Source organism: Stenotrophomonas sp. NPDC077461 (assembly GCF_049545475.1).
GTDB classification, from domain to species: domain Bacteria; phylum Pseudomonadota; class Gammaproteobacteria; order Xanthomonadales; family Xanthomonadaceae; genus Stenotrophomonas; species Stenotrophomonas nematodicola.
Genome location: NZ_JBMWDO010000005.1, coordinates 1 through 56385 on the forward strand (window position 1 = coordinate 1; position 56385 = coordinate 56385).

Consider the following 56385-nt stretch of genomic DNA (forward strand, 5'->3'; position numbering starts at 1 on the left):
CCCCGTGCCCGGGGTGGGGGGGGGGGGGGTTTGGTTTGGGTTTCCCCCGCTTTTAAACCCCCCCCCCCGGCGGTGGGGGGGGGGGGGCCCCCCCCGGCGGGGGGGGGGGGGGGGGGGGGGGGGGGGGGGGGGGGGGGGGGGGGGCGGGGCCCCCCCCCCCCCCCCACCGCCCGCAATCATGTTCTGTACGTGCCGGTCGGCCCACAGCGGTGGTCCGGTTACGCTTGCAATAGGCGGCGTCGATTTGAGTCGCGCACTTGTCTCAATATCGCAATGATTGAAGTGTGACGTCCTCGAGCGGATGTCGGTTCTGGCTCTATTCTCCCGGACGTGCCGTTCCTAGCCTTGGAGGACGCCATCGACATCGCTCTTTCATGGACCTGGATTCTCCCGCCGCAGCTCCCATCGCGCTGTGGCACCGCGTGTTCCTCGCGCAGACCCACGCGCTGATCGATCCACGCCACGTCGCACCGTCCGAGTTCGCCGACCTTCCCACCCACGTACTTCAGCCGGAACGGCTGGCAGGTCGTGTGCGCCATCCGCCGCTGCTGGTCACGCTGGAGGCGCTCGCGCGGGACCGTCGGCTGCAACTGCTCGATCAGGCTGACGCGCATCTGCGCGAGTACGGCCGCCCGCTGTTCTGCGCGCTGCTGACCTGCGACGACGCTCCCGCCGTGCGTAGTCACCTGCAGCGCGTGATGCGGCTCGTGCAACCCGGCGTCGGGCCGGGATGGCTGCGCCTGCACGATCCCGGCGTGTTCCGCCACCTGCGCTGGTTGCTGACGCCGGCACAGATGGCCTGCGTCATGGGGCCGGTGGCAACGTGGCTCTGGCACGAGCCGGTGAGCGTCACTTGGCGCGCACATGCGCGACCGGCGGTGCCGCCCACGCCACGCGTGCTGCTGCAACCGGGCCAGTGGCAGGATCTGGCCGAGGTGGGCGTGCTCAACCGCTGCCTGCGTGATCTGGCCGACGCTGGCGAAGGCGCGGGGGAGGGCGCGCTGCGTGCGCTCCTGGATGGCATCCAGGAGGCGCGCGCGGCGGGCCTGGGCGACCCGGCCGACCTGCGGCGGTATGCCTGCCAGCGTCTGCGCCACGGCAGCGGCTTCCAGCAGCGTCCGGAGGTGAGCAGGCGTCTGGCCCACGTCCGGGGGCGGGGCATGTCCTATGTCATGGCGTGCCAGTACGAACGTCGCGCCACCCTCGGGACGGCCGCATGACAGACCCGGTGAACGACCCCGCCTACTGCCCGAACTGCATCACTTTCGGCTTTCCCATCCTGCTGGCGCGCTACGCGGTGGCACGCGCCGATCAGGAGGTCCGCCGGCCCGCACCAGCCCTGGTGGCGCCGTTCGGGGCCGGTGTGCAGGAGATCGCGTTGCCGGCCGGTGACGCGCACTACACGCTGCGTCTGCTGCGCAGCGGCTACGTCTATGCCTACAACGAAGCACGCGACGAATGGCTGGCGTGGCAGGTCAACGAGCACGGTGACCTGTCCGCGTTCGACATCCGCGACGCTCACCCGCCGCCGCAGAGCGATGACGCCCCGGCGCGCTGCTCGCGGCATGGCAGCACGTTGTTCGCCAAGTGCATCGTTGTCCCGGATGCCGCCTTCGGCGCCGCGCTGTGGCTGGCGTTCAGCACCGCACCGTGGACGCCACGGGTGTGGCGGCGGCACCGGGATGCGACCTATCGGGCCCGCACCATGCGACGTATCGATGTCGGCCAGTGGGCGGCGTCGACCGCGGCCCAGCCGCACGTGGCTGCCCTGTACCAGACACTGGACCAGGTGGCCGAGTTCCACGCCGCGGTGGCCGACCGGCCGGTCCCGCACACGCCGGACCTGACCAACCTGCCGACCGTCACCGTGCTGCCCGGCGTCCAGGCATTTGAGCACAGCCTGTGCGAGCCCATTCACTACGGGCGCGCGCAGATCGATCTGCTGAGCGCGCAGGCTCGTCTGGCGGCGCGCCAGGTGACCCCCGGGCATCCGCTGGCCGTGGCCCCCGCGCTGGTGGCGCTGGACGACCCGGTCGGCATCATCGCCGACCTCAATCAGCTCGCCATCGCCCGGATACTGGAATGGGAGAACGAGCCCGAGCGGCAGGAAAAGCGCCAGTCGGCCGCCGCGATCTCCGCGCTGCAGGCGGCGATCCGCCAGGGCGCGCTCGAAGATGAAGCGCACCGGCGCGGTCGCAACGCGCGGCTGGGCAGGGGCGTGGTAACCGTACTGGGCGGCAGCACCGCGTCGGATCAGCTGGCCCGACCCCTGCCTGCCTGGACCGACGACGTGTTCGCGGTCCAGGACGAGGCGGAGGTTGTCGCGCTTGGCCAGGCATCGTGGAAGAAGTACGGCAGGCACCTTCGCGACGACGACGGACACGCGCGGTGGCTCACGCAGACCTACGCCGTGGAGCAGCAGAGGTTCTACGAACAGAACATCGCGGCACTCGATGACGCCTACATCGCCTGGCTGTCCGCCACGCCCTTCAGACTCCATATGACGGGCCATTTCGACAGCGCCAACACCACCAGTGGCGTCCTCTACCAGGAAGTGGTGACCACGCTGCTGCGGGATGCGACTGCGCGCGGCAAGGTCTTCCGGTACGTGCTGGACTGCCTCACCCACGGCGATCCGCTCGACCCCGACGCGATCGTGCTGCGCGCCCAGATGTGGAATCAGGACACCTTGATCGCGGTGTGGAAGGACACCTTGGCCAGTACCTCCACCGCACCGGGCGCGCGCGACTGGCTGGTGGCCGCCAATGGAGTGTCCAACGCCCTCAAGAGCCTGCTGGACGCCGAAACGGCCGCCAAGCTCGGCGGCATGTTCCAAGGCATGGCCCGGCTGGTGGAGCAGATCTCCGGCCCGATATCGCGCATCATCGGCAACGAGATCGGCAGCATGATCGCCCATGATGTCGGCAAGCTACCCGCCCGCTGGCAGGTGGGGCTGCTCACGGCGCTGGCACAGGCGGCTTCGCCCGGGACCGAGCTGGTCGATCTGGTCGGGCACACCACGCCCAAACGGGCCCGCAAGGCGCTGGCGATGCAACTGGCGGCGCGCGCCGGTCTGAACAGTGCGCAGCAGGCCGCGGCGGCAGCGGCCGAAGTGATTGAGACCACCGACGTCGATATCCGCGATGGCAGGTTCCGGTTTGGCATGGTCGCGCTGGTGGACGCCGATCAGCTGACGCTGTTCAAGGCGCTCAACGCCAAGGCCGTCATCACCGGCCCGGGGCGCCAAGCCGAGCTGATGCGCACCCTGACCGTGCTGGACCTGCACGACGCGATGCGCGCCAGCCTGTCCAACCTGGGCAGCACCTCGCTCGGTTACGGCATGGCCGGCCTGGTGCTGGCGTCGGCCAGCCTGGGGCAGCTCCACAAACAGTTGGCCACCGCCTCGGCCGGCACGCGCGGGCTGCTCGCGGCCAACTTCAGCGCGGGTGTGGCGGCGCTGCTGGGTGATGCAGCGATGGTCATGGGCGAGGTCGGCACCAAGCTGCCGTGGTTCTCGCAGAAGCTGGCCGAGCCAATGGGCCGGTGGATGTTCAGGGCCGACACGAAGGCGGCAGTGGTGAAGGCCAGCGGGCGTTGGTTGAGTGGGGTGGCGGGTGTGGTGTTGGGTGCACTCACGTTCGCAGATGGCTACAGGGACGCGGAACTCAATAGGGCGTATGGAATCAGCATGATGGGGTTAGGATTCTTGGGCGCGTTGACTTCTGCACTGATGATGTCCGGTTATGGAGTACCGGTCGCAATCATTCTGCTGATTGTGGTTGCCATCACCACCGTGGTGGTTGCGTGGTTCAAACCTGACGGAGTACAGCGCTGGTTGGATAAGACCATGCATTTCGGAGGTAACGAGTCAGGGCGATTTGCTGATCTGGAATCGCAGAATGCCGCGCTTGGAGCATTGAGGGGAGATCAAGGTGCTTAGTGGATGGCAGCCTCCGTTCAAATGCGGTCGGAGCATCTCCAACGATGAAGCTCTGGCGGAGCTCAATCCTTCAGGAATGGAGCGAGCCACACCTGACGATGCTTTCGGCTTGGTCAAATTCAACTCCGTATTCATCGAATTTGTTGATCGCACGTTCAAAATAAAAGGAATGGCCCCGACGCTTATTCAGCTGGTCGTGTCGCTGGGTATTTTCGTGGGTTTGGTGGCCGTTGCCGACCTTGTGGTCACCATGCATGAAGAGATGACGGAGAGCCTTCTCTCGTTGCTGTTCCCTTTCGCTGCTGGCATGGGTGGGTGGTGGCTGTTCTGGACATTGCACCTGAGAAAGGACCTCTTCCAGTACACCCACTACCCGGTCCGCTTCAACCGCATCACCCGCAAGATCTATTTCTTCTGCCACAACGGTCCCGGTGGCGTGGTCGTCGTACCCTGGGGCTCGCCGTATGCGTTCTTCCACATCGGTCGTGGCGGCCAGGACCCCAGCCTGCGGGATCTGCGCTGCCATCTGCTCGACCGTCACCGCCAGGTGCAGCAGACCTTCACCATTGGCCACTTCTGGAACCATGACGACGATATCCGCGAGCAGTGGGCGCTGATCTGCCGCTACATGAAGGACGGCCCGGAACACTGTTTCGACGACCCACTGGACCGCGTGATCACCCTCTCGCCAAAGGGCACGCTGCGCAACTGCTGGATGCTGGTGTGCCTGATGATGGGCACCACGCTGTTTCCGCTGCGCTATACGCTGATGTTTCCCATCTACGGCGCGTTGACGCTCAGCCGCTGGCTCACCTTCAAGACCTGCCGTGCGCCGGTGTTTCCGCCTGAGCTGGAGGCCGAGTGCGCCATTGCACCGGGTGATCCCTATGCATTGCCGGAACCGCGCTTCATGGCCGAGTTTGCCAGCGATCCGGCCATCTACGCACGGGCGCTGCAGCGGCATCGGGAGCGCATGTTGTGGCGTTGAATGTGTTCAGTTCCCTCACGCCAGACGATGGTCCATTGACGTGTTGACTGGCTGGAATCCCACTTTCAAGTATCACCGCGCATTGAGTCCGGATGAACTGGCACGGGAGCTACCCCAGAACGATACGCGCAATCTTTCACCGGACGACGCCTTGGGCCTGGTTCGATTCAACTCAACGTTCATGGAGTTTGTCGACAGGACGTTCAAATCCAAGGGGATGGTGGCTACTCTGTCAGCGATAGTCATCTCGTCGTTGCTACTCTTCGGGTTGTCGGCTCTTCTAGTCAAGGCCCACAAGATGCCGGGTGGATTGATTGCAGAAGCTATCCCCGTAGCCATCGTTGCAGCGGTTGTGCTCGGTGCTATGGCCATCTTCTGGACACTGCACTTGAAGAGGGATCTCTTCCAGTACACCCACTACCCGGTTCGCTTCAACCGCGTCACCCGCAAGGTCTACTTCTTCCGCCACAACGGTCCCGGTGGCGTGGTCGTCATGCCTTGGGGATCGCCGCATGCGTTCTTCCACATCGGCCGAGGCAGACAGGACCCCAATCTGCGCGATCTCCGCTGCCATCTGCTCGACCGCCACCGCCAGGTGCAGCAGACCTTCACCATTGGGCACTTCTGGAACCATGACGACGACATCCGCGAGCAATGGGCGCTGATCTGCCGCTACATGAAGGACGGACCGGAACACTGTTTCGACGATCCGCTGGACCGGGTGATCACCTTGTCGCCGAGGGGCACGCTGCGTAACTGCTGGATGCTGGTGTGCCTGATGATGGGCACCACGCTGTTTCCGCTGCGCTATACGCTGATGTTTCCCATCTACGGCGCGTTGACGCTCAGCCGTTGGCTCACCTTCAAGACCTGCCGCGCACCTGTGTTTCCGCCAGAGCTGGAGGCCGAGTGCGCCATTGCGCCGGGTGATCCCTATGCATTGCCGGAACCGCGCTTCATGGCCGAGTTTGCCAGCGATCCGGCCATCTACGCACGGGCGCTGCAGCGGCATCGGGAGCGCATGTTGTGGCGTTGAATGTGTTCAGTTCCCTCACGCCAGACGATGGTGCATTGACGTGCTGACGGGCTGGTATCCCGTCTTCAGCTACGCCAGGACACTTGAGCAGATCGAGTTGGCGTTTGAACTTCATCAATTCGATCATGGCGAATTCTGTCCTGACGACGCGGTTGGAATGACGAGGCTGAACTCAACGTACCTTGAGTTTGTCGATCGAACTTTCAAGATCAAGGGGATGGCAGCCACGGCTATGTCTGCTGCCGGATCCATCTTCATGATTGCTGTGCTGGTGCAGGTCGCCATCACATCATTGGGTATGGAAGATGACGTCATCAGTTCTCTGATTGGAATCGCTGTGTTATCCGTGCCGGCGCTTGGCTTTCCGTTCTACTTCTGGCATGTCCACCTCCGAAAAGACCTCTTTCAGTACACCCACTACCCGGTTCGCTTCAACCGCATCACCCGCAAGATCTATTTCTTCCGCCACAACGGTCCAGGTGGCGTGGTCGTCATGCCTTGGGGATCGCCGTATGCGTTCTTCCACATCGGTCGTGGTGGGCAGGACCCCAGCCTGCGCGACCTGCGCTGCCATCTGCTCGACCGTCACCGCCAGGTGCAGCAGACCTTCACCATTGGCCACTTCTGGAACCATGACGACGATATCCGCGAGCAGTGGGCGCTGATCTGCCGCTACATGAAGGACGGCCCGGAACACTGTTTCGACGACCCACTGGACCGCGTGATCACCCTCTCGCCAAAGGGCACGCTGCGCAACTGCTGGATGCTGGTGTGCCTGATGATGGGCACCACGCTGTTTCCGCTGCGCTATACGCTGATGTTTCCCATCTACGGCGCGTTGACGCTCAGCCGCTGGCTCACCTTCAAGACCTGCCGTGCGCCGGTGTTTCCGCCTGAGCTGGAGGCCGAGTGCGCCATTGCACCGGATGATCCCTATGCACTGCCGGAACCACGCTTCATGGCAGAGTTCGCCAGCGATCCGGCCATCTACGCACGGGCGCTGCAGCGGCATCGGGAGCGGATGCTGTGGCGGTGAAGGCAAGGCGGCTCGCGCCGATCGGCGCAGGGCATGCGGCAGGCGCTGGAACGAAGAAGCCCGGCGGGTGCCGGGCTTCTTCAGGGGTGCTGCGTGCCGATCAACCGCCTTCCGGGGCGAATGCCAGGGTGCGGCGGGTGGTGACCGGGGCGCCGACGGGTTCAAACTTCCAGCGCTTCACGGCGTTGAGTGCCTCGCGATCGAACACGCGCGCCGGGTTGGCACGGAGCACGCGGGCGTTGGTCACCGAGCCGTCGGTACCGACGGTGATTTCCACCAGGACTTCGCCCGAGGTGCCCGAGCGCAGTGCGTCGGCCGGGTAGCGCGGTGCCGGGGTGCTGACCGGACGCAGGCTCGGCGCAGCGGCCGGGGTGGCACGTGCGGCGGCGGCCTGCTGGGCGGCGGCCTGCTGCTGGCGCTGTTCGGCCTCGCGCCGTGCGGTGGCCTGGCGTTCGGCGTCCTGGCGGTCGGTATCGCGACGGGCAGCTTCCTGCTGGGCGGCGATCTGGCGTGCTGCTTCGGCTTCGCTGGCCTGCTGCTGGGCCTGGCGCTGCTGCTCCACCAACTGCTTGGCGCGGGTTTCGGCGTCCTTCTTGACCTTGTCGGTCTCTTCCTGGGTCCGCTTGAGCGCAGTCTGCATGCCGCCGGTGATGCCCTGCTTCAGACGCGGCAGCGCCGGTGCGGTGGCGTCGACCTTCTCGATCAGCGCGACCAGGCGCTGGGCTTCGTTGAAGTCTTCGCGGGTGAGGTTCTGTTCGGCCGCGATCAGCGTGTACGGCAGCAGGTCGGTCAGCGCGCTCTTCACCGATGCATCGTCCGGGGTCTTGTCGCGCAGCGCCAGGTAGTACTCCATCGCGTTGTCGCCCGCCGGGGCATACATGCGGTTCTCGCGCAGCGCCTTGCTGGCCAGTTCGCGCAGCTCTTCGGTGCCCAGCGACTGCACCTTGGCCGACACGGCCGGCGCGGCCGGTGCCGCTGCGGTGCCGGTGGCGGCGGGCGTGGCCGGTGCATCGGCGGGTTTCGGTTCGTCCTTGCCGGAGCAGGCGGCCAGCGCCAGCAGCAGGGTGACCGGCGCGAGCAGGCGCGTTTTGGCAAACGTGGTGACGTGCGACATCCAACTTCCCCTTGAATACGACGGTACGTAAGACCTGAAGCGGTCAGGCCGGCCGACGCCCCTGGACGTTTCCCGGCGTCCACGGCGCTGCTGCAGGTGTGCAATCTAGCATCACCGGGGCGGCGCAGGGGCCAGGCCGGTGGGACCAGCCGGCATCGTCGCCGATGCCGGCCGGGGGGCGCAACGTCAGTGCGCGTGGGCCTTGGACGACGAACCGGACATCAGCTTGTCGGTCCAGGCGATGCCGATCGCCGAGAGGATGAACACGCAGTGGATGATGGTCTGCCAGAGCACGCCGGCGCTGGTCATCGAGCTGCACTTGCTGGCACCGATGTTGGAAGCGGCCACGTTCATCAGTTCCGGCGGGCACAGCGGCAGACCGTCCAGGGCACCGGCGGCAATGAAGGTCTTGAGCAGGTGGATCGAGGAAATGCCGATGATCGACAGCGCCAGCTTGACCTTGAGCACGCTGGCGTTGACATGGCTCAGCCACTCCGGCTGGTCGGGATGGCCTTCCAGGCCCAGGCGTGACACGAAGGTCTCGTAGCCACCCACGATCACCATCACCAGCAGGTTGGAGATCATCACCACGTCGATCAGACCGAGCACGATCAGCATGATCTGCTGCTCGCCCAGGCTGTTGGCGTCGTGGATGAGGTGCCACAGTTCCTTCCCGAACAGGAATACGTAGACGCACTGGGCCAGGATCAGCCCCAGGTAAAGCGGCAGCTGCAGCCAGCGCGAGGCGAAGATCAGGGACGACATGGGGCTGAGGCGGCGGGGCGGGGAGGGAGACATGCTGGAATGCTGCGTTGCGGGAGAGGCGGCAGCGTACCGGGCCGGATTGACCCTGCCAACCCAACTCACGCACTACACTCGGCCTTCGCCTTCGCCGAGCCCACGACATGATCGACCTGTACTACTGGCCCACCCCCAATGGCCACAAAGTCACGCTGATGCTGGAAGAAACCGGCCTGCCGTACCAGATCAAACCCGTCAACATCGGCGCCGGCGACCAGTTCAAACCCGATTTCCTGACCATTTCACCGAACAACAAGATGCCGGCCCTGGTCGACCACGAGCCGACGGACGGCGGTGCGCCGCAGAGCGTGTTCGAGTCCGGTGCCATCCTGCTGTACCTGGCCGAGAAGACCGGCCGCTTTTTGCCGGCCGACAGCCGGGGCCGCGTGGCGGTACTGGAATGGCTGTTCTGGCAGATGGCCGGGCTGGGGCCGATGAGCGGGCAGATGGGGCATTTCAATGTGTACGCCCCCGAGCGCATTCCCTACGCGATCGAACGCTACAACAACGAGGTGCGCCGCCTGCATGGGGTGATGGACAAGCGCCTGGCGGCCAGCGCCTACCTGGGCGGGGACAGCTACAGCATCGCCGACATGGCCAGCTACCCCTGGATCGGCGCCTACGACACGCTGCCGGTGGACTTCGCCGCCTTCCCCCACCTGAAGCGCTGGCACGACGCCATCGCCGCGCGTCCGGCCACCCGGCGTGCCTTCGCGCTGCGTGCGCAGGTCAATCCCGATGCCGGCAAACCGCTGGGCGAGGAAGAACGCAGGCACCTGTTCGGCCCGCGTTGAGGCCGGGTCGCGGCGCGCGCGGGTCCAAGGTCATGCTGCCTTCCCGCGCCGGCTTGGTTAGGATGAGGCGCTCCCTGCCGCGTGCGCGCGGTGGGGAGTCGCCCAGACGCTGCCGGAACCCTCCATGCGCCACCTGTTTGCTTCGCTCGCCCTGATGCTCGCCACGACCTCGCTCGCTCACGCCGAAAAACTCACGCTGGAGGCCATCACCGGTCCGCTGCCGCTGTCCGGCCCGACCCTGATGAAGCCCAAAGTGGCCCCGGACGGGTCGCGCGTCAGCTTCCTGCGCGGCAAGGAGGCCGACCGCAATCAGCTGGACCTGTGGGCCTACGACATCGCCAGCGGACAGACCCGCCTGCTGGTGGATTCCAAGGTGGTGCTGCCCGGTGCCGAGACCCTGAGCGACGCCGAGAAGGCCCGCCGCGAGCGTCAGCGCATCGCCGCGATGACCGGCATTGTCGATTACCAGTGGTCGCCGGACGCGCGCACGCTGCTGTTCCCACTCGGCGGCGAACTCTACCTGTACGACCTGGGCAAGCAGGGCCAGGCCGCCGTGCGCCAGCTCACCCACGGCGAGGGCTTCGCCACCGACGCCAAGCTCTCACCCAAGGGCGGTTTCGTCAGCTTCGTGCGCGCGCGCAATCTGTGGGTGATCGACCTGGCCAGCGGCCGGCAGATCCAGCTCACCCGCGATGGCAGCGACACCATCGGCAATGGCGTGGCCGAGTTCGTCGCCGATGAAGAGATGGATCGCCACACCGGTTACTGGTGGGCGCCGGACGATTCGGCGATCGCCTTCGCACGCATCGACGAAAGCCCGGTGCCGGTGCAGAAGCGCTACGAGATGTATGCCGACCGTACCGAGATGATCGAGCAGCGCTACCCGGCCGCCGGCGACCACAATGTCACCGTGACGCTGGCCGTGATCGCACCGCAGGCCGGTGCCGCGCCGCGCTGGATCGACCTGGGGCGCAACCCGGACATCTACCTGGCCCGCGTGGACTGGCGCGATCCGCAGCGTCTCACCTTCCAGCGCCAGTCGCGCGACCAGAAGACCCTGGAGCTGATCCAGGCCGACCTGGCCTCCGGCCGCCAGCACACGCTGGTCACCGAAACCTCGCGCACCTGGGTACCGCTGCACAATGACCTGCGCTTCCTCAAGCAGGGCGGGTTCCTGTGGTCCTCCGAACGCAGTGGGTTTGAACACCTGTATCGCGTGTCCGAGGATGGCAGGACGGTCACCGCGCTGACCAGCGGCCCGTGGCCGGTCGATGAACTGCTGGCCGTGGACGAGGAGGCCGGCAAAGTCTATTTCCGTGCCGGCATCGACTCCGCCCGCGAGAGCCAGATCTATGCCGTGCCGCTGCAGGGCGGTGCACTGCAGCGCCTGTCGCAGGCTCCCGGCATGCACAGCGCCAGTTTCGCGCGCAACGCCAGCGTCTACGTGGACAGCTGGTCCAGCACCACCACACCGCCGCAGATCGCGCTGTTCCGCGCCAACGGCGAGAAAATCGCCACCCTGGTCGAGAACGACCTGTCCGATCCGGCCCATCCCTACGCGCGCTATCTGGATGCACAGCGCCCGGTCGAGTTCGGCACGCTCATCGCCGCCGACAACCGCACCGCGCTGCACTACAGCCTGATCAAGCCGACCGGCTTCGACCCCGCCAAGCGCTACCCGGTGGTGGTGTACGTGTACGGTGGACCGGCCAGCCAGACCGTCACCGACAGCTGGCCCGGGCGCGGCGACCACCTGTTCAACCAGTACCTGGCCCAGCAGGGCTATGTGGTGTTCTCGCTGGACAACCGCGGCACCCCGCGCCGCGGCCGTGATTTCGGCGGCGCGCTGTACGGCGTGCAGGGTACGGTGGAAGTGGACGATCAGCTGCGCGGCGTGGCCTGGCTGAAGCAGCAGCCCTGGGTGGACCCGGCGCGCATCGGTGTGCAGGGCTGGTCCAACGGCGGCTACATGACTCTGATGCTGCTGGCCAAGGCATCCGACACGTACGCCTGCGGCGTGGCGGGCGCACCGGTCACCGACTGGGGCCTGTACGACACCCACTACACCGAGCGTTACATGAACCTGCCCGGCAACAACGCCAAGGGTTACGAGGAGGCCCGCGTGCTGTCGCACATCGACGGCCTGCGCTCGCGCCTGCTGTTGATCCACGGCATGGCCGACGACAACGTGCTGTTCACCAACGCCACGGTGCTGATGAGCGCGCTGCAGAAGCGGGGCCAGCCGTTCGAGCTGATGACCTATCCGGGCGCCAAGCATGGGTTGTCGGGCAGCAACGCGCTGCACCGCTACCGCCTGGCCGAGGATTTCCTGGGGCGCTGCCTGGCGCCCTGATCGCGTTGCCCCGCCACCGGCTCGACAAGGAGTACGCCGATGACACCGTCGCCCCCGATTCCCCCCGCCATCGCACGACGCAGCTGGTGGGCGCGCCACTGGCGCTGGGCCATGCCCGCGCTGGTTCTGCTGGTGGCGCTGGGTGCCGTGCTGGCGATCGGGTTCGCACTGGACCGCTGGTCGCAGTGGAGCCGGGGCAGCGAGCCGTACGTGGAGGCGATGCGCCGCGCGCGGTGCAGCATCGAGCTGGTGCAGGTGCTGGGGGAGCCGATCGACGACGGCTACCTGCCGGTGGGCACGCTGCAGCAGGGCAGCGACGGCAGCGGCCGGGCCGACCTGGTGCTGAAGGTGCGCGGCCCCCAGGCGCACGGCGACCTGTTCCTGGCCGGGCGCCGCCAGCAGGCGCAGTGGGACTACCCGGTGATGTACGTGCTGACCGGCGACACCCACACCATCGACCTGACGGCGCTGGATGACGCCGAGGCGGTGACCCGCTGCGAGTTGGCCGACTGCCGGGCGCAGGGCGACTGCCCGCCCGCGCCGGCGCATCCGCCCTCGGTCCCGCGGCAGGCGCTGGAGGCCTGAGCGGCGCATGACCTCCGGCCGATTGCCGCCCGTGCCCTGAGTGCGTAGGGTCGCAGGCATCTCTTCGCTGGAGTTCCCGCATGAAGCCGCTCGTCCTTGCCGTTGCGCTGGCCCTCTCCGTTCCCGCCGCCTTGGCCGCGCCGCCGGCGCTGGCCGCCGCGCCGGCCGCCGGCAAGGCACCCGCCAGCCCGGCTTGGGTGGTCCGCAGCAACACGCTCGCGCAGATCCTGCTCGATGCCCAGGGCCCGTTCCAGCCCGAGGAGACCGGCTTCTTCGGCGTGCCGGGGTACGACGACAAGGTGGCCGACTTCGGTCCGGACAACGGCGCGCGCTACCGCGCGGCAATGGCCAAGGCGCGCGCCGAGCTGCAGGGCAAGCTGGCCACCGAACGCGATCCCAACGTGCGCCAGGACCTGGCGATCATGATCGCCGCGGCCACCCAGAACATCGAAGGCAGCGAACTCAACGAGAAATATCTGCTGCCGTGGACGGACACGCCGCAGACGGTGTTCAGCGGCCTCAACCTGCTGCTGTCCGATCAGGTTCCCGCCGAGCGCCGCGCCAAGGCGCTGGACCGCCTGAAGCGCTACGCCGGCCTGGTGCCGGGCAGCCAGCCGGTCACCACGCTGTCGCGGCAGCGCTATGAAGAGCGCCTGGCCGACACGTCCCTGCTGCAGCCGACGAAGATCGAGGTCGAGCAGTCGCTGGCCAACGTGGACACCTACATCAGCGGCATCGAGCAGCTGTTCGGCAAGTACAACGTGGCGGGTGCCGATGAGGCGTTGAAGACCATCGCCACGCAGCTGCGCGAGTACCGCGACTGGACCCGCAGCGAGGTGCTGCCCAAGGCCCGCACGGATACCCGCCTGCCGGCGCCGTTGTACGCCTTCCAGCTCAAGCGCGTGGGCATCGACATCGCGCCGGCGCTGCTGGTGCAGCGCGCGCAGCTGGAGTTCATGGAAACCCGTTCGGCGATGCGCCAGCTGGCGCCGCTGGTGGTGCAGGCCAAGGGCCTGAAGGTGACCGACCCGACCGACCCGGTCGCGGTGGTGCGCGCGCTGAAGGGCGACAAGATCGCCGATGACCAGCTGGAGCACCATTACCGTGGCGTGATCGATGCCATCGACCCGATCATCCGCCGCGAGAAGATTGTCGATGTGCCGCAGCGGCCGATGCAGATGCGGCTGGGGTCGGCGGCCGAGAGCGCCGCTTCGCCGGCGCCGCACTTCCTGCCCGCACCGCTGGTCGGCAACACCGGTCAGCAGGGCACCTTCGTGCTGCCGCTGGGCAATCCCGCCGCCGGCGACAAGGCGGCGCAGTACGACGACTTCAACTTCGGCTCGGCCGCATGGACGCTGAGCGCGCATGAAGGCCGCCCGGGCCACGAACTGCAGTTCACCGCGATGGTCGAGCGCGGCATTTCGCTGGCGCGCACCATGTTCGCGTTCAACTCGGTCAACGTCGAAGGCTGGGCGCTGTATGCCGAAGCGGAGATGGTGCCGTATGAACCGCTGGACGGGCAGCTGATCGCCCTGCAGTTCCGCCTGCTGCGCGCCGCACGCGCGATGCTCGATCCGATGCTCAACCTGGGGCTCACCGATCGCGCCAACGCCGAACGCGTGTTGATCGACGAGGTGGGGCTGTCCAAGGCGATGGCCACCCAGGAACTGGACCGCTATACCGTGCGCGCGCCCGGCCAGGCCGGCAGCTATTTCTACGGTTACACACGGATCCTGGAGCTGCGCATGCAGACCGAGCTGGCGCTGGGCAACCGCTTCGACCGGCTGGCGTTCAACAACTTCCTGCTCGACCAGGGCCTGCTGCCGCCGGACCAGCTCACCGACGCGGTCAATGAGGTGTTCGTGCCCAAGCACCGCCAATGACCCTGCGGGCGAGGCCGGCCGCTGGCCGGCATCCCCGGGGGCGCATCACTTCTGCGGTGTGATCGTCTGCGCCGGCAGGCGGGCCGCCGGCGGCGGATTGGGTACCCAGATGGCCACGCCGGCCGCGCGCTTCTGCGTGGTCGGAATGCCGATACCCACGCCGCCGCCCACGTGCGAGCCGTAGCTGCCCGCACCCACGGACATGCCTACCGGCGAGCCGCTGGAGCCCACGCCCATCAGGATCACGCCGTTGGCGCCGAGCGCGGCCGCTTCGCGCTTGAGTCGCATCACGGCCGCGTCGGTCTGGCCCTGCGTACCGAAACCGACCGCGCTGGACGACTCCAGCTGGGCGATCTCGACCGACCCGGCCGGTGGCGTCGAATAGATCTGCACGGTGGCCGGGTCGACCGGCGCGCGCGCCTGGCCCAGCATCACCTTGGACGTACTGGCGCAGCCGGCCACGGACAGCAGCAGGCCCAGCAGTGCGATGGATCGGATGTTCATGGCATCACCCCTGATGGTATGGGCCGGTCGGCCTGTGGCGCGATCATCCGGGCTGGCAACTGAATCGGTGCCAACCTCGTGACCCGCACGCTAGCACCGTCGGGGTGACGCCGTCGCAACGGTTCCCTGATCGGCGCGGCCCACGCGCGCGCAGGCCGGGCTTTAGGCTATGGTGGGCCAGGCAACCATCACAAGGAATCGCGGCATGGGATTGATCAGTCTGTTGTGGGGCATCCTGGCGCTGCTGTGGATGATCCTGGCGCTGATTCCGCTGTTGGGCTGGGGCAACTGGTTCCTGATTCCCTTCGCCGCGGTGGGGGCGATCATCGCCGCCATCGGCATCCTGTTCACGCATCCAAGCAAGCGCGGCCGGGCCTGGGCCGGGCTGGTCCTGAACGGCATCGTGGTGGTGGTGGCGATCCTGCGGCTGGGGCTGGGCGGCGGCATCGTCTGAGCCGGGTCCGCGTCGCCTGCGGCGGTGCGACAGACGGTCGCACCGTCATGGGCCCCGGCGCGCATCGGCGTAGAATGCCCGCTGCCGCCCTGGCTGCTGCCGGCGGCGCTACGCCCGTCCGGGCGCTTTTCCTGCACCGATGATCATTCGCCCTCGTCCCCACGGCTGGCAACTGCTGTACATCCTGCGCGGCTCCATCGTTCCGGCGGTGGCGCCCAAGGTGCTGACCATCCTGTTGCTGGCGGTGGCCGCGGCCACCCTGGCCGAGGTGTGGCATCCGCCGGGCATCGAACGCGTCTCGGTGGCCCCGTTCACCCTGCTCGGCCTGGTGCTGTCGATCTTCCTCAGCTTCCGCAACAACGCCTGTTTCGAGCGGTGGTGGGAAGGGCGCAAGCTGTGGGGCCAGCTGGTCTATGAATCGCGCAGCCTGGCGCGACTGTGCACCGCGCTGCTGGCCGACGACGCGCCGCGCCGCGATCGCATCTGCCGCCTGGGCATTGGTTTCGCACACGCCCTGGCCGCCAGACTGCGCGGGCGCGATGTCGCGTTGGCCGCGCTGCCTTGGGTAGCCGAGGCCGACCAGACGCGTTTCGGCGAGCGCCTGAACGCCCCCGATCAACTGCTGGCGATGATCGCCGCCGACCTGGCCGAGCCGCTGCGTGCCGGCCGTCTGGACCCGATCCTCTACGCCCGCTTCGAGACCCGCCTGCACGCGATGTCGAGCGTCCAGGCCGGTTGCGAGCGCATTCTGTCCACGCCGCTGCCATTCGCCTACACGTTGCTGCTGCATCGCTGCGCGTGGATGTTCTGCGTGCTGCTGCCCTTCGGCCTGGCCAGTTCGCTGGGCTGGGCCACGCCGGTGGTGTCGGCGGTGCTGGCCTATGCCTTCTTCGGTCTGGATCAGCTCGGCGAGGAGATGGAAGAGCCGTTCGGGCTGGAGCCCAACGACCTGCCACTGGATGCGCTGGTGCGCACCATTGAAATCGACCTGCTCGACAGCCTCGGGGTGCAGCCGCTGCCCGAGCCGCTGCAACCGCGGCAGTACCTGCTGCAGTAACCCCGCATCCCGCCCCCGGAGCACTTCATGGCCCACCCCGACTATCGCCCCCGCCGCATGCGTCACGACGAATTCTCGCGCCGGCTGATGCGCGAGAACACGCTGACCACCGACGACCTGATCTACCCGGTGTTCGTGCACGAACTGGATGGCCGCGCGCCGGTGGCCTCGATGCCGGGCGTGGAGCGTCTGTCCATCGACGAACTGCTCAAGGTCGCCGAAGAGGCGCTGGAACTGGGCATTCCGGTGATCGATCTGTTCCCGGTGATCGACCCGGCCGGCAAGTCGCTGGATGCGGCCGCCGCGTGGGACGACAACGGCCTGGCCCAGCGCGCCATCCGTGCACTGAAATCGCGCTTCCCGGAGCTGGGCGTGATGACCGACATCGCGCTGGACCCGTACACCACCCACGGCCAGGACGGCATCATCGACGGCAACGGCTACGTGCTCAACGACATCACCGTCGAGGCGCTGGTCAGGCAGTCGCTGTCGCATGCGGCCGCTGGCGTGGACATCGTGTCTCCGTCGGACATGATGGACGGCCGCATCGGCGCCATCCGCCGCGCGCTGGATGCCGACAATCATGTCAACGTGCGCATCATGGCCTACTCGGCCAAATACGCCTCGGCGTTCTATGGCCCGTTCCGTGATGCGGTGGGCAGCTCGGCCAGCCTCGGCAAGGCCGACAAGAAGACCTACCAGATGGACCCCGCCAACGGCGACGAGGCGATGCGCGAGATCGCGCTGGACCTGGAGGAGGGGGCGGACATGGTGATGGTCAAGCCGGGCATGCCGTACCTGGATCTGGTGCGCCGGGTGAAGCAGCAGTTCGGCGTGCCGACCTTCGCTTACCAGGTCAGTGGCGAGTACGCGATGATGAAGGCCGCCTTCGCCAACGGCTGGCTGGACGAGCGCGCCTGCGTGCTCGAATCGCTGATCGGCTTCAAGCGGGCCGGCGCCGATGGCGTGCTGACCTATTTCGCCCCGCAGGTGGCGCGTTGGCTGCGCGAACGCTGACAATACGCGTCGACACGCGAACAGGACGACGATGATGCAGACGATGGGGTGGGTGCAGTGGATCACCTGGGGCACGGGCGTACTCGCCTTCGCGGTGGTGATCGGCCTGGTGATCGGCGGCGTGCGTCGAGCCGCCCGACGGGCGCCCGAGCAGCCATCGGCCGCCGCGCGCGTGGCCCGCGAAGCGCAGCTTTCACCGGCCCTGCAGGCACGACTGGCCGCGTTGAACCAGCGCAAGGACAACGGCGAGATCAGTGAAGCCGAGTACGAACGGCTGCGTGCAGACCTGTTGCAGCAGCCCTAGCGGCAGCGTGGGCCGGCCGCAGGTCGGCTGCTCCGCCCCTCACCGGCACCCGGCTACCGACGGTGTCCGGATCCGATACAGATCCACTCCGCCCGCCCGGGGCGCCCGCGCCTGACCCGCCAGCACCAGCTCGGATGGCTTGGACGCATCCACCACCGGCGCGCCGGTCTGGCCCTCGGCGGTGTTGAACGACAGCGTCAGCGGCACCGCGGCCTGGCGGTGATCGCAGCCCACCAGCCACACCTGCGACTGGCCGTCGGCCACGCGGGTGATGGCCAGCGCACCGTCGTTGCCCAGCCATTCGCCACCCAGTTCGTCGGCTGGGCCATTGAGCGGGGCTGGCAACGCGGTCACCGCAGCGAAACCGTTGCCCTGCACCGCCGCCTGGAACAGATCGAACCCGCCGCGGGTGCCGGCGCCATCGCGCGCGAACAACAGGGCCTGCCCATCCGGGCGCAGTGCCGGGCGACGCTCGTTGGCCCGGGTGTTGATCGTGACCGGCAGCGCCATCACCGGCCCGAAACCGCCGTTGGCCTGTACCGCCACGGTGTACAGATCGACGCCGCCGCGCCCGCCGGGCCGGTTGGAGGCGAAGTACAGCCAGCGCCCGTCGTGGCTGAAGTAGGGATCGATTTCATCGCTGCCGGTGTTGAGCGCCAGCGGGGTGGGGTCCTGCCAGCGCCCGTCGCGCAGCACGGCCTGCCAGAGGTCCCAGCCCCCGGCGCCGCCGCTGCGGTCCGACGCCCATACGATGCGCTGCCCGTCCGGCGCGACGGTGGCCTGGGCCTCGTTGGTCTTGGTCGAAACCACGCCCATGCCTTCGATGCCGAACTCGGAAAGCGCCATCGCACCCGGTACGAAGAGTAAACTCAGGCTCAGCGCGAGCAGTGACAGGGGAGTGCGCATCGTCGCTTCCGTTGGGGTTTGCGTTCCAATCCAGGCCCGGAGTTTAAGACACCCATGACCGCCCGTTACGCCGTATTCGGCCAGCCCATCGCCCATTCGCAGTCGCCGCACATCCATGCCGCCTTCGCGCGCCAGGAAGGCATCGCGCTGGACTACCGCGCCATCGAGGCGTCGCCGGCCGGGTTCACCGCCGCGCTGGAGGCATTCGCCGCCGATGGCGGTGTGGGCGCCAACATCACCGCTCCGCTCAAGGAAGCGGCGTTCGCGCTGTGCCAGACCTTCACCTCGCGGGCCAAGCTGGCCGGCTCGGTCAACACGCTGCTGCGCAAGGGCGATTACTGGCACGGCGACACCACCGACGGCATCGGCCTGGTCCGCGACCTCACCGAACGCCATGAGCTGGACCTGCGCGGCCGCCGCGTGCTGCTGCTCGGTGCCGGCGGCTCGGCGCGCAGCGTGGCGCCGGCTCTGCTCGATGCCGGCATCCGCGAGCTGGTGGTGGTGAACCGCACCACCGAGCGCGCCGACGCGCTGGTCGATGCCATCGGCGAACCGGGGCGCGCGCTGAGCCGCTACTGGGACGACCTGCGCGACCTGGGCGACTTCGAGCTGATCGTCAACGCCACCTCGGCCGGCCGCGACCGCGAGGCGAAGTTCGAGCTGCCGCTGTCGCTGGTCAACAGCATGACCACCGCGGTTGACCTCAATTACGGCGACGCGGCCATCGCCTTCCTGGCCTGGGCGCGTGCGGCGCAGTGCCGCAACACCGTCGATGGCCTGGGCATGCTGGTGGAGCAGGCCGCGGCCAGCTTCCAGCAGTGGCACGAGGTGCGCCCGCAGACCGACGCCGTGTATGCCGAGCTGCGCACCACGCTGGCGCCGCTGGCCGGGCAGGACTGACCGGACATGGATACCGGGATGTTGATGACGATGCTGAGTCTGGTGGGCGTACGCCTGCCGATCCTGATCGCGCTGGGCGTGGCCCTGGTGTGGGTGGTGGACAGCCCGCGCGGCGCGGTCCGCACCGCGGCGCTGTCCGGGCTGGGCATCCTGGCAGCCACCTGCATCCTCGGCATGGTGGTGTCGCTGCTGCCGGAGTGGTGGATACAGCAGAACCAATACGAGAACCTGCAGTCGCTCAGCCTGTGGCTGGGCGTCGCCCACTTCGGCCTGTCGCTGGCCGAGGCATTCGGCCTGGTGCTGGTGGTCTGGGCGATGACCCGCGCCCTGCGCCAGCGCGGCACGGCCGGCTGACCCTGCGTGCGTGGCGCCGCCGGCCGTGCCGGCGTGCGCCGCGTCGCGGAACTGAACCAATGCCGGCCACGGCCATGCCCTGGGCATGAGAAAATACCGGCCGTGATTCAGGCAGGACCCTCCCGGCGTGACCGAAAAAGTTGAAGCCCCGCGCGCGCTGAACGACGAGCTCAAAACCGTCATCCGCGATGCCTACGCCAAGCTGCAGGCCAATACCCCCGGCTTCAGCACCCGGCGTTCGCAGAGCCAGATGATCGGCGTGGTCTCGCGTGCGCTGTCGCACAGCGGCGGCGTTGGCGTGGTCGAAGCGCCCACCGGCGTGGGCAAGTCGCTGGGCTACCTGACCGCCGGCGTGCCGATCGCACTGGCCACGAAGAAGAAGCTGGTGATCAGCACCGGCACCGTGGCGCTGCAGTCGCAGCTGTTCGAGCGCGACATTCCCAATTTCCTCAAGGCCACCGGCATTGAAGCCACCGTGGCGCTGGCCAAGGGACGCACCCGCTACCTGTGCACGCGCAACGCCGCTGAGGCGCATGGCGATGGCGCGCAGGAAGGCATGTTCGAGGACGAGCAGCCGCTGTTCGATCGCCCGCTGGCACCGATCGAGATGGATCTGGCGCAGTCGCTGAGCAAGGCCTTCCTCGAAGGTCGCTGGAACGGTGACCTGGACAACGCGCCGGAAACGATCAGCAACACCCTGCGCTCGCGCATCACCACGCCGGCGTCGGGCTGTGCCGGGCGCAAGTGCGCGTACTCGGCGCAGTGCGCGGTGCTGCGCTCGCGCAACACGGTGCGTGAGGCGCAGATCGTGGTCACCAATCACGCGCTGCTGCTGTCGGCGCTGTCGATCGGCGACAGCGACAACGGCCAGCCGCTGATCGCCCCGCCCGGCGACATGCTGCTGGTGCTCGACGAAGGCCATCACATCGGCAATGTCGCCATCGATCAGGGCGCGGCCAGCCTGGCGATGGACGAGATGGCCAAGCGCACCGGCCGGCTGCAGATCGTGATCGCGGCGGCCTACCGCGCCGTGGACAAGGACAAGCTGGGCAATCTGCTGCCCAACGAAGCGATCGAGGTGGCGGCGCGCGTCAGCAAGCAGCTCAAGGCCTTCCGCGATGTGGTCGGACGCAGCTGGCAACCTGATCCGTCGGCGCAGGAGCCGATGTGGCGTGCCCCGAACGGACGCCTGCCGGACATCTGGATGGCCGACATCGAGGCGCTCGCCGACGACACCCGCGCGCTGTTCAACTGGGCCCATGCCGCGCATGCGCAGGTGGCCAAGGGCAAGCCAGAGGATGCCGCGCGCGAGCGCCTGCAGCGCACGCTGGGCATGGCGTTGGAAATGATCGAGCAGCAGCACAACCTGTGGGCGGCCTGGCGCCGCGAGGACAAGGACGGCCAGCCACCGACCGCACGCTGGGTCACGCTGTCGCGCGACGGCGACCTGATCCTGCACGGCTCGCCGGTGTCGGCGGCCAACGTACTGCGCAAGCTGCTGTGGGACGAGGTGGATTCGGTGGTGATGACCTCCGCTACCCTCACCGGCGGTGGCGACTTCCAGGCGCTGGCGATCGACAACGGCATCCCCGCCGAGGCGGAGATGGTGTCGCTGGCCTCGCCATTCGACCTGCCCAACCAGGCCGAGCTGATCGTGCCGGCATTCCCGGTGACGCCCGACGACCGCGAGCGCCACCCCAAAGAGGTGGCCAAATACCTGGTCAGCGAACTGGATTGGGGCAAGGGCAGCATCGTGCTGTTCACCTCGCGCTGGAAGATGGAGAAGGTCGCCGAGCTGATGCCGGCCGCCGAGCGCAAGCGGGTGCTGGTGCAGGGCGAAAGCGCCAAGCAGAAGATGATCGATGAGCACCTGCGGCGCACGGCGGCGGGCGAGGGTTCGGTGCTGTTCGGCCTGAACTCGTTCGGCGAAGGCCTGGATCTGCCCGGCGAGGCGTGCACCACCGTGGTGATCACCCAGGTACCGTTCGCGGTGCCGACCGACCCGCAGACCTCCACGCTCGGCGAGTGGTTCGAAAGCCGCGGCCTGAATGCCTTCAACCTGATCGCCATCCCCCACGCGCTGCGCACGTTGACCCAGTTCGCCGGCCGCCTGATCCGTACCTCGACCGACACCGGCCGCGTGATCATCCTCGACTCGCGGCTGCTGACCCGTCGATACGGCAAGCGCATCATCGACGCGCTGCCGCCGTTCAAGCGGGTGATCGGGTAACACGCGGCGCTTCTCGCGCACCGGTCCGGCGGCGCAGGCAAGGCGGCGAGCGTCGCGCGGGCGGGCGGGGGTCAGGGCCGGGCGGACCTTCTCGACGCAGCCGGGCTCAGTCCTCCAGCTTCGCCAGATCCCGCACCGCGCCCTTGTCGGCACTGGTGGCCAGCAGCGCATACGCCTTCAGCGCGCCGGTGACCTTGCGCGGGCGCGCCTCGCGCGGTTTCCAGCCCAGCGCGTCCTGTTCGGCGCGGCGTGCCGCCAGCGTGGCGTCATCCACCCGCAGATCGATGCGCCGTGCGGGGATGTCGATGCGGATGCGGTCGCCGTCGCGGACCAGGCCGATGGTGCCGCCCGAGGCTGCTTCCGGTGAGGCATGCCCGATGGACAGGCCCGAGGTGCCGCCGGAGAAGCGGCCGTCGGTGAGCAGGGCGCACTGCTTGCCCAGCCCCTTGGATTTCAGGTAGCTGGTCGGGTACAGCATCTCCTGCATGCCCGGGCCACCGCGTGGGCCTTCGTAGCGGATCACCACCACGTCGCCGGCCATCACTTCATCGGCGAGGATGCCGCGCACGGCGTCGTCCTGGCTTTCGAACACGCGCGCGGTGCCTTCGAACACGTGGATGGATTCATCCACGCCGGCGGTCTTCACCACGCAGCCATCCACGGCCAGGTTGCCGCGCAGCACCGCCAGCCCGCCTTCGGCGGAGTAGGCATTGGCGACATCGCGGATGCAGCCTTCGGCACGGTCCACGTCCAGTGTCGGCCAGCGCGTGGCCTGGCTGAAGGCGACCTGGGTCGGGATGCCGGCGGGACCGGCGCGGAAGAAGTCGTGGACCGTCGCATCGTCGCTCACGGCGACATCCCAGCGTGCGATCGCCTCGGCCAGCGTGCGGCTGTGTACGGTGGGTACGTCGGTATGCAGCAGTCCGCCGCGGGCGAGTTCGCCGAGGATGCCGTACACGCCGCCGGCGCGATGCACGTCTTCCATGTGGTACTTCGGCGTGTTCGGCGCGACCTTGCACAGCTGCGGCACGCGCCGCGACAGCGCATCGATGGCATGCAGATCGAAGTCCACCTCCGCCTCCTGCGCTGCGGCCAGCAGATGCAGGATGGTGTTGGTCGAGCCGCCCATCGCGATGTCCAGCGTCATCGCGTTCTCGAACGCGGCACGCGTGGCGATGCCGCGCGGCAGCGCGCGCGCATCCTCGCCGCCGTACCAGCGGTGGCACAGTTCCACGATCAGGCGCCCGGCGCGGCGGAACAGCTGCTCGCGGTCGGCATGCGTGGCCAGGGTCGAGCCGTTGCCCGGCAGCGACAGGCCCAGCGCTTCGGTCAGGCAGTTCATCGAGTTGGCGGTGAACATGCCCGAGCACGAGCCGCAGGTGGGGCAGGCGCTGCGCTCGTACTCGGCCACCTTCTCGTCGCTGGCGCTTTCATCGGCTGCGATCACCATCGCATCCACCAGGTCCAGCTTGTGCTCGGACAGCCGCGTCTTGCCGGCTTCCATCGGCCCGCCGGAGACGAACACCACCGGGATGTCCAGGCGCAGCGCGGCCATCAGCATGCCGGGGGTGATCTTGTCGCAGTTGGAGATGCACACCAGCGCATCGGCGCAGTGCGCGTTGACCATGTACTCCACCGAGTCGGCGATGATCTCGCGGCTGGGCAGCGAGTACAGCATGCCGTCGTGGCCCATCGCGATGCCATCGTCCACCGCGATCGTATTGAACTCCTTGGCCACGCCGCCTACCTGCTCGATCTCGCGCGCCACCAGCTGGCCGAGATCCTTCAGGTGGACGTGCCCGGGCACGAACTGGGTGAACGAGTTGGCGATGGCGATGATCGGCTTGTGGAAGTCGCCATCGGTCATGCCGGTGGCGCGCCACAGGGCGCGGGCCCCGGCCATGTTGCGGCCGGCGGTGGACGTGCGGGAGCGGTATTCAGGCATGGGGGCTGGCAGGATCTGGCGGGCGGTGGGGGCGCGTTTCGCCTCGATTCTGCCCAAAAATTGCGGTTGCGTTTGCAACCACCTGCCCCCGGCAGGCGACCGCTCCGATAGGCTGCATCCTGAAATGCCGTTCATCTTTTCGGCTTTGCCGATTTCGGTTGTTCGCGGCGATGAGGCATCATGGAGCGGATAACCGCACGAGGGGGCATGACGCCATGAAACGTTCCAGGACCACCGCGCTGCTGCTGATGAGCGCCGCGCCGCTGCTGTTCACCGCCTGCCAGAAGGACGAGGCCGTCCAGGTGCAGGAAGGGTTGTACACCTCGGTGCAGGCCTGCACCGACGCCACCGGCGACCCGTCCAGCTGCCGCGCGGCTTTTGCCGAGGCACAGAAGCAGTCGGCCGACGCCGCGCCGAAGTACGCCTCGCGCGAGGCCTGCGAGGCCGACTACAACGCCGAGCAGTGCGTGGAACAGAAGACCTCGACCGGCCACTCGTTCATCGGCCCGATGATGATGGGCTTCTTCATGTCGCAGATGCTCAGCAACCGCGGCGCCGGTCTGGCGCAGCAGCCCTCGGCGGCCCCGGCCTACCAGGACAAGGCCAAGGGCTGGGCGCGTCCGGCCCCGGGCGGCAGCGGCGGGCTGAATACCGCCAGCGGCATCGGTGCCGGCAAGGCGGGCCTGGCCCCGGTCAGCGCCACCCCGAACCGCGCGGTGACCGCCAGCCGTGGCGGCTTCGGCAGCACCAGCAGCAACCGCAGCAGCGTCGGCGGCTGATCGATGCAGCGCGTCCGTATTGCCGAGCGCAGCCAATGGCGCGCCCGGGCCGAGGAGTCGGGGTTCGCCTTCCACACCATCGATGGCCTGCCGTACTGGGATGAGAACGCGTACTACGCCTTCACCCTGCGCCAGATCGAGCAGGACATCGAAGACCCCAGCGCCGAGCTGCATGCGATGGCGATGGACCTGGTCGAGGACGTGGTGGGCAGCCAGCAGTTGATGGAACAGCTGGCGATCCCGCCGGCGTTCCGCGACTGGATCGCCGACAGCTGGCGTCGGCGCGAGCCGCACCTGTACGGTCGGCTCGACTTCGCGTACGACGGCACCGGTCCGGCCAAGCTCTACGAGCTCAATTACGACACCCCGACCTCGCTGTTCGAGGCGTCGTTCTTCCAGTGGCAATGGCTGGAAGACCAGCGCAACCAGAACCGTCTGCCGCCGCACGCCGATCAGTTCAACGCCATCCACGAGGCGCTGGTCGAGCGCTTCGCCGCGCTGTCGGCGCAGCTGCCGCCGCCGCTGTACTTCAGTGCCGTGGGTGCCTCGGTCGAAGACCAGGGCACGGTGGCCTACCTGCGCGACTGTGCGGCCCAGGCCGGGCTGCGTGGCGAGTCCATCGCGATCGAGGACATCGGCCTGTCCGAGGACGGCCGCTTCACCGCGCTGGACGACACGGTGATCGGCAGCCTGTTCAAGCTGTACCCGCTGGAAGACCTGATGACCGAATCGTTCGGCCAGGCGCTGCCCGGCTCGGGCGTGCAGCTGCTGGAACCGGCGTGGAAGGCGATCCTCAGCAACAAGGGCGTGCTGCCGTTGCTGTGGGAGCGCCATCGCGGCCACCCCAACCTGCTGGCCGCCGACTTCGACGACGGCAGCGCACTGCCGGCCGGCTGGGTGCGCAAGCCGCTGTTCTCGCGCGAAGGCGCCAACGTGGCCATGCACCTGGCCGATGGCAGCTGGCAGGAAAGCGAAGGCCCGTACACCGGCCCGGCGATCCGCCAGGCCGCCCATCCGCTCACTGCGTTCGAGGGTGGCTATCCGCTGGTTGGCAGCTGGATCGTGGGCGACCAGGCCTGTGGCATGGGCATCCGCGAAGACAACAGCCGCATCACCCGCGACAGCGCCCGCTTCGTCCCGCACGCGATCATCGACGAAGCGCCAACCCGCATCTTCGTCTGATGGCGGTGGCGCGCAACCGCAGCCTGCGCCCCGGGCCAGTGGCGGGGCGCCACCTGGACGACGGGCATGGCTTGTGGCGCTACGCCGACCGCATCGCCGTGCGCTGCCACCGGTGTGCCGCGCCCGGCTGGGTGGTCAGGGGATCCAGGACGGCCGGCTTCCGCTGCCTGTCCTGCAGTCTGGTGCTCGAAGAAGGAAACGCCTGCGGCTGCGGCTGCTGTGGCGCCGGGACGTGGGTGGGGCCGGTGCGCTACAGCGGGCGGCGGCCCTGCGGCTACTGCGGGCACCAATGGCTGCACGCGCAGGCGCATCGCGCGGTGGCCTCCCCGCCCCTGGAGGCGCTTCCGGTTGCCTGCGCCCAATGCGGGCGCAGCAGCGATGTCAGTGTGAGCGTGCAGCCGGTGCGCGATGCCGAATCGAATGACCCGTACTTCGGCATGCCGCTGCTGCTGGTCGAGCGCACCCGCGCCGGGCTGCTCTGGGCCTACAACTAGGCGCATCTGCAGGCGTTGCACGACTATGCCGGTGCCATGCTGCGCGAGCGCGCCGGTGTCACCAATGGCTCGATGTTCTCGCGCCTGCCGCACTGGATGAAGCTGGCCCGCAACCGCGCGCTGCTGCAGAAAGCCACCGCGCGCCTGATCGCCAAGGCCAACGCCATCCGCTAGGTACCGACCGCCCTAGAGCAACCCGTCGCGCTTGACCGCCAGATACCGCTCCACCAGTGCGCCAGGCAGCGCATCCGCAGTCACATCCAGCACCATCACCCGATGGCTGCGCAGCGCCTCATGCGCTTCATTGCGCTGTTGCAGGTAGCGCGCGATGGCGCCGGCCCGGATGGCGTCCTCCATGCTCTCCACCGGCTCGGCGAGCGCATCATCCAGTTCCCGCTCGCGCAGGCTGGCCACGCACACCAGGTGCTGGCGCTGCAGCAGGCGCACGGCCGCCAGCAGGTCTTCGATGTCTTCATCGCGCACGTTGGTGACCAGCATCACCAGCGAGCGGCGGCGCTGGCGCAGGCTCAGCTCGGTGGCCGCGGCCAGATAGTCGGTCGCTACCGGGCGTGCCTGCAGGTCGTGGCTGGCGCGCAGCAGCGTATCGATCGCGCCCATGCCGCGTTGCGGCGCGACCCAGCGCTGGTCGCCGCCGCTGGCGAGCAGCCCTACGCCGTCGCCCTGGCGCAGCGCCAGGTAGGACACCACCAGCGCCGCGTTGAGGACATGATCGAAGTGCGACAGACCGCCCTCGCTGGCCATCATGCGACGACCGGTATCGATCATCAGCACCATCTGCTGGTTCTTCTCGTCCTGGTACTCGCGCGAGATCAGCTTGCGCGCGCGCGAAGTCGCCTTCCAGTCGATCTGCCGCAGGCTGTCGCCGACGCGGTACTCGCGCATCTGGTGGAAATCGGTGCCTTCACCACGGCGGCGCTTCAGGTGCGCCCCGACCAGTCGCGAGGCCTGTTCGGCGCTGAACAGCGCGAAGCGGGTCAACGGCACAAAGTTGGGGTACACCCTCACCGCCAGCGTTGACGGCAGGGTGCGCCGTTGCCGCCACAGACGCCACGGCGCGTGCACGCGCAGGTGTACGCCGTCGAACAGGAAGCGGCCGCGCGCCGTCGGGGTCAGCGTGTAGTCCACGCTGCTGGCCACCATCGGCTTGAGCGACAACGCGCGCGGCAGGCCCTTCACGGCCCACGCGCCAGGAACCAGATCGAACACGTCCACGCGCTGGCGCAGGCTCGATTCCAGCCGCAGCGTGACGCTGCGGTCCACGTTCAGCGCCAGCGCTTCGGGCAGTGCGCGCTGCACGCTCGGAGAGGGCTGCCGCCACAGGCGCACCAGGTCGATCAGCGCGAGCCCGGCGATGCCGGCGGCGAGCATCCACCAGACGCGCACGGGCCACAGCCCGAACGCGACCGGCAGCCCGCACAGGCCCCAGCCGCACAGCAGTGCCAGCAGCGGCGGGGCCGGCCTCATTTGCGCGGCGCTTCCACCTTGGCCAGCAGCGCGCCCAGCGCGTCGTCGGCGGACTGGCCTTCGATCTGCAGTTCGGGGGCCAGCGCGATGCGGTGGCGCAGGGCGGGCTTGGTGATGTCGCGGACATCATCGGGGGTGACGAAATCGCGACCGGACAGCACTGCCTGTGCACGCGCGGCACGCACCAGCGCGATGCTGCCGCGCGGCCCTGCACCCAGCGCGATGCCCGGCCATTGGCGCGTGGCGGCAACGATGCGCACCGCATAGTCGATCACTTCGGGGTCCACGGTGATCGCTGCGGTGGCCCGCTGCAGTTCCACCACATCGGCCGCGCCGAGCACGCGGGGCACCTGCGACAGATCGAAGTCGCCAGCGCTGCGGCCGGTGGTGATCGCATCGACCATGCGCTTCTCGTCTTCCAGCGCCGGGTAGTCGATGATCACCTTGAGCAGAAAGCGGTCCAGCTGCGCCTCGGGCAGGGGATAGGTGCCCTCCTGCTCCACCGGGTTCTGCGTGGCCAGGGCCAGGAACGGCGGCGACAGCGTGAACGCCTTGCCCTCGATGGTGACCTGGCCTTCCTGCATCACTTCCAGCAGGGCCGACTGGGTCTTTGCCGGCGCGCGGTTGATTTCATCGGCCAGCAGCAGGTTGGTGAACACCGGGCCGCGGCGGATCTTGAAGCTCTCGGTCTTCGGGTCGTACACCGCATGGCCGCTGACGTCGCTGGGCATCAGGTCCGGGGTGAACTGCACGCGTCCGTAATCCAGCTCCAGTGCCTGGGCCAGCGCGCGTACCAGCAGGGTCTTGCCCAGGCCCGGTACGCCTTCGATCAGCACGTGGCCGCCGGCCAGCAACGCGATCAGGATCTGGTCGAGCACGTCGGACTGGCCGATGAACGCGCGGCCGACCGCCTCGCGCACGGCGTCGACGCGGTCGATCAGCGACGTGCCGGACACGGAGGCAGGTGAGGCATCGAGAGACGGTGGCGTGGAAGCGATGGGATCGGTCATAGCAGGTTTCTCATCTGGATCAGCAGGCGGATGCGGTCGCGCAGGCCGGCGACGTCGTGGGCAGCGGGCGGCTGCAGGGCAATGCGGACGCGGTCGTGCGACCACTGCAGCAGGGTGGCGATGGCGTGGATCCGGGCGTCGCCCCCCAGCGCCGCGGCGGTCGGTGCACGTCGGCGCAGGCGGTTGAGGAAGGCCTGCCGCACGGCGTCGTACAGCAGCGGTGCCTTGCCGTAGCGGAGCAGGTGCTCGCCGCTGGCGCGGACATGTTCGAGCAGCGAGCGGCGTTCGACTGCAGGCGAGGGCAGCAGGCTGCCCATGCGTTGCGCGCGCAGCCACAGCCAGCCCAGCAGCGCCAGCAGCAACGGCACCCACACCGGCCAGCCATCATGGAACACGCGCTGCCACAGCGAGGGCGGGCGCGTGCCATATACCAGCCATACCGTGCCCTTGCCGTAGTTGGGCGCGAGCACGTAGCGGGCAAGATCGCGATGGGCCTTGTCGTGGAGGCCGTCCACGCCCGGTGCCGCGCTGTTCTTCATGAAGTTCAGGTCGGCGAGCACATCCACGGTGCCGGCGGCACGGCGCAGCCGGACGAACACGTGGCCGTGCTCCTCATCGCGCCACGCCTGTGCCACCCGGATGCCGGTCGGTGGATCGACGTCGAAGCGGCGGCTGTCGCAGAACTCGACGTGGTTGACATCGTCGGCCACATGGAATGGCGCGCACGCGTTGCGTCGCGACGTCCCGTCGACGCCGAGCATATCCAGCAGCGAGCCATTGTCCGCTGTGTCGTCCGCCGCGTCGTCGGCGGTGAGCGGGGTCGTGCGGACGATCAGGTGACCGCCGCGCTCCACCCAGTCCAGCAGCGCGCGCGCCGTGGTCGGCGGCAGCGCGGCACTGTCCTGCAGCAGCACCACAGTGTCGTGCGGCTGCAGTGCCATCGCCGTCAGGTCCAGGCGCGGTCGCGCATTCGCCTCCAGGCCGTCGGCGCGCAGCGCCTGGCCGAGCACGTACAGCGGGTTGTAGCGGGCTTCGCCCTGCGGCGGCAGCGTCTCCACGCGGGTCACGCGCTCATGCGTGCGCAGGAACAGGATGGTCAGCGGCACTGCCACGACCAGCAGCAGGGCCACCGCCAGCAGCCAGCGCAGACGCGTCCTCATGCCTGCCACCGGAACTGCTCGCGCAGGCTGCCGGCGAGCGCATCGAACTCGGCGTCATCGGGCAGGCGGCCGGCGTACGCCGCGTACTGCCAGACCCGCACGACGCGGGCGAACGCTGTGCGGTCGCCTTCGTCGGGCATGCGTCGGGCCGCGCGCAGGCACTGCGCTTCGGTGGCGCCGGGCGGCAGGCTGACCTGCGCACGCTCGCTCATGCTCTCCACGCTGGCCCGGTACAGCAGCGCCAGAGCCTGGCGCGGCCGTCCCTGCTGCCACAGTGCGCGCGCGCGCGTTGCCACATCCGGCGGCACCACGTCGGGCAGGGTGATCGCGTCCTCCTGCACGGGCGTTGCCTCCTTCTCGCGCCGCCGACGGCCGCTGCCGCGCAGCCACGGCAGCCAGCGTCGTGTAGTCAACAGCAGAATCACCACCAGCACGCCCACGAACGCCCACAGACCCCATTCGGCGATCTGCGCCGACCATTGTGCCGCCGTTTTCGTGCGCGCGCTGCGTTCGGTCGGACGGGCATCCAGTTCCTTCTTCTTCTTCTTTTTGTCCGCAGCGTCGTCGGGAATGCGCCGCCATTCGGTGACGGTGCGGGTCGGATGCTGCAGCGGGTCCTCGTAGGCGCGCTCCACGGCCTGGCGGAAGCCGGCGGTGTCCACCGGATCGTTGCCGAAGATCGATGGTGCGTCGCGCGGCGGGGTCTGCCCGCCCTCACGGCGCTTCTGGATGCGCTCGCGGATCTGCGCCTCCTGTACGTCGGCATCGCCGCCGGTGGTGTCCGTATCGGGCGCGGTGTCGTCGACCGTGTCGGCGGGGGGTGCCTGCTGGGCATGCAGCACGCTGGCCGGCCAGGCAAGCACCAGCGCCAGCATCAGCAGCGGCGCGGCCTCGCGCAGGCGTTCGCGCAGACGTCGGAAGGCGATCTCCACATCCCACGCTTCCATCTCGGTGCGGCGGTTGAGATACAGCCCGAAGCCGGCGCCCACATGGAACGGGCCGATCAGCGTGGCGGCTGCCCAGCACAGCAGGTTGAAGCAGAGTTTCGCCCAGGCTGGCGTGTCTTCACCCACCATCGCCCATGCCGCACGCCACGAATCGGGCAGCTGTTCGAACGGCACCAGCATGAACACCCCGGCGATCGCGCCGACCACCAGAACCACCTCGAACGTCATCGCCACCAGGGTCAGCATCAGGCTGTGGCCGAGCGTGCCATTGAGGATTGCGCGGCGTCGGTCGCGGCGATGCACCGGGTCGGCGCCTTCAAGCAGGTTGACCGGCAGCATCACCGTGCGCATCGGACTCGGCCGGCGCCAGCCCAGGTAACCCCAGAAGCCCTGCCAGCCCCAGTGCCGCTGTGCGCGCAGCGTATCGAGCGTTCCGGGTGTTTCGCCGAACACGCCGCGGGAGATCACGTACAGTGCCACGCGCTCGAACAGGGGCTTGAGCCACCACATCGCCAGCCACGCCAGCGCGAAGGCATCGGCCCACCAGGCCAGGGTGTTGAGCGCCACGAACACCGGCAGCGCCAGCAACAGCCAGGGCGTCCAGATCGCCACGGCATGCCGGCGCACCAACGCCGTGCCCAGTTCCATCGCCTCCCAGCCCGAGCGCGCACGCAGGACCACGTTGAGCTGGTCAATCCGCACGCGCACCTCCGCGTCCGCCACGCCAGAGCCACAGCAGCACCAGCGTCCACAACACCGCGGCCACGCTGTACTTGCCCCAGGCCGGCACGTCGGCGATGGATGACCAGAACGCCTCGATGAAGGCGGCCACGAGCAGCATCGCCGCCACGCCCAGGCAGAGCCGGGCACCGATCACGCCACCCTCGACCAGCGCGTCGATGCGCCGTCGGCGGCCGGGCGCCAGCAGTTTCATGCCCAGCTGCAGACCGGCGCCACCGGCGATGACGATCGCGGTGAGTTCGAACGCGCCGTGGCCGACCACGAAGCGCCAGAAGGGATCACCGTGGCCGACCTGCTGCAGGTGGCCGGCGACCGCGCCGATGGTCAGGCCATTGAACAGCAGCACCAGCAGGGTGCCGACGCCGGCCAGCAGGCCGCTGGCGAAGGTGCGCAGACCGATGCTGATGTTGTTCATGATGTAGTAGCCGAACATCATCCAGTCCGTACCGCTGTCGCGCCCCAGGTGTGGCGATGACGGGTCGTACATGCGCTCCATGCGGGCGATCTCGTCGTTGCCCATCAGCAGATGGATCAGCTCGGGGTGCCATTGCAGCGCCGCGAAGGTGCCCACCAGCGGGATCACGAATACGGCGGTGGCCACCCACATCGCACGGGCCTGGCTGCGTACCAGCTGCGGGAAGTCGGCGAACAGGAATTCCACCGCACGTCGCCAGCGTGGTGCGGGCGTGCGGTAGAGCACGCCGTGGCCCTGCTGCATGAGCGACTGCAGGCGCGCCACCAGCTGCGGGCTGTAGCCGCGCCTGCGCGCCAGTGCCAACTGCTGACAGAGGCGACGGTAGCGCTGCGGCATGTCCGCATCGTCCAGGCCATCAGGGTCGGGGGTACGCCGCGCCCGGCGCGGATCGCGGCCGCGGATCGCCAGCCAGCGCTCCAGCGCCTGCCATTCGGGCTGATACCGGGCGACGAACTGTTCCTGCTTCATCGGCGACCCAGCAGCCAGTTGGCCATCGCATACAGGCGCAGCACGCCCACCTGGCCGTGGCCGCCGCTCAATGGCGTGAGCAGCCCGGCCAGTTCCTGCTGGCGCGGGCCGGGCAGGCGCGGTGCGCGTTCAGCGAAGGCGATCAAGGCAGCCTGTTCGGCCGGCTGCAGCGGCGGCGGCGGCAGCACGCTGTCGATGGCCAGGGTCCCGCCATCTGCCGGCGCGCCGATGTGGATCACCACAGTGCGCGCCACCATGTCGCCCAGCCGCCGGCCATGCGCGTCGAACAGGCATGACAGCAGGCCCAGCGCGTAGCCGAACGGCAGCATGTCCACGGTGCGCAGGAGATTGCGGGTGATGGCGGCCATCCAGCCCACCGGTGCGCCGTCCTGCGCGACCACGCGCAGGCCCATCGCGCGCTTGCCGATGGTCTGGCCCCACAGCGCTTCCTGCACGATGGTGTAGGCCCAGAACATCAAAAACAGCAGCCCGAGGTACAGGCCCTGGCCGAAGTCGCCAAGGAAGGCCAGTGGAACGCTCATCACCGACAACGCGCCGAAGCGGATGGCGAAGTCGATGGCCCAGGCCAGCGCGCGCGGCAACGGGCCGGCGGCCGGCAGGTGCAGCGGCACGCCTTCGGGCGTGATCACTTCACGGTAGGTGTCCAGCATCGGTACGCTCATCGGCGCGCGCACCGGTGGGGCATGGCTCGACAGTGGTGGAAGGCGGAATGCCGGAATCCTCTCCGGTCGGCTGCCTGCACGGGCATGCGGTTCTCGACTGCGTCCTGGTCGGCTGAGGACTTTACCGTGCGCGACCGCCGATGCCCAGCGATGGCCAGGACAGCGAACGCAAGCCGACAGCGTGCGTCGCGATCAGGCCAGATACTTGTCCTTCAACCGCACGTAGTGATCGGCCGAGTAGTGCAGCGCCTCGATCTCTTTGTCGCGCAGCGGGCGTGCCAGGCGGGCCGGATTGCCGAGCCACAGCTCGCCCTCGCCGACCACCTTGCCCGGCCCGAGCACCGCACCGGCACCCAGGAAGCCGTGGGGCTTCACTTCGGCGCCGTCGAGGATGCACGCGCCCATGCCGATGAGGCTGTAGTCGCCGATGGTGCAGGCATGGATGATGGTGCCGTGGCCGACCGTGACACCTTCGCCGATCAGCGTCGGGTAGCCCCCCATGTTGAACGGACTGTGGTGGCTGACATGGATGATCGTGCCGTCCTGGATGTTGCTGCGCGCGCCGATGCGCACGTAATTGACGTCGCCCCGGATCACCGTGCCCGGCCACACCGAGACGTCATCGCCCAGCACGACATCGCCGATCAGGGTGCAGGCCGGGTCGATGTAGCAGCGCTCGCCGAGCACCGGCAGTGTGTCGAGGAAGGGGCGGATCGGGCTCACATGGTCTCCAGGCAATCGCACGCCACGGTGGGTGCATCGGCATGATACCGCGTGGCCTTTCCGCTCCCGGCGTGTGCACGCCGGTGGTGCATCACGCCACGCGGCTGCGGCGTGCGCGCTCCAGGTGCACCAGCAGCAGCGAGATGGCCGCCGGGGTCATGCCGGGGATGCGCTGGGCCTGGCCGATGGTCTGCGGGCGCACGCGCTCGAGCTTCTGCTGCACCTCGGCCGACAGCCCACGCACGCCGGCATAGTCGAAATCGCTGGCGATCGCGGTGTTTTCGTGGCGCTGCTGGCGCTCGATCTCCTCGCGCTGGCGGTCCAGGTAGCCGGCGTACTTCACCCCGATCTCGACCTGCTCGGCCACTTTGGGGTCGTCCACGGCCGGGCCGAGCGAGGGCACCTGCATGAGCGTGGCGTAATCCAGTTCGGGGCGCTTGATCAGGTCGAGCACGTTGGTCTCGCGGCTGACTGCCACGCCCAGGGTGGTTTCAACCTCGCGGCCCAGCGCATTGCCCGGGGTTGCCCACAGCGCCCGCAGGCGTGCCGACTCGCGGGCCACGGCCTCCTGTTTGGCCTGGAACGCCGCCCAGCGGCGGTCGTCCACCACGCCCAGTTCGCGGCCGATGCCGGTCAGGCGCACGTCGGCGTTGTCTTCGCGCAGCTGCAGGCGGTACTCGGCGCGGCTGGTGAACATGCGGTACGGCTCGGTCGTGCCGTGGGTGATCAGATCATCCACCAGCACGCCCAGGTAGGCTTCGTCGCGGCGCGGGCACCAGCCCGCTTCGTCGCGGCAGGCGCGCGCGGCGTTGAGGCCGGCGAGCAGGCCCTGCGCGCCGGCCTCCTCGTAGCCGGTGGTGCCGTTGATCTGGCCGGCGAAGAACAGGCCGGACACGCTCTTGGTTTCCAGGGTGTTGTTCAGGCCGCGCGGATCGAAGAAGTCGTACTCGATCGCGTAGCCGGGCCGGGTGATGTGCGCGTTCTCGAAGCCGGCGATGCTGCGCACCAGGTCCAGCTGCACGTCGAACGGCAGCGAGGTGGAGATGCCGTTGGGATAGATCTCCACCACATCCAGCCCTTCGGGCTCGACGAAGATCTGGTGGCTGGCCTTTTCGGCAAAGCGCACCACTTTGTCCTCGATGGAGGGGCAGTAGCGCGGGCCGATGCCCTCGATCTGGCCGCTGTACAGCGGCGAGCGGTGCAGTGCGCTGCGGATGATCTCGTGGGTGCGCTCGCTGGTGTGGGTGATCCAGCAGCTGACCTGGGCCGGGTGATCGGCTGCATCGCCCAGGAAGGACATCACCGGACGCGGGGTGTCGCCAGGCTGTTCGGCCATCACCGAATAGTCCAGCGAACGGCCGTCGATGCGCGGCGGGGTGCCGGTCTTGAGCCGGTCCACCACGAACGGGCGTTCGCGCAGGCGCGCGGCCAGGGTGGTGGCCGGTGGATCGCCCATGCGGCCGGCGGCGTACTGGGTCTGACCCACGTGGATCTTGCCGGCCAGGAAGGTGCCGGCGGTCAGCACCACCGCCTTGGCATGGAAGCGCAGGCCGGTCTGGGTGATGGCGCCGCGGACCGCATCGCCCTCGATCACCAGGTCGTCCACGGCCGCCTGGAACACGGTCAGGTTCGGCTGCGCTTCGACCATCCGGCGCACCGCCATGCGGTACAGGTTGCGGTCGGCCTGGCAGCGCGTGGCGCGCACGGCAGGGCCTTTGGAGGCGTTGAGGGTGCGCCACTGGATGCCGGCGCGGTCGGCGGCATGCGCCATCGCCCCGCCGAGGGCGTCGATCTCTTTGACCAGGTGACCCTTGCCGATGCCGCCAATGGCCGGGTTGCAGCTCATCGCACCGATGGTTTCCACATTGTGGGTCAGCAGCAGGGTGCGGGCCCCGCTGCGCGCGGCCGCCAGCGCGGCCTCAGTGCCGGCATGGCCGCCGCCGATGACGATGACGTCGTGATGATGGAAGGAATCGGACATGGCGATGGGACTCGGGGGGACGGGGCCGAAGGGCCTTGGATTCCCCCCCGGGGAGGGGGACGGGTGGCGATTTTAGCGCCAATCGGGCCCGGGTCGAAAAATTACCCTCAAGTTGGCACGCAATCTGCAGATAACCCAATAGCACCCATCGTGGCACGCGCCACTGGCACGACAGACCGGAATTGGAACAGGGGCTGGTCTACGCGCACGCTGGGGAAGCGAAGGGGCCGGTAGTCGGGGGACTGCCGGCCCTGTTTTTTCAGCCTGCGGCCCAGCGCCGGTCTCCCCGAACGACAGAAGGCCCCGCGCGAGCGGGGCCTTCTGCGTTTTGGGTGCCGACATCCGACAGGGCCGGAACAGGGGGGATCCAGATGTTCCTGTCGGATATCGACGTAGAGCTTGATGTGACGCGTTGTGTCGCTTTTGTCACTTTGCGACGGCGACCGTCACCACCCGGGTAGATTGAACCGCCCGGTGCGTGAAAATCAAGTCAGCTCAGCGCTCATTTGTGCGCTGGTTCGCATTGTTGAGCGTTCGCCACGGGGAACCGTTCATTCTTTGCCCCGCAGGACGCGGCGCCTGCGCCGGACGGGCCTGGGCCGGCATCGACGGGCGCTGCTGCGGCGCGGGCCGCTGCTGCGGGGGACGACCCAGCGAGTCCATGTTGCGCCAGGGGGAGCCACCGTTGTTGTCCGGGCGCGGCCGATCCGGGCGCGGCGGGCGGTCCGGCCGCGGGCCATTGCCGTGGTCGGGACGCGGCGGCGGGCGGTGGTTGTGCGGCGGGCGGTAGTTCGGATACGGCCGGTACACGGGGTAGCCGTAGCCGCCGCCGTAGCCGTAATAGCCGTAGCCGCCACCGTAGTAGCCGCTGCCATAGCCGTACGGATAACCGGCCGGGTAGCGGTATTCCACCGACGGTGCACCGTGGTAGTAGCCACTGCCGGCGCCACCGCCGACATAGTCGTAGGTCGCGCAGCCGGACAGGGCCAACATCAGGCCACCGGCAAGGATCAGGCGCATCTTCATGATCGGGTCCCCCCAAGGGTATGAGGCCAGCTTCGGCCTGCGGCATTGAATCGGCCCTTAATCCCGCCCGATCCGGATGAATGGCCGCCATGTTGGCATGTACGGGGGAGGCGATGCCAACCGGGGCCATACGTTAATCTTGCGTCATGAGCGATTCACCCTTGCCCTGTGCCGACGACGTGCTGGCCGCCGCCGCGCGCATTGCCCCACATGCCCGTGTGACCCCGGTGCTGCGGTCGCGCACGCTGGATGCGATGAGCGGTGCCGAGCTGGCGTTCAAGGGCGAGCACCTGCAGCGCGGGGGGGCCTTCAAGTTCCGTGGCGCCTGCAATGCGGTCTGGGCGATGGACGACGCACAGGCGGCGCGTGGCGTGGTCACCCATTCATCGGGCAACCACGGCGCCGCGCTGGCGCTGGCGGCCCGTACGCGCGGGATCGCCTGCCATGTGGTGGTGCCCGAGGGTGCGGTGGCCGCCAAGCTGGCCAACATCGTCCGCCACGGGGCCACCCTGTGGCGCTGCGAGGCCTCCATCGCCGCCCGTGAAGCAATGTGCGCGCAGGTGCAGGCCGAGACGGGCGGCACGCTGGTGCATCCCTATACCCACAGCCACGTGATCGCCGGGCAGGGCACTGCCGCGCTGGAACTGCTGCACGGCCACGGTCCGTTCGACACCCTGGTGGTGCCGGTGGGCGGCGGTGGCCTGGCGGCGGGCACCGTGCTGGCCATGCAGGCGCTGGCGCCCACCGCGCGGCTGGTGCTGGCCGAACCCGAGGGGGCGGCCGACACCGCGCGTTCGCTGGCCGCCGGCGAACGCCGCGTGGACATCACCCCGGACACCGTCTGCGACGGCCTGCGCGGCACCCTGGGCCAGCCCAACTTCGCGCTGCTGCAGCCTGCGGCGTCGGTGCTCACGGTGCGTGACGCCGACACCGTGGCGGCGATGCGGCTGATCTGGCAGGTGCTCAAGCAGGTGGTGGAGCCGTCGTCGGCGATCGCCCTGGCGGCCATTCTGGGCGCACCGGAACGCTTTGCCGGGCAACGGGTGGGCGTGGTGCTGTCCGGCGGCAATGTGGATCTTGACGCCCTGCCGTGGAGCGCGGCATGAGCCGCCGTGGCCGGGTGGGCCGGGTGGGCATCCTGGGCTGGCTGTGGCGCCTGTGCATCCTGCTGGTGGCCTGGCTGCTTGGGGTGACGGCCTGGATCGTCTGGATCGGTGAGCGTGACCAGGCCGCGCAGGCCGACGCCATCATCGTGCTGGGTGCGGCGGCGTACGACGCCAAGCCGTCACCGGTGTTTGAAGAGCGCATCCGCCACGGCCTGGACCTGTACCAGAAGGGGTACGCGCCACTGCTGATCTTCACCGGCGGCTACGGCGGCAGCGGCGCGCGCTTCTCCGAGTCGCAGGTGGCACGCCGCTATGCGCTCAAGCAGGGGGTGCCGGACGAGGTGATCCTGATCGAAACCGCCTCGCGGACCACCCGCCAGAACCTGATCGAGGCCCGCCGCCTGATGCAGCAACGCAAGCTGCACCGGGTCATCATCGTCAGCGATCCGCTGCACATGGCGCGCGCGCTGCGGCTGTGCAAGGAACTGGGCATTGATGCGCTGGCGTCCTCCACGCCGAGCACCCGTTTCCGCAGCTTCCACACCAGCTGGCGCTTCCTGGCGCAGGAAATCTATTTCTTCCACCGCGACCTGTTCCCGTCGTAACGCGCACCCGCGCCGGTGGGGCCGAGCCTGCGGTCAGGTGGGCCTGCGGCGGATCGGGATCGCCGACACCGGCACGCTGGCGATGTCGTGCCCGCGCTCGCGGATCGGCGCGCCCGGGTCGGGTGCCCAGGCATGGGCGTAGATCACTTCCCAGCTGCTGGGGAGCTTGCCATCCTCGCGCCGCAGCGGCTCATAGGCGGCGCGGGCGGCATCGAAGCGGCCCCGCCCGGTCAAGGTGTGGCGGCGGTCGTGGCGTGCGTTGGTGGCGCCGATCGCCTGCAGTTCGCGCATCAGCGCGGGCAGGTCGTCATAGGTCAGGGTGAACAGATCGCGGTCCAGCACCGGATCGCGGAAACCGGCCATCATCAGCGCATCGCCGAACTGGGCAATGGGCGCGAACCGGCTGACATGCGGCACCGCATCGGCCTGCGCGAACGCGTCGCGCAGCTCGATCAGGGTCTCCGGGCCGAATGTGGAGCACACCAGCAGTCCACCAGGCTTGAGTACGCGGCGGAACCCGGCGAATACCGCCGGTAGATCGTCCACCCACTGCAGGCACAGGTTGCTGTAGATCAGGTCCACGCTCTGGTCCTGCAGCGGCAGCGCCTGCGCATCGGCGCAGACGCGTGCGAACGGCTTCCACCAACCCGCCTGCTTCTTCGCTTCGCGCAGCATCGGCTCGGCCAGATCCAGTGCAATCACCTGCGCCTTGGGCCAGCGCTTCTTCATCGTCGCGCTGGCATGGCCGGTCCCGCTGCCGATGTCCAGCACCACCTGAGGCTGGCGCTCGCCCAGGTAATCCAGCGATTCCAGCAGGCGCTTGGCCACCTCGCGCTGCAACGCTGCGGCGGCGTCGTAGCGGCTGGCGGCACGCGAGAACGCGCGACGGACGTGGTGGGGATCGAAACTGGACGTCATGGAAGGCTCACTGCATAAACGGGGGTGGGACGGAAGTCAGAAGGTGCCGGGGTAGGCACCGCCATCGATGAGCAGGTTCTGCCCGGTGATGTAGCCGGCATGCGCGCTGCACAGGAAGGCGCAGGTGGCGCCGAACTCGTCGGCGCTGCCGAAGCGTCCGGCGGGAATATGGGTACGCTTGCGCTCGGCCAGCTGGCCGGCATCGATGCCCTGCTGCTGTGCCAGGTAGGCGAAGTTGCCGCGCAGGCGATCGGTGTCGAACTGGCCTGGCAGCAGGTTGTTGATCGTGACGCCGTGGGCGACGGTGCGGCGCGCGATGCCGGCCACGACACCGGTCAGCCCCGAGCGGGCACCGTTGGACAGGCCCAGCACGTCGATGGGCGCCTTCACCGAGGAGGAGGTGATGTTGACGATGCGCCCGAAGCCGCGCTCGATCATGCCATCCACGGTCAGGCGGATCAGGTCGATGGGCGCCAGCATGTTGGCGTCCAGCGCGGCCAGCCAGTCCTCGCGGGCGAACTGGCGGAAATCGCCGGCGGGCGGTCCGCCGGCGTTGTTGACCAGGATGTCCACCTGCGGGCAGGCCGCCAACGCGGCCTGGCGACCTTCGGGTGTGGTGATGTCGGCGACCACGGCCACCACCTGGCGTGCGCCGGGCAGGGCCAGCAGTTCCAGACGCGCCCGTTCCAGCGCAGCCTCACCGCGCGCGGCGATCACCACGTTGACGCCTTCGCGCACCAGGGCCCGCGCGCAGCCCAGCCCGAGGCCTTTGCTCGCGGCGCAGACCAGGGCCCAGCGGCCGGCTATTCCAAGATCCATCGTCAGTCTCGCGGGAAAGGGCGGAAAGGCATTTTCGGCGATGCGTGGCGGTGATGGCTCAGCCCAGGCCGGAAACAAAGTGTTGCAGGTGGCGGGCAACCTCGTCGGCATGGCCCAGGAACGGGGCATGGCCGCCGTGGGCGATGGTGTGCATCTCTGCCGCCGGCGTCAGCGCGGCCGCTGCCTGCATCGTGCGCGCCGCCACCAGCCGGTCGCGTTGCCCGGCCAGCCACAGGCTGGGCGGGCGCAGGGTCGGCAGGGCGCCGCGCAGGTCACTGGCTTCCAGCAGCCGCAGGCCGTCGTTCAGCGCGTGCGGCGCGGGTTCGCCACGTGCCACCAGCATCTCGCGCAGCGTGCGCAGTTCCTGCCGGGCATGCTCGGAGCCCATTGCATCCAGGGCCAGGAAGCGTTCCAGGGTGCCACGATAGTCGCGGGCCAGGTCCTGGCCGAACTGTTCGAACACGCTCGCCTCGACGGCGTCGGGCCAGTCCACCGCGCGCACGAAGCACGGCGTCGCGGCGATCATCACCAGCGCGCGCACCTGCGGCAGCGTGGCCGCCGCATGCAGCGCGAACAGACCGCCGAGCGACCATCCGCACCACACTGCCGGCGGCGTGGCGGCAGCGATCGCGTTGACCACGTAGGGCAGCCGCAGGGGCGTGGCGTCGTCGCGGCTGGCGCCGTGGCCGGGAAGGTCGACCAGATGCAGCTGGAAGCGGTCGGCGAGCCGCTCGACCAGCGGCGCGAACACGCCACCATGAAGGGCCCAGCCGTGGATCAGCACCAGTGCCGGTCCCTGTCCCACCACCTCGATCTGCATGCTTACCGCCTCTGCCTCATGCCGACAGGGCCTGCTGGTGCAGAACGCTGTCGCGTGCATGGGCGATGGCGTCGATCAGCGCGCGCACCTGGGCCGGGGTGTGCAGTGCCGACAACGTCACGCGCAGCCGCGCCTTGCCTTCGGGCACCGTCGGCGGGCGGATCGCGGTGACCAGAAAACCGGAGGTCTCCAAGGCGGCCGACATCGCCATCACGGTGGCCTCGGCACCGCACAGCAACGGCTGGATCGGCGTATCGGAGGCCATCAGGTCCAGCCCGTGCTGGCGCGCGCCGGCGCGGAACACGCCCACCAGTTCGGCCAGCTTCTCGCGGCGCCAGTCGTCACGACGGGCCAGCTTCACCGCGGCCAGCGTGGCGGCCGCCTGCGCCGGCGGGACGGCCGTGGTGTAGATGTAAGGACGCGCGGTTTCGGCCAGGTGCTGGATCATCGCCTCGTCGCCGAGCACCACCGCACCGCTGCCGCCCAGCGCCTTGCCGAACGTGGCCAGCTGCAGCGGCACATCGTCCACGCCCAACCCGGCCTCGGCCACGCAGCCGCGGCCGTGTTGACCGATCACGCCCACGCCGTGCGCATCGTCCACGTACAGCATTGCGCCCTGCATCCGTGCCACCAGCGAGAGGGAGCGCAGCGGGGCAAGGTCGCCATCCATGCTGAACACGCCATCGGTGGCCAGCATCGCCGCGCCTTCCGGCGCATGTTTGAGCTGGCGCATCGCGCCTTCGGCATCCAGGTGCGGGTAGCGGCGCAGGCGGCAGCCGGCCAGGCGCGTCGCATCGAGCAGGCTGGCATGGTTCAACCGGTCCTGCACGCAGACATCGTCTTCTTCGCTGAGCAGCGCCTGCTGCACGGCCAGGTTGGCGGCGAAACCGCTGCCAAACAGCAGCGCGCGCGGGTAGCCCAGCCACTCGGCCATCTCGCGTTCGAGCGCGTCATGCAGTGCGTGGTGGCCACAGACCAGGTGCGAGGCGGTGGCGCCGGCACCCTCGCGCGCAGCGGCGTCCTGCAGCGCGCTGACCACGCCGAACTGCTGGGACAGGCCCAGGTAGTCGTTGCTGCAGAAGCCGGTGAGCCACTGGCCATCGATCTCCAGCCGCACGCCGTCGCGCCGGGTCACCGTGCGACGCACGCGGATGCGTCCCTGGGCGTCGCGGAGCTTGCGCTGGGCCTGGATGCGGTCGTGCAGGTCGGGACGGGCCATGAGCGTGGTGGGCATGGGCGGCTGGGAAGATCCGTAGCGTACCCGGTTGCCGGGCCTGGCGCTGCCTGGCCCGGCCGGGCGGCCGATCGGCCGGCTCAGGCGGCCCGCCCGCAGCCGCCGGACGTGGTGATCCCGGCGTGGACCGTGCCCGGGCGATCGTGGTCGGCGGCGTCCACCCGGACCGGCATCGGGCGCAGGCCCAGCCGCTCGAACAGGGCCAGGTCGCGCTCAGTATCGGGATTGCCGGTGGTCAGCAGTTTCTCGCCGTAGAAGATCGAGTTGGCTCCGGCCAGGAAACACAGCGCCTGCAGCTCATCGCTCATCGCCTCGCGCCCGGCCGACAGCCGCACCATCGCGCGCGGCATGGCGATGCGGGCCACGGCAATCATCCGCACGAACTCGAACGGGTCCAGTTCGGCGGTGCCATGCAGCGGCGTGCCGGCCACCTGCACCAGCCGGTTGATCGGCACCGAGTCCGGGTGCGCCGGCAGGTTGGCCAGCGCCAGCAGCAGGCCGGCGCGGTGCTCGCGGGATTCGCCCATGCCGACAATGCCGCCGCAGCAGGTCTTCAGCCCGGCCTCGCGCACGTGCTCCAGCGTGTCCAGGCGGTCCTGGTACTGGCGCGTGTGGATGATCGAATCATAGAAGTCCGGCGCGGTGTCCAGATTGTGGTTGTAATAGTCCAGCCCGGCGTCGCGCAGGGCGGCCGCCTGGTCGCCGCTGAGCATGCCCAGGGTGGCGCAGGTCTCCAGGCCCAGCGCCTTCACCTCGCGGATCATCGCCGCCACCTTGGGAATGTCGCGCGCCTTGGGCGAGCGCCACGCGGCGCCCATGCAGAAGCGCGAGGCGCCGGCGGCTTTGGCCTGCCGGGCCCTGGCAACCACGTCCTCGGTGGCCATCAGCTTCTGCGCATCCACCCCCGTGCTGTAACGCTGCGCCTGCGGGCAGTAGGCGCAGTCTTCCGGGCAGCCGCCGGTCTTGACCGAGAGCAGCGTGGAGACCTGGACTTCAGCCGGATCAAAGTGCGCGCGGTGCACGCTGGCGGCCTGGTGCAGCAACGCGGGCAGCGGCAGGGCGAACAGGGCCAGCAGTTCGTCGCGGTGCCAGTCGTGGCGGATGACGGAAGGCATGGGCAAGTCCTGACAGATAGTGGAACGAAAGGGCGGCAGTCTGGTGAGCGGACCGGCAACTGTCAACTACATGGACATTAGAAAAGTTTACGGAGCATGGGCGTGGCTGGGCCATCAGCTCCTGCCCCTGCGCTGCCTGCTGTGCGAGGCGCCCGGTGCGGATGGGCTGGATCTTTGCGCGGCCTGCCATGCCGGCCTGCCCTGGAACGATGCTGCCTGCCCGCTGTGCGCGCTGCCCTTGCCGGACGGCGAATGCACCGCGCGCTGCGGCGCCTGCCTGCGCACGCCCCCGCGCCAGCATGGCGCTGCCGCTACGTTTTTGTACGCCGCCCCGGTGGATGGACTGCTGCGCCGTTTCAAGTTCCACCATGACCTGGCGGCCGGCAGGCTGCTGTCGCAGCTGATGCTGCAGCGCGTACCGGCGTTCGTGGACGGCCCGCTGGCGCCGGTGCCGCTGCATCGGCAGCGGTTGCGCGCACGCGGCTACGACCAGGCGCTGGAACTGGCGCGACCGCTGGCGCGCGCGTTGGATCTGCCGCTGTGGCAGGGCGTGCAGCGCACCCGCCTGACCGCCCCGCAATCGGACCTGGAGGCCGATGCCCGCCGCCGCAATCTGCGGAACGCCTTCGGCGTGACCGGGCCCGCGCCGGCACGGTTGACCCTCGTTGACGACGTAATGACCACCGGCGCCACGCTGGATGCGGCCGCCAGCGCGCTGCAGGGCGCCGGCGGCACGCAGCTGCGGGTCTGGGTATGCGCACGCGTGCCGTGAGCAGGGCTTTCATGACCCGGCGCTAAGATGCCCATTCACCCTTCACACGGAGTGCGCTGCCGATGACTACCCCTCTTTCGCCGGTGCTGTCGCTGGTGGGCCGCAGCTGGTGGATCGTGCTGCTGTACGGCGTGGTGGCCGTGGTGTTCGGACTGATCGCGATCCTGCAGCCCCTGTCGGCCGCGACCGCGCTGGCATGGGCGATAGGCGTGATGGCGCTGGTGGAGGGCCTGATCAGCCTGTTCGCGGTGTTCGGCAACAGCGGCGTGCCGCGTGGCTGGCTGCTGCTCTATGCGGTGGTATCGCTCGGCTTCGGCGTGCTGGCGGTGCTCAATCCGCTGGCCACCGCCAGTGTGCTGATCCTGCTGCTGGCGGTCTGGCTGATCGTGGCCGGGCTGTACCGCATCGTGTTCGCCATCCGCGTGCGCAGGCACATCCGGGGCGAGTGGCTGCTGATCCTCAGCGGGCTGCTGGCCATCGTGCTGGGCGCGCTCATGGTGGCCAATCCCATCGCGGGCGTGGCTGTCACCACGCTGTGGATCGGCATCGGCAGCCTGATCTACGGCGTGCTGCAGATCGTGGTGGCCTTCCGCTTGCGACGGCTGCGCTGAGCCTGCATCCGGGTCACAATGCGCCAACAACCTCGAGGGAATGGCGATGCGCAAGGGATGGCGTTGGGGGCTGTTGTTGGGCGCGCTGGTGATGTCGGGGTGCAGCCAAGCGCCGTCGTCCGACGGGACGTTCACCCGGCCGGGCGCCCCGCCACGCAGCGGGGTGCGCATTGAAATGCGCGAGGCCGATACCGTGGCGCAGGCGGGCAGCGTGCCCGCGCGGACGCTGGATGGCACCCCCATCCATCTGGTTGGACCGCCGGTCATCACCGCGTCGGCCATTGCCAGTGTGCGCCAGGAGGTCGGACCCAATGGCCTGGCCACGCTTTACTACACTTTCACCGACGCGGCCGAACCGCGCATCCAGCGCGCGTCCGAGCGCCTGGTCGGACGCGTGATGGCGGTGAGCGTGGACGGTGACATCGTCAGCGTGGCGCATGTGAGCGCGCCGTTCGGCAAGTACATGCAGACCACCGGCCTGGCGCCGGACGATGCCGCACGCCTGGTGGAACGCATGACCGGCACGCCGGCCACACCCTGACCGGGTGTGGCGACGTGCTGCGATCAGCGGAAGTTGGCCTCGATCTGTTCCAGCGACTTGCCCTTGGTTTCCGGTAGCCAGAAGGCGGCGATCAGGAAGTACAGCAGGGTGCAGCCGGCCCAGAAGAAGAACATGCTGGCATAGCCGTGGTGGCCGACGGTGGGCAGGAAGATGGCCGCGATCACCGTGGACACGAACTGGTTGATCAACAGCGCGATGCTCATGCCGTTGGAGCGGATGCGGGTCGGCATCAGCTCGGACAGAGCCAGCCACACACACACGCCGGGGCCCACCGCGAAGAACGCCACGAACAGCAGGATGCAGCTGGCGACCAGCCAGCCGTGGGTGGGCGAGGGCACCGGGCCGATCATGGCGCGTTCGATCACCAGCGGTGCCTGCGCGGCCTGGGCGGGGTCCGGGAACGGATTGAGGTGCAGCCGGCGGAAGAACGCGCCGATCACACTGTCGTCCGACACCGCGTCGTTGCGACGGATCTCCAGCGTCGCATCGATCGGGTTGTCGCTGCGCAGCGCGCGCACGTTGCTGAAGCCGCCGTAGGCGTAGGACACGGTGAGCTGCTGCGGGCCAGCAGCAGCGCCGCCCTCCAGGCGCTGCCACTGTGCGGCATCCAGCGGCAGCGACAAGGTACTGCCTGCCACCTGCTGCTGCAGCAGCGGCTGCACATCCAGGCGGCCGCGTTCGCTCTGCACGAACAGCAGTGCGGCGGCCAGCAGCGCCACGGTGATGCCGCCGCTGCCCAGCATCAGCAGGAACTTGCGGCCCTTGCGGTCCACCAGCACGAGGGCGACCACGGTCATCACCGCGTTGAGCAGTTTGATCGCCACGTCGGCCCAGTTGGCCACCGCGCCGGGCAGGCCGGCCTGGTTGAGGATGTTCACCGCGTAGGCCAGCACCGAGTTGATGCCGGTGGCCTGGGTGAAGGCCAGCACCAGGCAGGCCAGCACGAACGGCCACACGTAACGGCGGCTCAGCAGCGGGTCGCGCGCGCCGGTGCCACGGCTGCGCACGGCCTCCGGGGCCTGCATGCGCTGCAGGGTCGGTTCGACCTCGGCGGCGGCAACGGTACGCTGCAGCGCGCGCCGCGCCGCGTCGACACGCCCGCGGCGCACCAGCCAGCGCGGCGATTCGCTGATCAGCAGCACGCCGGCGGTGAACACCAGCCCGGGCAGCAGGCAGCTCCAGAAAATGGTGCGCCAGGCATGGTCCTTGACATCGAACAGCAGCCGCTGCTGTTCCTCGCCTGGCAGGTGGCGCACGGCCGCGGCCGCTGCGTCCACCGAATGCGCGTGGTACAGGCCGATCACCGCCGCCAGCACCAGGCCGACGGTCAGCAGCAGCTGGAACATCGCCGCGCCGCGCCCGCGTCGCTCCGGGCTGAGCACCTCGGCCAGGTACAGCGGCACCACCACGCCGATCAGGCCGCCGCTGATGCCCTGCAGCAGGCGGCCCATCAGCAGCGCTGCATACCCGTCCGACAGCGCCATCACCGGAATGCTGGCGGTGAACAGCAGGCCGGCCAGGAACATCGCCCCGCGCCGCCCGATCAGGTCGGCGACCATGCCGGCGAACAGCGAGGACAGCACGCTGCCCAGCAGCACGGCGGCCACCACGAAGCCCAGCTGCTGGGTGGTCAGGTGCCAGCTCGCGGTTGCGGTGGCTTCCAGATACGGCAGGGCGCCGGCGATGATGCCGATGTCGATGCCGTAGAGCAGGCCGCCCATGCCGCCGATGAACAACAGATAGCGTATCGGCCAGCGCGGGGCGTCGGCGTACACGGGCTGGGCTGCGGAAACGTCGTTCATCGGGCCGGTCCTGTCCTGCGTTGCATGCGCCGCGACGGCGCGGGGTCGGCGCTCAGTCGAGCGCGATGTCTTGGCCTTCCACCGTCACGGCGCGCACGCGCAGGTCGCGGTCGAGGATCACCAGGTCGGCCCAGGCGCCGACGGCGATGCGGCCACGATCGGTGAGGCCGAGATAGTCGGCCGGGTAGCGCGATACCCGGTTGGAGGCGTCGGCAAGGTCCAGCCCCAGTGACACCAGATTGCGCAGCGCCTGGTCCATCGTCAGCGCACTGCCGGCCAGCGAACCGGTCGACAGTCGCACGCAGCCCAGGCACTTGTGCACGCGCTGCACGCCCAGCGCGTACTCGCCGTCGGGCATGCCGGTGGCCGCCGTGGCGTCGGTCACGCAATACAGGCGCGGAATCGCGCGCAGCGCGGTACGGATCGCGCCGGGATGCACGTGCTGCAGGTCGGGGATCAGCTCGGCGTACTGCGCATGCGCCAGGGCGGCGGTGGCGATGCCGGGCTGATAGTGGTCCACGCCGGTCATGCCGTTGAACAGATGGGTGAAGCCGGCCGCGCCCGCCTCCAGTGCGGCCACGCCATCGGCATAGCTGCCGGCACTGTGGCCGAGCTGCACGCGGATGCCGAGCGCGTTCAGCGCAGGAATCAGCGCGAGATGCTGGCCGATCTCCGGGGCGAGGGTGAGCACGTGGATGGGGGCAATCGCATGCAGGCGGCGCACGTCCTGCAGCGTGGCTTCGACCACCAGGGGCGGTTGCGCGCCGAGCCGCTCGGCACTGATGAAGGGGCCCTCCAGATGCACGCCCAGGACCCGTGCCATGCCCGGTGCCCGCGTGCCGATCGCACCGGCCAGGCCCTGCAGCGCCTGCACGATGTCGTCCTCGTGCGCGGTCATGGTGGTGCCCAGCATCGCCGTGGTGCCGTGGCGGGCATGCGCCCGCGCGACGGTGCAGGCGCTGTCGCCGCCCTGCATGATGTCCACACCGGCGCCGCCATGCACGTGCAGGTCGATGAAGCCGGGCAGGATCAGCGGAACCTCGTCGTCATCGCGCGGATCGCGGTGCGCGGTGTCGATGGCGCGTACACGCTGGTCGATGTGGAGGTCGCCACGCACCCAACCGGTGTCGGTGAGCATGCGGCCGTGCAGGGTGCGGGGGTCGGTCAAGGGGGCGACTCGGCAATGATCACTTCGACGCCCAGCCGCTGCAGCCCGTCCAGGTACTCGCTGTCGATGCTGGCGTCGGTGATGATGGTGTGGACCTGGTCCAGCCGCGCGATGCGGTGCAGGCTGACGCGGCCGAACTTGGAGGCGTCGGTCAGCACCACGATGCGGCGCGCGCGCTCGACCATGCGGTGGTTGAGGCTGGCTTCGGCCTCGTGGTGGGTGGTCAGGCCGAACTGCAGGTCCAGGCCATCCACACCGAGGAACAGAGTGTCGAAACTGTAGGTGTTCAGACTGGCCTCGGCCTGGCTGCCCTGCAGCGACAGCGACTGCTTGCGCAGCAGTCCGCCGGTCAGCAGCAGCTCCACGCCCGGCGCATTGGCCAGCTCCCAGGCGATGTTCAGTCCGTTGGTCATCACCGTGACGTCGCGGTGCCCGCGCAGGTGGCGCGCCAGCGTCATGGTGGTCGAGCCGGAGTCGATGATGATGTTGTCGCCCGGTTTGACCAGCCGCGCGGCGTATACGCCGATGCTGTCCTTCAGCGGCAGGTTGAGCGCATCCTTCTCGTGGATGTCCTGCTCCTGCGGCGGCGTGCGCACCAGCGTGGCACCGCCATGCGTGCGCGTGGCCAACCCCTGCGATTCGATGTGGGTCAGGTCGGCACGGATGGTCACCGCCGACACGCCAAAGCGGCCCACCAGCTCGCTGACCTGCACGTTGCCGTGGTCGACCAGCAACTGCAGGATCTGTTGGCGGCGCTGGCGTGTGTTTCGCATGGGGGCGGTTCCGTCCGGAAAGGAAAGCCGAAGCTTACCGTTCCGAAAGCGCCTTGTTGCGATTGCAGGCCCGGGCGTACTCGGCCAGACGCAACGCAACCTTGTGCTGGATCAACGCCAGCGGCTCGGCGCGCAGGGCGCCGGCTTCGATCGCCTTCTGCTGTTCCGGCAGGAACTGGCTGAGCAGGGTCTGCGGCGGCACGTGTGCGGTCAGGTTGGTCACCAGCGTGTCCAGCGCGGCCTGGACCGCCGGTTCTCCCCAGTAGTAGCGGCTGCGGTCGCTCAGCGAATACGCGCGCAGCAGACGCAGTTCGTGTTCGTCGCCGTGGTAGTAGCTGCGCCAGCTGGCGGGCTTGTCGACCATGCAGCGGTCGAGCACCTCGATCAGGTTCGAACGCTGTGCGGGCGGCAGCAGTGCGTCCTCGATCATCGCCAGTGCGAACACGGCCTCGCGGAACGCATAGGTGGCAGCCGGGCCGACTTTGAGGATGGCGAAGTGGTCGCGCACCAGCGCGTGCAATCCCGCCTCGGTCTGGTAGTCGGTGGAGTGGGCTTCAAACACGATGCGCGGCTGCTGCTCGACGAAGGCCGACAGGTCCGCGGCGGCGGCCGGATCGTAGTAGTGCACGCTGCTGTGGTCGAAATCCACGCCTGGCTGCACCACCATCGCGATCACCCGCTCCCATGCCGGCAGCAGGTCCGGCGCGGCGAAGGCCTCGCGGTGGATCGCCAGCGTGGTGGCCGCCGCGGCCGGCGTGGTGACCTGCAGGCCGCCGGCCAGCGACGCTTCGCCGCCGGGGACCGGCACTTCGGTGCCGATCACGTAGACGGGTGGTGGCAGGCCGTGCTCGGCTGCGGTGCGCTCGGCGATGCGCGCCAGCTCGGCCGAGCGCGCCGCCACGATCGCGTCCGGCAGCGGCACCGGGTCATCGGCGCAGGACATGCTGCAGTCCAGATGGATCTTGTGGAAGCCGGCCGCCACGTACGCGGCAATCAGCGCGCGGGCATGGGCCATCGCGGTCTCGGCCGGGCCCTTCTGCCAGGCATTCGGGCCGAGGTGGTCGCCGCCGAGGATCAGGCGCGCGGCGGGGAAGCCTGCGCGGTCGGCCAGGGCAAGCACGTAATCGCGGTACTGCGGCGGGGTCATCCCGGTGTAGCCACCGAACTGGTCGACCTGGTTGGAGGTCGCTTCGATCAGCAGCAGGGTGTCGTGGCGCTGCGCGACCTGCATCGCGGCCAGCAGCACCTGTTCGTTGCTGCAGCAAACGCTGTACAGCCCGACGGGGTGGCCCTGGCGGTGGGCGGCGATCAGCGATTGGACGGCGGACATGGCAACTCCGGAGGCGGTATTCAGGGGGAAGGGTGGTGCTGGCGGGCGAGCAGGGCCGCGCCACGCGCGCCGCCGGCATCGCCGAAGGCCGGCGGCAGGATCGGGGGCACGCGCACCCCGGCGAACAGGTACGGGGCAATGGCGGCGGGCAGGTCCCGATAGAGCTGCTCCAGCTTCGACAGCCCGCCGCCCAGCACGATCACGTGCGGATCCAGTGCCAGGATCAGGCTGGCGAAGCTGTAACCAAGCAGGTCGCGGTGGATCGCCAGCGCCTTCTGCGCGACGGCATCGCCGGTCTGCGCAGACGCGACCACCGCGCTGGCGTCGAGGTCGTCCCCGCCACAGCGCGCATGGATCATCGCCAGGCCGCTGCCGGAGACGTACCGCTCCAGGCAGCCACGCAGGCCGCAGCCGCAGTCCAGCAGTGGCAGGTCATGGCGATGCTGCAGCGTGGCCGGGAGGCTCCAGTGGCCCCACTCGCCGGCAATGCCGTTGCTGCCGGCGACCAGATGCCCGTCCAGGCAGTAGCCACCGCCCGCGCCGGTGCCGAGGATCACCCCGAACATGCTGCGGTAGCCCGCGGCGGCGCCGTCATGTGCTTCGGACAGCGCGAAGCACTGCAGGTCGTTGCCGAGCACCAGCGGCCGCTGCAGGCGCGCCTGCAGGTCCACGCCAACGGTGCGTCCGGTCAGGCCCGGCACGTTGGCACTGAGCTGGCGGCCGCTGTCGCGGTCGCGCACGCCGGGCAGGCCGATGCCGACGGCCACGCCGGGCCGGCCGAGCGCCGCATCGGCGGCCGTGACCAGGTCGTCCACCGCCTGCAGGAACGCAGGGTAATCCTGGGTCGGCGTGGCCACGCGCTGGCGGTGCTGCACGGCCAGCGTGGCGTCGCACGCCACCAGTTCGATCTTGGTGCCCCCGATGTCGATGCCGTACCAGGTGTGCATGCGTGCTCAGCCGTGGGAGTGGATGGTCACGCCCTGCACGACCCGGTTCACGGTGCCGTCCGGGAACGGATTGTCCGGGGTCAGGCCGAGCGCGGCGGAACGTTGCAGCGCGTAACACTGCGGCACCAGCAGCCACAGGGGCGCCAGCCACGGATCGGGCAGGTCGGCGACGTCGAGCACGAAGTCGCCCTCGGCGCGGTCGTCGCCGTCCGGTCCGATCGAGATCACCCGGCCGGCAATGCCGTCGCGGCGCAGCTCGTTCAGCAGGTCCTGCTCGTAACGGCGCGACAACGGCTGTGCGCTGCGCAGCATCACCACCAGCGTGTCGGCGTTGAGGGTGGACTTGGGACCGTGGCGGAACCCCAGCGGTGTGTTGGCCAGGGCCAGCACGCGCCCGGCGGTGAGTTCGAGCACCTTCAGCGCGGCTTCGCGCGCGGTGGCTTCCAGCGGGCCGCTGCCGAGGTAGATCACACGGGTATACGGTGCCTGTGCCAGTGCTCCCACAGCGGCGTCCCACGCGTGCAGGGCCTGTCCGCCGTGCGCGGACAGCTGCCGCAGGCGCTGCAGCCGCTGCGGCCACGGCGCGCGATCGAACGCACTGAGGGCGGCCAGCAGCATGCAGGTCAGGCTGCTGGTCATGGCAAATGCACGGTCGCAACTGGCCGGCGGCATCAGCAGCGACAGGGTGTCGCTGCGGCCCTGGCCGCGCCGGGCCAGTTCGCCATCGGCGTTGCAGGTGATGTCCAGAAAGCGCGCCTCGTCCACCTGGCCGCGCACCAGGTCCACCACCGCTACGCTTTCCGGGCTGGAACCGCTGCGCCCGAACGACACCAGCAGTGTCGGGCGGTCGCGGCGCAGGTACAGCGCCGGATGGGTGAGCAGGCTGGTGGTATGGATCGCGCGGATCTCCGCCGGCCACTGCGCGTTGAGCTGGTCGGCCACCATCTCGGCGATGAAACCCGAGCTACCGGCGCCGGTGAAGATCACCCGCTGATCGGCATGGCCCAGGCGTTCGCCAAGGAAGGCATCGATGTCGGTCTGGCGGCGATCGAGCAGATCGGCCAGCGCGGCCCACAGGCCGGGCTGCTGGGCGATTTCTTCCGCCGTGTGGGCGCCGCCGAGGCGCTGCCAGGCGGGCAAGTCAGGGAGCAGAGAAGCGTCCATTCGCAATTCCTGTTGGGCGACCGCACCTTCTGCGCTTTCTTTCGAAATGTCAAATATCGAAAGAAAAAGAAAAGCAGGGTTCGTCACAATTTTCGATCGGAATCGGTTGAAACTTGGCGCAGATGGCGCACTGCATCAAGGTTTCAGGCGATACAAACCCAGTATTCAGGTGGTGTTTGGAAAGTGTTGCTTTGCATCATCTTTCGTTTATGAGAAAATATCCTTCATTTTTCTTTGCAATTTATTGACATCTTTCGAGGCCCTGCCCTAGAGTCGGCCGCAATGGTTTCGGATACCCGCCGAACGCGGGCTTGGGGGCAAGGTGGAAACCCGTATACGTCATGCCGGTCTGTCGGTGGCTGTGGTCGCTGCCTTGGCGCTGGCCACCGCGCCGGCCATCGCCGAGCCGCTGGGCAATCTGCGTACGATCGCCGCCGCCCCCGCCCGGGACGGCAGCCCCGGCTGGGAGATCCGCACCGATACCGGCGCGACGCTGCGCGTGGACCTGCTGCGCACGGATCTGCTGCGCGTGCAGGCCGGTCGCAACGGCACGCTGCGCCCGGCGGGCGACAAGGCCGCACCGATCGTGGTGCCGCAACCGGCTGCGAACGTCGCCTTCAAGCTGGAAGAAGATGGCAACGAAGTGCGCATCCGCACCGACGCCCTGGTGCTGCATATCCAGCGGCAGCCGCTGCGGCTGGCGCTGGATCGACGTGACGGCGATCGCGACGTGGCGCTATGGCGCGAGCTGCAGCCGCTGGACCTGGACACCGCACAGAGCGTGCAGGTGCTCTCCAGCGAAGCCGGCGAGCACTTCTACGGCGGCGGCCAGCAGAACGGGCGCTTCGAGTTCAAGGGGCGCGAGCTGGAGGTGTCCTACTCCGGGGGCTGGGAAGAGGGCGACCGGCCCAACCCGGCGCCGATGCTGCTCAGCGCGCGTGGCTGGGGCATGCTGCGCAACACTTGGAGCGATGGCACCTACGACCTGCGCCAGGCCGACCAGGCCACCCTGCTGCACCGCGAAGACCGCTTCGACGCGTACTACTTCGTCGGGCCTGACCTGCACACGCTGCTGGACCGCTACACCGCGCTGACCGGCCGCGCCGCGCTGCTGCCGCGCTGGGCGTTTTCGTATGGCGATGCCGACTGCTACAACGACGGCGACAACCGCAGGAAGCCCGGCAGCGTGCCCGACGGCTGGAGCGACGGCCCGACCGGCACCACGCCGGACGTGGTGGACAGCGTGGCCCGGCAGTACCGCGAGCACGACATGCCCGGCGGCTGGATCCTGCCCAATGATGGTTACGGCTGCGGCTACACGAAGCTGCCCGAAACCGTGCAGGGCCTGGCGAAGTACGGCTTCAGGACCGGCCTGTGGACCGAAAACGGTGTCGACAAGATCGCCTGGGAAGTGGGCACCGCCGGCAGCCGCGTGCAGAAGCTGGACGTGGCCTGGACCGGCAAGGGCTACCAGTTCGCAATGGACGCCAACCAGTCCGCGTTCAACGGCATCCTGCACAATTCCGACTCCCGCCCGTTCCTGTGGACGGTGATGGGCTGGGGCGGCATCCAGCGTTATGCCGTGGCCTGGACCGGCGACCAGAGCAGCAGCTGGGACTACATCCGCTGGCACATCCCGACCCTGATCGGCTCGGGCCTGTCCGGCATGGCCTACGCCAGCGGCGACGTCGATGCGATCTTCGGCGGCAGCGCCGAAACCTTCACCCGCGACCTGCAGTGGAAGAGCTTCACGCCGGTGCTGATGGGCATGTCCGGCTGGTCGGGCAACGCGCGCAAGCATCCGTGGTGGTTCGATGAGCCCTACCGCAGCGTCAACCGCGACTACCTCAAGCTGAAAATGCGCATGACCCCGTACATGTACGGGCTGGCGCACGATGCGGCGACCACCGGCGCCCCGCTGCTGCGCGCGCTGATGTGGGACTACCCCGAGGACCCGCAGGCCTACACCGAAGCGCACAAATACCAGTTCCTGCTCGGCCGTGAGCTGCTGATCGCGCCTGTCTACCGAAGCCAGGCGGCCAGTCGTGGCTGGCGCCGCGACATCCACCTGCCGCCGGGTCGCTGGATCGACTACTGGGATGGCCGCCAGCTGCTGGCCGGTGCGCAGGGCCGTTCGCTGGACCGCCCGGTCGATCTGGCCACCATCCCGGTGTTCGTGCGTGCCGGCGCGATCATTCCGATGTACCCGGAGATGCTCTACGACGGGCAGAAGCCCCTCGATGAAGTGACCTTCGATCTGTATCCACAGGGCACCTCGCAGTACACGCTGTACGAGGACGACGGTGCCACCCGTCGCTATGAAACGGGGGAGTCGAGCACGCAGGCGATCACGGTGCAGGCCCCGGCGCAGGGCAGCGGGCCGGTGCAGGTGCGCATCGATCCGGTGCAGGGCCGCTATGCCGGCCAGTTGCCGCAGCGCCGCTATGCGCTGCGCGTGCTCAGCCGTCAGCGACCGGCCGCGGTCACGCTGGACGGTCGTGCGCTGCCGAGGCTGGCAGACCTGGCCGCCTGGCAGGCAGCGGGCGAGGGCTGGTATTACGACGCGGCCGAACGCCGCGGCACCCTGCATGTGCGCACCGCGCCGGTCGACATCCGCCAGGCGCTTGCGCTGCAGCTGGATCTGCCCGCCACCGCCGCAGCCGCCGACGATGCCTTCCCGGCCGCCCCGGCACTGGGCCGCGCGCTGCCCTCCGACAGCCTGCTGGTGGTCAACCGTCCGGCCGAGGAACCCGGCTACGAGCTGGAGAAGGCGTTCGACGACGATCCGGCCACCTGGTTCCGCACGGTGCGCAATCAGGCGGTGAAGACCGGTGCGCACGAATGGGTGATCGGCTTCGGCGAACGCAAGCTGATCGACGGCATCGAACTGGCGCCGCGCAACGACCAACACTGGAAGCACGGCCAGGTGCGCGACTACGAGATCTACCTGGGTGACAGCAATGGTGAGTGGGGCGAGCCGATCAAGCGCGGCCGCCTGACCCTGCAGCAGGGCACGCAGCAGATCGACTTCCCTGCCCATGCCGGCCGCCTGCTGCGCTTCCGCGTGCTGGGCACGCAGAACCCGGACGGCGACGGCGCCAGCGGGGCCGACCCGATGGTCACCGCCGCGCAAGGCAGTGTGGCGCGCGCGGTCGATGCGCTGCAGCCCCGCGATGTCGGCCCGATCGTGCTGTCCACCTTCCGCGTGCTGGAACATCAGCAGACGGAGAAGCCCGCGCAGCAGCTGTACCTGTCCGCATTGCCGCTGCCGGCCGGACTGGCGT

Annotated in this window: 51 protein-coding genes (1 of these 51 only partly in view); 26 read left to right on the forward strand and 25 right to left on the reverse strand. The window is 68.8% G+C overall.

The features are described from left to right. The first annotated feature begins 374 nt into the window (after positions 1–374). The 5 genes from ACPEH8_RS10275 (at position 375) to ACPEH8_RS10295 (ending at position 7000) form a co-directional block, all read left to right on the forward strand. Entirely contained in the window at positions 375–1220 is an 846-nt protein-coding gene (locus tag ACPEH8_RS10275) for a DUF4123 domain-containing protein (RefSeq protein WP_153165091.1), read from the forward strand. After that, a complete protein-coding gene (locus tag ACPEH8_RS10280) occupies positions 1217–3940 on the forward strand; it encodes a T6SS effector BTH_I2691 family protein (RefSeq protein ID WP_153165090.1) in 2724 nt (907 codons plus the stop codon). The genes ACPEH8_RS10275 and ACPEH8_RS10280 overlap by 4 nt, the downstream gene beginning before the upstream one ends. Before the next feature lie 109 nt (positions 3941–4049). After that, positions 4050–4928, forward strand: coding sequence for a DUF6708 domain-containing protein (locus ACPEH8_RS10285; protein ID WP_423666680.1), 879 nt, complete (start codon positions 4050–4052; stop codon positions 4926–4928). Between the two features lie 40 nt (positions 4929–4968). Next, positions 4969–5964 (forward strand): DUF6708 domain-containing protein, encoded by a 996-nt coding sequence (locus ACPEH8_RS10290; RefSeq protein WP_423666682.1) that lies wholly within the window; start codon positions 4969–4971, stop codon positions 5962–5964. Between the two features lie 40 nt (positions 5965–6004). After that, on the forward strand, positions 6005–7000 hold the full coding sequence (locus ACPEH8_RS10295) for a DUF6708 domain-containing protein (RefSeq protein WP_423666683.1): 996 nt from the start codon (positions 6005–6007) through the stop codon (positions 6998–7000). A gap of 100 nt (positions 7001–7100) precedes the next feature. On the opposite strand, the gene ACPEH8_RS10300 is transcribed toward ACPEH8_RS10295, so the two are convergent. Together ACPEH8_RS10300 and ACPEH8_RS10305 are read right to left on the reverse strand one after the other, a co-directional pair. After that, entirely contained in the window at positions 7101–8114 is a 1014-nt protein-coding gene (locus ACPEH8_RS10300) for an energy transducer TonB (RefSeq protein ID WP_017355901.1), read from the reverse strand. A 186-nt stretch (positions 8115–8300) separates the two neighbouring features. Then, positions 8301–8912 (reverse strand): TIGR00645 family protein, encoded by a 612-nt coding sequence (locus ACPEH8_RS10305; RefSeq protein ID WP_017355902.1) that lies wholly within the window; start codon positions 8910–8912, stop codon positions 8301–8303. Positions 8913–9019: 107 nt separating this feature from the next. Here ACPEH8_RS10305 and ACPEH8_RS10310 point away from each other — a divergent pair, with 107 nt between their 5' ends. The 4 genes from ACPEH8_RS10310 (at position 9020) to ACPEH8_RS10325 (ending at position 14530) form a co-directional block, all read left to right on the forward strand. Further along, positions 9020–9709 carry a glutathione binding-like protein gene (locus tag ACPEH8_RS10310; protein ID WP_017355903.1) on the forward strand — a complete coding sequence of 230 codons (690 nt, stop codon included), beginning with the start codon at positions 9020–9022 and terminating at the stop codon, positions 9707–9709. 124 nt (positions 9710–9833) lie between these two features. Further along, a complete protein-coding gene (locus tag ACPEH8_RS10315) occupies positions 9834–12062 on the forward strand; it encodes a S9 family peptidase (protein WP_313160183.1) in 2229 nt (742 codons plus the stop codon). A gap of 39 nt (positions 12063–12101) precedes the next feature. After that, positions 12102–12647 carry a cytochrome c oxidase assembly factor Coa1 family protein gene (locus ACPEH8_RS10320; protein ID WP_136006035.1) on the forward strand — a complete coding sequence of 182 codons (546 nt, stop codon included), beginning with the start codon at positions 12102–12104 and terminating at the stop codon, positions 12645–12647. 80 nt (positions 12648–12727) lie between these two features. After that, positions 12728–14530 (forward strand): DUF885 domain-containing protein, encoded by a 1803-nt coding sequence (locus ACPEH8_RS10325; RefSeq protein WP_136006033.1) that lies wholly within the window; start codon positions 12728–12730, stop codon positions 14528–14530. 45 nt (positions 14531–14575) lie between these two features. Here the strand turns inward: ACPEH8_RS10325 and ACPEH8_RS10330 are convergent, their stop codons facing one another. Then, positions 14576–15034, reverse strand: a complete 459-nt coding sequence (locus ACPEH8_RS10330) for a hypothetical protein (RefSeq protein WP_017354359.1) — start codon at positions 15032–15034, stop codon at positions 14576–14578. A gap of 205 nt (positions 15035–15239) precedes the next feature. On the opposite strand from ACPEH8_RS10330, the gene ACPEH8_RS10335 reads away from it, so the two are divergent. From ACPEH8_RS10335 to ACPEH8_RS10350, 4 genes are all read left to right on the forward strand, one after another. Continuing rightward, positions 15240–15488 carry a hypothetical protein gene (locus tag ACPEH8_RS10335; protein ID WP_017354360.1) on the forward strand — a complete coding sequence of 83 codons (249 nt, stop codon included), beginning with the start codon at positions 15240–15242 and terminating at the stop codon, positions 15486–15488. 139 nt (positions 15489–15627) lie between these two features. Continuing rightward, the gene (locus ACPEH8_RS10340; RefSeq protein ID WP_136006031.1) at positions 15628–16545 is read left to right on the forward strand and encodes a bestrophin family protein; all 918 of its coding nucleotides are present in this window, start codon (positions 15628–15630) and stop codon (positions 16543–16545) included. 27 nt (positions 16546–16572) lie between these two features. Continuing rightward, positions 16573–17562 carry a porphobilinogen synthase gene (gene hemB / locus ACPEH8_RS10345; protein ID WP_017354362.1) on the forward strand — a complete coding sequence of 330 codons (990 nt, stop codon included), beginning with the start codon at positions 16573–16575 and terminating at the stop codon, positions 17560–17562. A gap of 31 nt (positions 17563–17593) precedes the next feature. After that, on the forward strand, positions 17594–17866 hold the full coding sequence (locus tag ACPEH8_RS10350) for an SHOCT domain-containing protein (RefSeq protein WP_017354363.1): 273 nt from the start codon (positions 17594–17596) through the stop codon (positions 17864–17866). A 39-nt stretch (positions 17867–17905) separates the two neighbouring features. Here the strand turns inward: ACPEH8_RS10350 and ACPEH8_RS10355 are convergent, their stop codons facing one another. After that, on the reverse strand, positions 17906–18772 hold the full coding sequence (locus ACPEH8_RS10355) for a PD40 domain-containing protein (RefSeq protein ID WP_166473557.1): 867 nt from the start codon (positions 18770–18772) through the stop codon (positions 17906–17908). Between the two features lie 54 nt (positions 18773–18826). Here ACPEH8_RS10355 and aroE point away from each other — a divergent pair, with 54 nt between their 5' ends. From aroE to dinG, 3 genes are all read left to right on the forward strand, one after another. After that, the gene (gene aroE, locus ACPEH8_RS10360) at positions 18827–19672 is read left to right on the forward strand and encodes a shikimate dehydrogenase (RefSeq protein ID WP_166473556.1); all 846 of its coding nucleotides are present in this window, start codon (positions 18827–18829) and stop codon (positions 19670–19672) included. A 6-nt stretch (positions 19673–19678) separates the two neighbouring features. After that, positions 19679–20026, forward strand: a complete 348-nt coding sequence (locus ACPEH8_RS10365; protein WP_166473555.1) for a hypothetical protein — start codon at positions 19679–19681, stop codon at positions 20024–20026. A gap of 127 nt (positions 20027–20153) precedes the next feature. Beyond that, positions 20154–22256: an ATP-dependent DNA helicase DinG gene (gene dinG / locus ACPEH8_RS10370; protein WP_017354367.1), complete on the forward strand. Its 2103-nt coding sequence runs from the start codon at positions 20154–20156 to the stop codon at positions 22254–22256. A 106-nt stretch (positions 22257–22362) separates the two neighbouring features. Here dinG and ilvD read toward each other — a convergent pair whose 3' ends face one another. Continuing rightward, a complete protein-coding gene (gene ilvD, locus ACPEH8_RS10375; RefSeq protein ID WP_153165082.1) occupies positions 22363–24201 on the reverse strand; it encodes a dihydroxy-acid dehydratase in 1839 nt (612 codons plus the stop codon). 215 nt (positions 24202–24416) lie between these two features. On the opposite strand from ilvD, the gene ACPEH8_RS10380 reads away from it, so the two are divergent. The 4 genes from ACPEH8_RS10380 to ACPEH8_RS10395 are packed head-to-tail and all read left to right on the forward strand — an operon-like array spanning position 24417 to position 26830. Further along, positions 24417–24980, forward strand: coding sequence for a DUF1190 domain-containing protein (locus tag ACPEH8_RS10380; RefSeq protein ID WP_017354369.1), 564 nt, complete (start codon positions 24417–24419; stop codon positions 24978–24980). Between the two features lie 3 nt (positions 24981–24983). After that, positions 24984–26162 (forward strand): glutathionylspermidine synthase family protein, encoded by a 1179-nt coding sequence (locus tag ACPEH8_RS10385; protein WP_423666684.1) that lies wholly within the window; start codon positions 24984–24986, stop codon positions 26160–26162. After that, positions 26162–26656, forward strand: coding sequence for a hypothetical protein (locus ACPEH8_RS10390; RefSeq protein ID WP_423666686.1), 495 nt, complete (start codon positions 26162–26164; stop codon positions 26654–26656). The genes ACPEH8_RS10385 and ACPEH8_RS10390 overlap by 1 nt, the downstream gene beginning before the upstream one ends. 15 nt (positions 26657–26671) lie before the next feature. Beyond that, entirely contained in the window at positions 26672–26830 is a 159-nt protein-coding gene (locus tag ACPEH8_RS10395; protein WP_423666688.1) for a hypothetical protein, read from the forward strand. A gap of 12 nt (positions 26831–26842) precedes the next feature. Here ACPEH8_RS10395 and ACPEH8_RS10400 read toward each other — a convergent pair whose 3' ends face one another. From ACPEH8_RS10400 to ACPEH8_RS10440, 9 genes are all read right to left on the reverse strand, one after another. Further along, positions 26843–28141 (reverse strand): DUF58 domain-containing protein, encoded by a 1299-nt coding sequence (locus ACPEH8_RS10400; RefSeq protein WP_017354372.1) that lies wholly within the window; start codon positions 28139–28141, stop codon positions 26843–26845. Next, a complete protein-coding gene (locus ACPEH8_RS10405; RefSeq protein WP_051008548.1) occupies positions 28138–29151 on the reverse strand; it encodes an AAA family ATPase in 1014 nt (337 codons plus the stop codon). The genes ACPEH8_RS10400 and ACPEH8_RS10405 overlap by 4 nt, the downstream gene beginning before the upstream one ends. Next, a complete protein-coding gene (locus ACPEH8_RS10410) occupies positions 29148–30311 on the reverse strand; it encodes a DUF4350 domain-containing protein (RefSeq protein ID WP_423666690.1) in 1164 nt (387 codons plus the stop codon). The genes ACPEH8_RS10405 and ACPEH8_RS10410 overlap by 4 nt, the downstream gene beginning before the upstream one ends. Then, positions 30308–31960 (reverse strand): DUF4129 domain-containing protein, encoded by a 1653-nt coding sequence (locus ACPEH8_RS10415; protein WP_423666692.1) that lies wholly within the window; start codon positions 31958–31960, stop codon positions 30308–30310. Before ACPEH8_RS10415 ends, ACPEH8_RS10410 begins: the two co-directional genes overlap by 4 nt. Then, positions 31950–32942 carry a stage II sporulation protein M gene (locus ACPEH8_RS10420; RefSeq protein ID WP_136006014.1) on the reverse strand — a complete coding sequence of 331 codons (993 nt, stop codon included), beginning with the start codon at positions 32940–32942 and terminating at the stop codon, positions 31950–31952. Before ACPEH8_RS10420 ends, ACPEH8_RS10415 begins: the two co-directional genes overlap by 11 nt. Continuing rightward, on the reverse strand, positions 32939–33625 hold the full coding sequence (locus ACPEH8_RS10425; protein ID WP_423666694.1) for an RDD family protein: 687 nt from the start codon (positions 33623–33625) through the stop codon (positions 32939–32941). Before ACPEH8_RS10425 ends, ACPEH8_RS10420 begins: the two co-directional genes overlap by 4 nt. Positions 33626–33817: 192 nt before the next feature. Further along, positions 33818–34348, reverse strand: a complete 531-nt coding sequence (locus ACPEH8_RS10430; protein ID WP_017354378.1) for a gamma carbonic anhydrase family protein — start codon at positions 34346–34348, stop codon at positions 33818–33820. A 91-nt stretch (positions 34349–34439) separates the two neighbouring features. Then, a complete protein-coding gene (gene mnmG, locus ACPEH8_RS10435) occupies positions 34440–36329 on the reverse strand; it encodes a tRNA uridine-5-carboxymethylaminomethyl(34) synthesis enzyme MnmG (protein ID WP_423666696.1) in 1890 nt (629 codons plus the stop codon). 495 nt (positions 36330–36824) lie between these two features. Further along, positions 36825–37355, reverse strand: a complete 531-nt coding sequence (locus ACPEH8_RS10440; protein WP_153165080.1) for a hypothetical protein — start codon at positions 37353–37355, stop codon at positions 36825–36827. A 146-nt stretch (positions 37356–37501) separates the two neighbouring features. On the opposite strand from ACPEH8_RS10440, the gene ACPEH8_RS10445 reads away from it, so the two are divergent. Further along, positions 37502–38461: a pyridoxal-phosphate dependent enzyme gene (locus ACPEH8_RS10445; RefSeq protein ID WP_423666698.1), complete on the forward strand. Its 960-nt coding sequence runs from the start codon at positions 37502–37504 to the stop codon at positions 38459–38461. Continuing rightward, positions 38446–39066: a YdcF family protein gene (locus ACPEH8_RS10450; RefSeq protein ID WP_017355745.1), complete on the forward strand. Its 621-nt coding sequence runs from the start codon at positions 38446–38448 to the stop codon at positions 39064–39066. Before ACPEH8_RS10445 ends, ACPEH8_RS10450 begins: the two co-directional genes overlap by 16 nt. A 33-nt stretch (positions 39067–39099) precedes the next feature. On the opposite strand, the gene bioC is transcribed toward ACPEH8_RS10450, so the two are convergent. From bioC to bioB, 5 genes are all read right to left on the reverse strand, one after another. Next, the gene (bioC, locus tag ACPEH8_RS10455; protein ID WP_166473551.1) at positions 39100–39984 is read right to left on the reverse strand and encodes a malonyl-ACP O-methyltransferase BioC; all 885 of its coding nucleotides are present in this window, start codon (positions 39982–39984) and stop codon (positions 39100–39102) included. A 36-nt stretch (positions 39985–40020) separates the two neighbouring features. Next, positions 40021–40803: an SDR family oxidoreductase gene (locus tag ACPEH8_RS10460; protein ID WP_017355743.1), complete on the reverse strand. Its 783-nt coding sequence runs from the start codon at positions 40801–40803 to the stop codon at positions 40021–40023. A 58-nt stretch (positions 40804–40861) separates the two neighbouring features. Then, complete coding sequence (bioH, locus tag ACPEH8_RS10465) at positions 40862–41623, reverse strand: pimeloyl-ACP methyl ester esterase BioH (protein ID WP_423666699.1); 762 nt, start codon at positions 41621–41623, stop codon at positions 40862–40864. A gap of 16 nt (positions 41624–41639) precedes the next feature. Continuing rightward, positions 41640–42842 (reverse strand): 8-amino-7-oxononanoate synthase, encoded by a 1203-nt coding sequence (gene bioF / locus ACPEH8_RS10470; protein ID WP_017355741.1) that lies wholly within the window; start codon positions 42840–42842, stop codon positions 41640–41642. Positions 42843–42937: 95 nt separating this feature from the next. Beyond that, positions 42938–43972, reverse strand: coding sequence for a biotin synthase BioB (gene bioB / locus ACPEH8_RS10475; RefSeq protein ID WP_166473550.1), 1035 nt, complete (start codon positions 43970–43972; stop codon positions 42938–42940). A 70-nt stretch (positions 43973–44042) separates the two neighbouring features. Between bioB and ACPEH8_RS10480 the strand changes: the two genes are divergently transcribed. From ACPEH8_RS10480 to ACPEH8_RS10490, 3 genes are all read left to right on the forward strand, one after another. After that, on the forward strand, positions 44043–44744 hold the full coding sequence (locus ACPEH8_RS10480) for a ComF family protein (RefSeq protein WP_136005999.1): 702 nt from the start codon (positions 44043–44045) through the stop codon (positions 44742–44744). A gap of 62 nt (positions 44745–44806) precedes the next feature. After that, complete coding sequence (locus ACPEH8_RS10485) at positions 44807–45355, forward strand: HdeD family acid-resistance protein (protein WP_017355738.1); 549 nt, start codon at positions 44807–44809, stop codon at positions 45353–45355. A 46-nt stretch (positions 45356–45401) separates the two neighbouring features. Next, positions 45402–45896 carry a SecDF P1 head subdomain-containing protein gene (locus ACPEH8_RS10490; protein WP_136005996.1) on the forward strand — a complete coding sequence of 165 codons (495 nt, stop codon included), beginning with the start codon at positions 45402–45404 and terminating at the stop codon, positions 45894–45896. Between the two features lie 23 nt (positions 45897–45919). Here the strand turns inward: ACPEH8_RS10490 and ACPEH8_RS10495 are convergent, their stop codons facing one another. Genes ACPEH8_RS10495 through ACPEH8_RS10520 form a run of 6 tightly spaced genes read right to left on the reverse strand, consistent with a single transcriptional unit; the run spans position 45920 to position 53101 of the window. Then, positions 45920–47719: an MFS transporter gene (locus tag ACPEH8_RS10495; protein ID WP_017355736.1), complete on the reverse strand. Its 1800-nt coding sequence runs from the start codon at positions 47717–47719 to the stop codon at positions 45920–45922. 52 nt (positions 47720–47771) lie between these two features. Further along, positions 47772–48887: an N-acetylglucosamine-6-phosphate deacetylase gene (locus ACPEH8_RS10500; protein ID WP_017355735.1), complete on the reverse strand. Its 1116-nt coding sequence runs from the start codon at positions 48885–48887 to the stop codon at positions 47772–47774. Continuing rightward, entirely contained in the window at positions 48884–49660 is a 777-nt protein-coding gene (locus ACPEH8_RS10505) for a DeoR family transcriptional regulator (protein ID WP_423666701.1), read from the reverse strand. The genes ACPEH8_RS10500 and ACPEH8_RS10505 overlap by 4 nt, the downstream gene beginning before the upstream one ends. 34 nt (positions 49661–49694) lie before the next feature. Then, positions 49695–50990, reverse strand: coding sequence for a D-tagatose-bisphosphate aldolase, class II, non-catalytic subunit (locus ACPEH8_RS10510; protein ID WP_423666703.1), 1296 nt, complete (start codon positions 50988–50990; stop codon positions 49695–49697). A gap of 20 nt (positions 50991–51010) precedes the next feature. Next, positions 51011–51937 carry an ROK family protein gene (locus ACPEH8_RS10515; protein WP_262072137.1) on the reverse strand — a complete coding sequence of 309 codons (927 nt, stop codon included), beginning with the start codon at positions 51935–51937 and terminating at the stop codon, positions 51011–51013. Between the two features lie 6 nt (positions 51938–51943). Next, positions 51944–53101, reverse strand: a complete 1158-nt coding sequence (locus ACPEH8_RS10520) for an SIS domain-containing protein (RefSeq protein WP_136005981.1) — start codon at positions 53099–53101, stop codon at positions 51944–51946. Positions 53102–53423: 322 nt separating this feature from the next. Between ACPEH8_RS10520 and ACPEH8_RS10525 the strand changes: the two genes are divergently transcribed. Beyond that, positions 53424–56385 carry the 5' portion of a TIM-barrel domain-containing protein gene (locus tag ACPEH8_RS10525; protein ID WP_423666705.1) on the forward strand. It continues 401 nt past the right edge of the window, so 2962 of the gene's 3363 nt are visible here — the first part of the coding sequence; the start codon lies at positions 53424–53426; the stop codon falls past the right edge of the window.

Bases quoted from the DNA above. Each gene is read 5' to 3' on its own strand.
- ACPEH8_RS10315 (WP_313160183.1), top strand. From the start codon at position 9,834: ATGCGCCACCTGTTTGCTTCGCTCGCCCTGATGCTCGCCACGACCTCG.
- ACPEH8_RS10340 (WP_136006031.1), top strand. From the start codon at position 15,628: ATGATCATTCGCCCTCGTCCCCACGGCTGGCAACTGCTGTACATCCTG.
- ACPEH8_RS10355 (WP_166473557.1), bottom strand. From the start codon at position 18,772: ATGCGCACTCCCCTGTCACTGCTCGCGCTGAGCCTGAGTTTACTCTTC.
- ACPEH8_RS10510 (WP_423666703.1), bottom strand. From the start codon at position 50,990: ATGTCCGCCGTCCAATCGCTGATCGCCGCCCACCGCCAGGGCCACCCC.
- ACPEH8_RS10350 (WP_017354363.1), top strand. From the start codon at position 17,594: ATGATGCAGACGATGGGGTGGGTGCAGTGGATCACCTGGGGCACGGGC.
- ACPEH8_RS10380 (WP_017354369.1), top strand. From the start codon at position 24,417: ATGAAACGTTCCAGGACCACCGCGCTGCTGCTGATGAGCGCCGCGCCG.
- ACPEH8_RS10420 (WP_136006014.1), bottom strand. From the start codon at position 32,942: ATGAAGCAGGAACAGTTCGTCGCCCGGTATCAGCCCGAATGGCAGGCG.
- ACPEH8_RS10320 (WP_136006035.1), top strand. From the start codon at position 12,102: ATGACACCGTCGCCCCCGATTCCCCCCGCCATCGCACGACGCAGCTGG.
- bioC (WP_166473551.1), bottom strand. From the start codon at position 39,984: ATGACGTCCAGTTTCGATCCCCACCACGTCCGTCGCGCGTTCTCGCGT.
- ACPEH8_RS10305 (WP_017355902.1), bottom strand. From the start codon at position 8,912: ATGTCTCCCTCCCCGCCCCGCCGCCTCAGCCCCATGTCGTCCCTGATC.
- ACPEH8_RS10460 (WP_017355743.1), bottom strand. From the start codon at position 40,803: ATGGATCTTGGAATAGCCGGCCGCTGGGCCCTGGTCTGCGCCGCGAGC.
- bioB (WP_166473550.1), bottom strand. From the start codon at position 43,972: ATGCCTTCCGTCATCCGCCACGACTGGCACCGCGACGAACTGCTGGCC.
- ACPEH8_RS10480 (WP_136005999.1), top strand. From the start codon at position 44,043: ATGGACATTAGAAAAGTTTACGGAGCATGGGCGTGGCTGGGCCATCAG.
- ACPEH8_RS10515 (WP_262072137.1), bottom strand. From the start codon at position 51,937: ATGCACACCTGGTACGGCATCGACATCGGGGGCACCAAGATCGAACTG.
- ACPEH8_RS10280 (WP_153165090.1), top strand. From the start codon at position 1,217: ATGACAGACCCGGTGAACGACCCCGCCTACTGCCCGAACTGCATCACT.
- ACPEH8_RS10405 (WP_051008548.1), bottom strand. From the start codon at position 29,151: ATGACCGATCCCATCGCTTCCACGCCACCGTCTCTCGATGCCTCACCT.
- ACPEH8_RS10385 (WP_423666684.1), top strand. From the start codon at position 24,984: ATGCAGCGCGTCCGTATTGCCGAGCGCAGCCAATGGCGCGCCCGGGCC.
- ACPEH8_RS10495 (WP_017355736.1), bottom strand. From the start codon at position 47,719: ATGAACGACGTTTCCGCAGCCCAGCCCGTGTACGCCGACGCCCCGCGC.
- ilvD (WP_153165082.1), bottom strand. From the start codon at position 24,201: ATGCCTGAATACCGCTCCCGCACGTCCACCGCCGGCCGCAACATGGCC.
- ACPEH8_RS10425 (WP_423666694.1), bottom strand. From the start codon at position 33,625: ATGAGCGTACCGATGCTGGACACCTACCGTGAAGTGATCACGCCCGAA.
- ACPEH8_RS10410 (WP_423666690.1), bottom strand. From the start codon at position 30,311: ATGAGGACGCGTCTGCGCTGGCTGCTGGCGGTGGCCCTGCTGCTGGTC.
- ACPEH8_RS10440 (WP_153165080.1), bottom strand. From the start codon at position 37,355: ATGAAGATGCGCCTGATCCTTGCCGGTGGCCTGATGTTGGCCCTGTCC.
- ACPEH8_RS10445 (WP_423666698.1), top strand. From the start codon at position 37,502: ATGAGCGATTCACCCTTGCCCTGTGCCGACGACGTGCTGGCCGCCGCC.
- bioH (WP_423666699.1), bottom strand. From the start codon at position 41,623: ATGCAGATCGAGGTGGTGGGACAGGGACCGGCACTGGTGCTGATCCAC.
- bioF (WP_017355741.1), bottom strand. From the start codon at position 42,842: ATGGCCCGTCCCGACCTGCACGACCGCATCCAGGCCCAGCGCAAGCTC.
- ACPEH8_RS10520 (WP_136005981.1), bottom strand. From the start codon at position 53,101: ATGGACGCTTCTCTGCTCCCTGACTTGCCCGCCTGGCAGCGCCTCGGC.
- mnmG (WP_423666696.1), bottom strand. From the start codon at position 36,329: ATGTCCGATTCCTTCCATCATCACGACGTCATCGTCATCGGCGGCGGC.
- ACPEH8_RS10335 (WP_017354360.1), top strand. From the start codon at position 15,240: ATGGGATTGATCAGTCTGTTGTGGGGCATCCTGGCGCTGCTGTGGATG.
- ACPEH8_RS10310 (WP_017355903.1), top strand. From the start codon at position 9,020: ATGATCGACCTGTACTACTGGCCCACCCCCAATGGCCACAAAGTCACG.
- aroE (WP_166473556.1), top strand. From the start codon at position 18,827: ATGACCGCCCGTTACGCCGTATTCGGCCAGCCCATCGCCCATTCGCAG.
- hemB (WP_017354362.1), top strand. From the start codon at position 16,573: ATGGCCCACCCCGACTATCGCCCCCGCCGCATGCGTCACGACGAATTC.
- ACPEH8_RS10330 (WP_017354359.1), bottom strand. From the start codon at position 15,034: ATGAACATCCGATCCATCGCACTGCTGGGCCTGCTGCTGTCCGTGGCC.
- ACPEH8_RS10390 (WP_423666686.1), top strand. From the start codon at position 26,162: ATGGCGGTGGCGCGCAACCGCAGCCTGCGCCCCGGGCCAGTGGCGGGG.
- ACPEH8_RS10490 (WP_136005996.1), top strand. From the start codon at position 45,402: ATGCGCAAGGGATGGCGTTGGGGGCTGTTGTTGGGCGCGCTGGTGATG.
- ACPEH8_RS10275 (WP_153165091.1), top strand. From the start codon at position 375: ATGGACCTGGATTCTCCCGCCGCAGCTCCCATCGCGCTGTGGCACCGC.
- ACPEH8_RS10325 (WP_136006033.1), top strand. From the start codon at position 12,728: ATGAAGCCGCTCGTCCTTGCCGTTGCGCTGGCCCTCTCCGTTCCCGCC.
- ACPEH8_RS10365 (WP_166473555.1), top strand. From the start codon at position 19,679: ATGGATACCGGGATGTTGATGACGATGCTGAGTCTGGTGGGCGTACGC.
- ACPEH8_RS10505 (WP_423666701.1), bottom strand. From the start codon at position 49,660: ATGCGAAACACACGCCAGCGCCGCCAACAGATCCTGCAGTTGCTGGTC.
- ACPEH8_RS10400 (WP_017354372.1), bottom strand. From the start codon at position 28,141: ATGAGGCCGGCCCCGCCGCTGCTGGCACTGCTGTGCGGCTGGGGCCTG.
- ACPEH8_RS10485 (WP_017355738.1), top strand. From the start codon at position 44,807: ATGACTACCCCTCTTTCGCCGGTGCTGTCGCTGGTGGGCCGCAGCTGG.
- ACPEH8_RS10300 (WP_017355901.1), bottom strand. From the start codon at position 8,114: ATGTCGCACGTCACCACGTTTGCCAAAACGCGCCTGCTCGCGCCGGTC.